The following is a 57,671-nucleotide window of genomic DNA, read 5'->3' as shown; positions in this document are numbered from 1 at the left end:
AAAACATTATATCCTGCTTTTAAAAGTTTCTGCTTAACTATCATTGCCAAATTTAATGTAGCCTTTGCTTCAGGTGTCCCGTCATTTAAAGTAGTTCCACCATTAATTGATGTAGCTCTTATTGCTCCCTGCGAAGTACTTCCGCCGGTTACCTTGGCGCTACCATCAGGATGGCATAAAGTCTTAACACTTTCACCACCTTTAGTTCCATGTCCTGCATTTATGCAAACAGTTTTGTTCTTAACCTTTGATGCACTTGAAAAATATAAAACAGCTGAATCTGTATGTATTTTTGAATAACTTGCAAATTCCCATTTAGAATTCCACGAAATTATTTCAGCACAGCTACTCCAGTCTGAATAATATTTATTTCTACCCTTCTTTGCATATCCTCTGACTCTTACATAGTAATTTTTCTTACTATTTAATTTAGCAAGTTTTGTAGAATTTTTATTTTGACCTTTTATTGTTTTAATTTTTGAGCTTACAAAATTTTGGTCTGTAGAATATTGAATCTGATATCCATTAGCCTTACTATTTTTAGTCCACGAAACTGTAACATTTCCTGACTTTCCTGATAATATATTAATATTGCTTTGCTTAAGGGAATAATTCTTAACTTCCGGCAAAACTTTACTTTTATCTTCTTTTACGGCCTCTGTATTACCTGTAGAAATTTCTTCTGCTTCTACTATAGAATTAAATGCAATATTACCCGGCATTTTAAGTCCGTTATTATTAATTTCTGCAAATACAACTGTTGTTACTATAATCAGTCCTGATGCAATTATTTTTTTTATTGTATTTCTATTCATATACTACCACCTTTCTTACTTACTCTGATAGATATTTATTAAGTGCAAATAAATTTAGCGGGGAATTTTTCTCAAATCAAATTAACCCATTTATTGTTTAACCTCTTATATTTTTTCAGAAAAGGCGAAATCCTAAAGAATCCGGACTTCGCCTTTTTATTATAAATACATTTTTGCAACCGCTACTAATACATCTTTATTTGTCTTATATATTTTCTTATACATGCTATTTTTTACAGGTGCCGGTGTTAATCCTGTTTCTAATGTACAATTTAGTATATTTCTGGCATCAAGATAATCACTGAATGTTCCATAATGAGTCTGCCCACTTATTATGTGAGTATAATGTGTCATGGAATAAAGCATATTGCTAAGCTTTGTGTGATTAAGATGATACATAACTTCACCTGCCTGATGATAACAAATTACTACATCAGGTTTAACTTTCTCTACTACCGATACCTGTGCCTTTGTTTCCGGTTCAGATATAGGTGTTTTACCGGCATACTGCTTATGCCCTGGTGTTTTTGCACCACCTCTGTCGAAACCTTCTGCGTAATTTCTATTTATATCTATACCTCTGGCATTTGCTTTCCATATCTTGAAATCAACTCCGCCTGCTATCTTATAAAGATTTTCACGTAACTTAGCATTTCTTATTTTTTTAGGTCCATACTGACTGATTGTTACTCCGTCCGGATTTACCATTGGCATAATTACTAATTTAACATTATTAAAGATTGTACTATATTTTTTTCCTTTATATTTTTTCGTATCATATCCTCTGCAATAATCTTCAATAACTTTCATCATAAATTTAGTATTCATATACTCTCTTGCATGCACGGATGTTTCTACATAAACCGTTTTCTTTGCTTTAGCATTCCCCAATGTAACATAGTATAAATTTCTTTTATCCAAACTTTTTCCTGCAATATCAACTTTTAATATTGAACCGTATGCTTTCTCTAATTTCTTTAAATCTACTTTCATATCTGAGTATGAATATTTTTTATCTGATGTATTTACTATTTTTTTAGCATTACATTTGTAGGTAATATATTTCGTTTCAACTAATAATTCCTGATTTCCCACTTTAATTAATGAATATCCATTATTACATTCTTTATAAACATAATAACGAACACCTTTTTCAACTTCTGTCACTTCCTCTAATTTCAAATTATATGCAGAAACATTCTTCTTTACGTAGCCACCTTTTTTCACGTTTTTTCCTGTTGTGTCCACATCCGGTTTAGTTGTCGGCTGTACAGTTGTTGTTTCTTCTGCTTTTGTTGTAGTTGTTTCCGGTATTGTAGTTGTTTCCGGTATTGTAGTTGTTTCCGGTATTGTTGTTGTTTCCTGCGGCGTAGTTGTTTCCGGTATTACTGTTGTTTCCTGAGGTGTAGTCGTTTCCGGTAACGTTGTTGCTTCTTGTACTGTCGTTTCCGGTACTGTTATCTCTCCCGAAGTTTTGGCTTTTGCCTCTGTCAAATTAATTCCCATTGCAATTATTGCAATTAACATTAGTGTCTTTAGCGTTTTTTTCATATGTTTTTCCTTTCAATTTTTCGTTCCAGTTTATATATAAATATTATACTACAAAATGCCTGTTTATTTAATTACTAGAATTCTATTTTTGTTGAAAAATACATCTTCTATGGTTTATTATTTAGAAATAATAAAAAAATGGTTGGGCACGGGGTCCCAACCTGATAATAACCTTTCCAAATATACATATGCAAAATGTAGTAACTCATTAGTATTTCTATACTTTAATAAAACTACTCGTCATTTTCCTGTTGTTGCAAATAAAACATTGTTTTCTGATTTTCAATCTCTGCTCTTAATTCTTCCTCTGTTGGTAAGTATAACTTATATTTTGATGCAAACAGCTGTTCATTACCATGAAGAATAGAATACTTTGCAACGTCCTCATCTGTATCAGAACAGAGGACAATTCCAATCGTAGGATTGTCTCCTTCACTACGTTTAAGTTCGTCATACATCCGAATATACATATCCATCTGACCTACATCCTGATGTGTAATTTTCTGCGTTTTCAAATCTATTAGTACAAAACATTTGAGAATATAGTTATAGAAAACAAGATTAATATAATAATCCTGCTTTTCTGTATGAATATGTTGCTGTCTTGCCACAAAAGCATACCCTTTCCCTAATTCCATCAAAAACTTCTGTAAATTAGACAAAATGCTATTTTCTAAATCACTTTCAGTAAAATCTGTATTTGAAGCCATACCTAAAAATTCTGCAATAACCGGATTTTTTATAAATTCTAACTTATCATTCTGATATTCCTTGGTTAGTTCATTCATTTCATTTTCTACAAGATTCTTCTTTTGAGTCTGAAGCATACGGTAATAGTACTGTGAAGAAACATTACGTTGTAGTGTTCTAACACTCCATGCTTGTTGAAGCGCTTCTTTCTCATACCATTCACGTGCCTTTTCATCTTTTACTTGTAATAAAATGCGATAATGTGTCCATGATAATATCGGTTGAGATTTTCCACTCGCTGAGTGGAAAATCTCTGGATAAGTTTTATAAAATGAATAAAAATTGTATATATTTGTTTTTGTAAAACCTTTTCCATACTCTGTTGATAATTCCTTAGATAATTTCTTTATTATCTTTGCTCCATACTCTGCCCGCTTTTCACCATGCAATTCCTCACTGGCGATTCGATAACCCATCATCCAATTTCTCTGCACAAGAGTCATATTAACTGCCTGATGTGCAGCTTTCTGTGAGGATTCAATAATCTATCGCATGTCTTTTAATATATCATCTGTCTCAATAAAATTATCCATAATACTATTTTGACCAGTGTTTATTAGTTTATTCTCCATATGTATTATTCTCCTTTGCCACTTCTTGATACTGATTTTTTTCTGCAATAGTGCCTTAACCATTTTATCTCTATCCTTTTTTTGCTACAAAAGTAACTACACTTGTTTTCAATTCACATATTCCACTATCTCTCGGAATATCATATTGCTGATCCACCACAGTAGATTTTAATACTGTCCATTCACTAAAAGCTTTTTCAAAAATCCTTTGCATTTCTTCTGTAGGTAAGCATACTTCAAATTGTGGAAGTATTTCATTTCCTGTTTTCTTGTCAAACTCTTTTATATTAGAATTTACAACTAAACATACAATGCCATTTTTGCGGATGCCATGTTCTATTTCCCGCAATTTATTAACAAAGATTTCTTTTGAATCTACGTGTTCCAAAGATGATACCGCCATTACTAAATCATAATTTCTTTCTTTAATTTGATAATCATCAATCGATTTAACTATTCCACATATATTTGATGTAACACCATATTCATCGGCATTAGCATAAAGTTTTTCGATAGCTAAATCCAGTATATTCACACAATCTATTTTACACAACCTATCATAATAATGTCGAGCAATACATATGCAATTTCTTCCATTTTTTGTATCTTTTATTTTTACTCCACTGATTTATCACTTTTTTGATCTCCGTTATGAGTTGTTCTTTATTGGTAATATAATAAATATATTTTGATGCAAAATATTACTTGTCAATCCTTCTAAAGCATATTCTGCAACCACTGAATCTTTATCAGTGCAAAGAATAATACCAGTTGGCTTATTAGATTCTTCGTCATTTACTATTTGCTAATAGCCCTAATTTTCAGCCTATATTTCAAAATCTGAAGTTTATGACAAGCTTATAACTGTAACGCACTACAATTTTGTTGTATATAAATCATAATATAAATATTCTTAATTTAATGTTCCTAATTTAATTTTACTATCTAATTCCCATAACGCAGTTTTATTACTATCATACCTAAGTCTTTTTAATGCGGTATTGTAATCAACCCATTCATATTCCGTATGCTCTTGAGACAATTTCAAAATTGTTGTATCTATCCTAACCGCAAATGTATATTCAGGAATAACTAAACAATTTTCACCCCATATTTTTCTTGCTTCTTTAAAACAGTATGTTGGTATGCTATTTTGTGTATCAAGTACAGAATATTTACAATCCATATCTATGTTTGCTTCTTCATATGCCTCTCGTTTTGCAGATATTATTATAGTTTCGTCCTCATCTTCTCCACCACCTGCTATAAATTGCCCCTTCTTCGTATAACCACAATAACAATTTACGCGAAAATAATTCAACAGATAGTGATAAGAATTTTCCTTCTTCTACCACATGCAACAGCTTAAACTGTGACTCCATTAAAGATGTTTTTTCTCTTAAGTCTTTTCTATCAAATTTCGTAATACACGAACTTCCTACCGGATATAAAATATTTCCATTATACATATTTTTAATAGTATATAAATACTTTATATTCTCTTTTCCACATATGCATATTTCAGAGCATTTTCATCTTCCTCGCAATCAATAATTTCCCACTCCATTACAGCATTATCCCAATTATTACTTTCTGATTTATCAATAACTTTACAAATCAAATTCTTTACATATGTGCCTTCCATAGTTTATTATTTTATCTCCTTCTTTTTAAAGTTATTCCTATACTTATCTGTATACCACTTTGGTATATACGTTTCAAAATTGTCGTAGTCATCAAGTGCCATACGGCATCTAACTACCATACTATCTATATCTTCTTGCCCAAATTTCTCTGCCCATTTAATTGAAAATAAAGAAGCCTGTGCTACATACACTGCAAGTGTACTCCAAAAGTCTTCTGGTATTTGGTCATCAAAATATGCATCTATTTGTCCGATACAATACGGAATGCTGTTTTCAATTCCAAAACTTTCAAGTTTATAGAATTCTTCATAAGGGTCACCAACTTCCCAACGATTAAAATCAATTACACCAATTAAACCATTATCTGTGTAAATAAGATTTCCCGGGTGATAATCCCCATGCATATATACAGGTTTCTCTTTCCATATTAGGTCGATATTTTCCTTTACATATTTAATTGCAATTTCATCACCATCAATACGAACGTGTGACTCTTCATAACGTGATAATTGCTGCAACTTCTTCGATTTCTTTGTATCTTTTGGAATATCATTTATATCAACATCTATTGAATGTATTTTCTTTAAAATCTTTCCTGCTTGTCTTCCAAGCTGATATTGTTGTTCTTCTGTCAAATCAGATAATACTTCTTCTAAATCTTTGCCTTCAATCCAAGTAAGCAACATATACACGTTTTTTCCATTGTTACAAATTCCAAAATCAATTGGTTGAGACATTAAAAATCCAAGTTTTGAGTATTTTTCTACAATCTCATATTCTTTTTTCTTTGTTTCATATTGTTCCATATCTGATATTCTAAGCAATATCATCTTTCCTTCTTTTGTTTTAATAAAGTATTTACTATCGCTTGACCATCCCTTTGAAACCTTATCAACAGATTGCCAATCACTACTATTCTTTATATCTTCAAACATCTGTGTACCTCTATATTTCATAATTATCCAACTCTACAACTTGGGATTCGTTTACTTGATTTACGGACAATTTTTTCATCCAATTTCTCTATCAATTCACACAAAATAGCTAAGTATTCTAATGGTAATTTATACTGTTCATTAAAAACTTTCAAAAGTTCAATAATGTTATTCCTGTAACAAGCTTTATTAATAAAGATGTTACAATTAATAAATGTAGCCACCTCGTTTGCTATGCTTACACCTATATCCTGTTTGCCCGATAAGAACTTAATCAAACTACGATGAAACAAACGAGAGATTTGATAGTGCATATCATCTCTTAAAGCAAACTCTTTACATAATTTTTCATTTCTACTGTAATCGTATAACTTAATATCATCAGTATGGAAGAATTCACTGTCTGAAATATCTATTTTTTCGATTATTTCCAAATCAACAGTTACTCCATCTTCATATATAACGATAAGTATGCCTAATGGTTTATGGGTAAATAATATATACACAGGTTTTCCATAACCATAAATCAGTTCATTCAATTTTTCCGTGTTACAAAAGGTACTTATATCTACATCAAAGAACAATGTAGCAGTTCTATGCAAAAAAAGAACCACTTAACCAAATGTGACTTTTATTTTCTTCCGCAAATCGCATAACATATTCAATATACTGTTGCTGATTGTTCTTCATATGATAGCTTTTACCTCCTCACTAATTTCAACCTATATTTCAAAATCTGCAATAACACCATTTTTTACGCATCCAACAATATTCAAAGCTTCTCTCTTTGCTCTTTCTCTTCCCTTTGGTGTATTCATCCAAGTATCACGATTTGTATTATTATCATCCGCAGGACCGGGAACTATATCTATATGTATTGGAAATAAGTACCTTGCAATTGCTAAGCTGCGTCTCATATGATATGTACTTGTTACTAACAATACTTTTTTTACTCTATTCAACCAAAATGCACGTTGCAATTCTACTAATGCACAAAGAATATTTTCCACTGTACTTTGTGATTTATTCTCCAAAATAATATTTTCCTTTGGCACACCTAATTCCAAAACCCTTTTATACATATGCTCAGCTTCAGTACTTTCTTCATCCGGAAATTTTTTTAAAGCACCGCCACATAATATTATTTTGTTTGCTCTGCCTGAATTATAGGCTTTCACTGCTACTGGAACTCTATATTTTGATGCCTTTGTACTTCCTAAAACAATAATACAATCAATATTTTCTCCTGTATCCACTATGCCTTCAAATAATAATTTATCTATTATTTCATTACTTAAATCTTCTTCTGTAATTTTTGATACCCACATTTCTTTTACCCTTTCATTTTTCTAAGCAAATATTTCTTATTATATTAATCCTACTACTTTGAAATAATTATGTTCTATAATGCAACAAACATTCCATATTCCTTTGGTACATTTAATATTCCATTTGTCATATTTTGCATTAGTACGTCTTTTATTATATGCTTTGGTACATCATTCAAAGTTGTCATACTCGACAGGGAGTAAATATAATCTATCATATCATCTACATTAGTAACTGCTAACGAATCTATATATTCTAATTTATCAACTTTAGAAAATGTTTTACTTAATATCTCATATCCATTTTGAAGTGTGAAGTTCTTATTTATATTGTTTTGAACACCATATTCAGAAAGAATTTTTGAAAGATATTCTATAATTCCATGTTCTCCATATGTTGCACAGTAAAAATGTCCACCTTTCTTTAATACACGTCGCACCTCATTCAAACCTTTATCAATATCTGGCACATGGTATAATATCATGTTTGCTATAACAACATCAAATGTCTCATTTTCGTAAGGGATTTCTTGAATATCTATAACCTTATATTCGGTATTTTCATAGTTTCCTATGTTGCTTTTTGTTGTTGCTACCATTCCTTCTGAAAAATCAGAAAGTATTAGTTTTGAGCAAGCTTTAATCAAAGACTGGCTATTCTTCCACATATCTCCTGTTCCACAACCTAGTTCTAAAACTTTCATTTTCTCATCAATTCTATAATTAGACATTATCCAGTTTCCAAAACCCATTTTGTTTGTTGAATATTTATCGTGAATAGATATTCTTGTATTTAAATTGTTTGCATTAGCATACTGCTGTTTTACAACTGATGTATTATTTATTTTATTCATGTTAAACCTCACTAACTTTTTATTCTTCTACTCATTTTATTAGCTCTCAAACTGGATTTTGTCACCTTCTACATATTGTATTTCCCAAGACAATAATTATCACAACATCAGCTAAAATAATACCCAATGCAATATACACAAAAAATACCGGTAAAATATTTTCAAACACTCCCATAATTAATAGAAGAATTGCTATGACAGACATTCCAATTTCCATTGTTCTGCATAGCTTTTTTTCATTATATTTTGCCTTTTCTTCTTTTGAAGCTGTATTATATCCGGAAATTAACCAACTTCCATGTCCAGAAATCAAAACTATGGAAAATACAGCAAATATTATAAATCCAACATATACTACCCAGTCTGGTCCAGTTGATAAGTCTGCCAGTTTCATTTGTATAACACCTCCCACCAAATTCCGAGTTGTTAAAGTCCACAAGTCGAAAATTCTGCATTACTCATCATCCTTAATCATATATAACAAATTATTATATTCTGACTGCACAAGTAATTGCTTAAAACCAGAAAGTACTTCTTCTTTTGTATAATTGTTGTTAATCAAAAACTCACTATCTTTCTCACTAAGGTATTGATAGAAAAGAGCTGCCGCCATAACATCATCATTATTTGTATAATCAATGTTATCTAAAAGTATATTCTCCGCTTCGTTAATTTGCCCTGAATCAATCATATCAAGAAAATCTTTCAAATTTTTTCCTGATACTTCATATTTATTTTCTTTTTCAAGTTCAACAGAAACATACTTTTTCCCAAACATTAAAGAAAATAATACTCTTACCATTTCTTTTATCATTCGCATAATATAGTCTTTTTCGTCTGTGAAATACATTTTTCACCTCCATAACTTCCGATTGAGATTTCACCTGTTTTAAGAGATTTAATAACTGTTATATTTTGTTATTAAATTCTCCGCAAACCCTTGAAAGCACTGGATTTGTCGCAGGTGAGCTTTCCCTTATTTTTTCCCTTGTGTTATATCGTCCCATCAGTGTTTATGAACTCTGATAAGGGCAAATACAAGGGCAAGAAAAATCTATAAAACAGTATAACACAAACGGATTCCCTTAACTGATCCTGAAGTAAATGTTACCTATCACCTGATTAGTTCCGCTAAGAGTACTATTTTACAATCTGTTTCGCCCACTTTTGAATTTCGTTATCAGAAGTAATCTGTTTTTCTTCATTAAAGCGTACATTGAGTCCCGCATGAACCGTTTTTTTTAGACATAAACCAATAAAATATAACACAAAATGCTAAAGCAAACACAACACCAAAAACATTTTGAATCACTCTAAGACTAACCGCTCCTTGTAGTCCATAAGTCTCTGCAGCAATGGCTAAAGCACCAAATGTGTTAAATACTGCCTGCCAGCCATATTGTGCTGAAAATCCTACACCGATTCCACCAAGAATTCCTATATATGCATAGATTGACGAAGGAAGCAGAAAATATAATACTGTAAAACATATAACACCTGCAATATTTCCGACAATCCTTTTACGGACTCTGTAGTGCATATCTTCCATAAACGGCAAAATCGTGGACATGGCCGCAATACCAGCCCACATTGCACGTGGCATATTACAAAGTTCTGCAATGCAAAGGACTATCGGTACGCATAAAATCTGACATATCTGCCATTTTGTTCTGGAAGAAATGATATCAAATTCTTGTATCAGATCTTTCAGATTTCTTTTATAGGTTCTGTTTTTATGATTTCGATAAAATACGAAGCAGGTAAGTGCTGCACCTAAAGCCATTCCGACTAATCGCATCTGATAGCTTTTTCCCGTAACATCATAACCATATAGCAGTAGATACCCAAGAACCAATGTAGATTGATTAAACATGAATGGATTATGACATCCGAACAGAATCAACACAGCCAGTGCCGCAATATTTAACAGCATTCCCAACACCGGTGAAAACTGATTTGCTAAATGCGGACATACAGTCATAATTACAAAGAACAAAGCCAAAAGCATCGTAGATTGTCCGATGTGGATCCCCAGATCCGCATTTCTAAACACCATGAGACATAATAAGACTACTACACCTACAATGCTGTTCTCCTTTCCAAATAGGATGCTGAAAATACTAACAAAGAAAAAACAAAATGCCATTGTAACAGCTATCTTCACCAGATATACCCACATATGATATAATTTTTCTTTTAGTGTTTCACTCTTTTTCAACAGGTTTTTAGAACCTGCCTGATTTAACTGCAACTCCTGATAAAATGTCATATAAATCCTCCCATCTTCTAATTTATCTTAAAACTATATAATCTCATCTTTCTGCTTTGGCAGCTCTATAACAAATCTGCATCCACCATATTCACGGTTTTCTGCTTTGATTGTTCCTCCGGCACTATCTACAATCCGTTTTACAAGTGCAAGACCTAGGCCATTTCCTTCTGCTTTATGAGATCCATCTACCTGATAGAACTTGTCAAATATTCTGGATTTTACATCATCCTCTATTCCTGGTCCTTCATCTTCCAGAATGAACTTAACAGAATCCTGTTCTTGTTTCAGAAACATCGTAATTGTCCCCTTTGAAGGGCTGAACTTAATCGCATTATCCAAAAGATTTATCCAGATATGCATAAAAAGTCCTTCATTCCCAGTATATTTAACTTCCTCCAATTCTACCTGAAAACCAATTTCTTTTTCTGTCCATTTTGTTTCCAATGAAAGAAATGCCTGGCGGATCTGTTCATCCAGACGATATTCTGTTTTTTTCATTGGTATATTCTGATTCTCTAACTTGGATAACAGCAAAATATTACCAACCAATCCGGAAAGTCTTTGGGTGTTAAATAAGATTTTTTCTACATATTCCTCTTGATCCGGAGACAGTTCTTCTCCCTGAAGCAGCATTGTATATCCTTCAATGGCATTAATCGGGGTCTTAAACTCATGAGAAACATCAGATACAAAATCCATCTGCAGCACCTCTGTTGCACGAAGTTCTTTTGTCATAACGTTAAAACTTTGATAAGATTCTCCAACTTCTGCTATACGGCTGTTCGTTTCCAAATGCTGTTCAAAATCTCCCTGAGAAACTTCCTTCATTGCTTTACTAAGTCTGGTAATTGGTTCCAGTAACTTTGCATTGATAAAGGAAGTGATCAGCCCGGCAATCAATGTATTGAAAATCAAAAGCCAGCCAAGCACAGGTATGCTGCCCGGCAGATTAAAAAAATGATTCAAAAAAGCAAATAATAAAGCAGATATGACTGTTGAAAATACAAGTGCCAGCCAGATTGCACCAGTCAGACAGGATCGGATCCGCAATCCTTTTTCTTTCTTTTGTTCCATTATTTTTTCACCACCTTGTATCCAATTCCACGCATTGTTACGATTTCAAAATCAGGGTTATCTTTAAAACGCTCTCTAATTCTTCCTATATGTACCTCTATCGTATGTGGGTCTGCCTCCGTCTCGTATCCCCATACTTCATCCATCAACTGTTGTTTTGTAAATGTTCTGCCTGGCGAAGCTGCAAGCTTATATAAAAGCAGGAATTCTTTTTTAGGCAAAACAAGACTTTCCTTATCAGTTGTAACCGTCATTGCATCATAATCAAACTCTGTTGAACCGATCACAATTTTGTGTTCATTCAGTATCTGTGCACGGCGAAGCAGTGCTCCGACTCTTAAAACCATTTCATTCACATTTACCGGTTTTACCATATAATCGTCACTTCCCGAAAGAAATCCCTGGCGCATATCATCAAAGGAACCTTTCGCAGTGATCATAAGCACTGGTATCTGATATCCTGCTGAGCGAAGTTCTGACACCAGTTCATAGCCATCCATAACCGGCATCATAATATCAGAAATGATCAGATCAATATATTCCTTATCCAATACTTCTAATGCCTGTGCTCCATCCGATGCACTTTTGACCTGATATCCATTCTTCTCAAGCACTTTTTGGAATAGCTGGCTTAATTCTTTATCATCTTCTACAATCAATATTTGAAACACGTTTTCCTTCCTCCTTATTAAAACAGATACCTTGCCCATCCAAGCAGATGCTGTACCAAAAATATTTTTCTCTGACGTTTCTTTGTTAATTCGATTGGCTCTACATGATATGGATCACGATAGGTTCCATCTTCCAATACCTGGCGGGACACTCTTTCATATTCCATCATGCCCTCTTCCAACTGTTTATTAATATCTTTACTGCGAATTACAAGCATCAGTTCCGTATCCAGATATGCACTTCTCATGTCCATATTAAAGGAACCGATTACAGACAGATCATCGTCAATCAAAATACTTTTTCCGTGGTATGAATAACCGCCTTCATATTCCCAGATATTAATTCCTGTACTTAAGATTCTATTTCTGTTTTTCGCATAATCGGCAGCCCCAAATGGATTTCCATTATTCGCAACTGAATTTGTCATGATAGAAAAATCTGAAACGTTCTCTGCAATCTCCTCCCATGTATTATACATCATATCATTACAGATAATATATGGCGTGTGGATCTTCACACGATTTTTTGCATTTTTCATCAATTCTCCCAACTGATACCACACTACTGGTTCTTTGGAACCTGTGTGAATAGGATTTGACACTAATGCAATCTTTTCTGTCTCAAAAGTTTCGTCCGTATAATCGGTATCGCAGATTCTTTCCTTATTCTCTTCAAAATATTTCTGATAGCCGTTCTGCAGCTCTAAAACTGCGTTCTTTACAGATTTTCTATTTGCCAGTTTTTTATTGTTATGAAAATAACCACTGTCTTCCTGATCCCATATAGTTTCAAAATAATCTAACAACTGGTTAACTGAATTTTCTTTCTCAGGTTCATTGCAAACAACCAACACGTCTCTGTCATAGTTCTTATGTCCCGGAAAATCCCCCAGGAAATAATTATATGTATTTCTTCCGCCAAGAATATATGTCTTACCATCTGCAATCAAATATTTATCATGCATTCTACCCATCATTTTCCATGGTTTCAACGGGTTGGCTTTATTATACAGTTTAATTTCAACATTCTCATGGGAAGATAATCCATAGAAATACGGATTCCCTTCCATATCAATCCAGCTCTCCATTCCATCTACTAACAGACGAATATGCACACCTCTGTCTGCCGCATCATGCAGTGCTCCTAAGATTAATTTTCCACTTTCATCGGATTTAAATGCAAAAGTAGAAAGAATAATTTCCTCTTTTGCATTCTGGATCAAACGCACTCTTTGTAAAAGCGCTTCTGGATTCTTTTCTATGATTACTGCCCGTTCTGTATTTTCACTGCATTCGTTCCATGACCCATTTTTTGTTTCTTTTTTGGTTGTATTGGACACTTCCGGCTGCTTTTTATATGCAACGCAGATTCCGAGCAATTCATAAAAAGCCACACATAAAAAAATTGCCAGTATAACAAGAAGGATTTTACATATTTTATACTTTTTCATTGTACATCACCTAATTCCTTTTTATTTTATACTTATACAATACAAAGTCAATCTCAATTTAACCTCAACAAGGTTTGTTTTTTCATCAATGCAAAATCTTCTTTGTACAACAGACTGTTAGATATAGCAAAAACGGCCTTTCAAAAACAGTTAACTTCTAAATCAACTGTTTTTTGAAAGGTCGTTTCATCAGATTCTTATAGCAATCCAGCAAATAATCTCATAAATAATTGTCCCAGTCGCAAATATGCACTTCGTCCGGTTTGATATTGGTCTGTCACATCACGACATTCTCCCATCGTTCTTATCAGATCATTTTTTATTTCCACAACTGCCTGACAATCTGCCATAAAACAGCCGTTTTCAAAATGGTGATATAAACTTCGATAATCCAGATTAATTGTTCCACAAGTTGCCATACAGTCATCTGCCACACTCATTTTTGCATGACAGAAACCAGGAGTCCACTCATAAACACGAACACCATGTTTAACCAATCCATGATAAAAAGAACGAGTTATATTATAAATGAATTTTTTATCAGGGATACCAGGTGTGATAATTCTTACGTCTACCCCTCGCTTAGCAGCCAGACATAACGCATGCGTCATTTCATCTGTTATGATTAGATATGGAGTCATAAACCAACAATATTTTTCAGCTTTATTTATCATACTGATATAAACTTCTTCTCCTACTTGCTCATTATCCATAGGGCTGTCTGCATAAGGTTGAACAAACCCAGTTTGCTGTGCCGCATAATCATAGTGGAAAAGGTATTTACTAAAATCAGAATCATTAGCATCCTTATCACTTACTGCATTCCACATTTCCAAAAATGTCACCGTAAGCGACTGAACAGCATCTCCTTCTAAACGAATACCTGTATCTTTCCACTGTCCATACGGGTGTGTGTAATTAAAATATTCGTTTGCTAGATTATATCCACCTGTAAATCCGACTTTTCCATCAATAACTGTTATTTTTCTATGATCACGATTGTTCAAAAACAGATTTAAACCTGGCACAAACGGATTGAATACACGGCAATGAATTCCTATTGCCTCCATCTTTTTCACAAAATCTGTGTTAATAAAGCCTATAGAACCCATATCATCGTAGAATACTCTAACTTTCACACCTGCTTTTACTCGCTCTTCCAGAACATCTTGAATCTTATGCCATGCTTCAGCGTCTTCTATCGCATGATATTCCATAAAGATAAACTTCTGTGCTTTCTCCAAATCCTTAAGCTGTGCCTCTAATCCTTTCACTGCTTCATCAAAATATACAATATCCGTATTCTGATAGATTGGATACTGCGAATTTCTTTGTATGTAACTTGCTATATTTCCTGCTTTCGGAATTGTTTCTTTTATTCTGCTCAAACACTCCTGACTGTCCGGAAGCATTGGTAACAATTTGCTATCAATTTCTGCATATCGCGCACGCATTTTATGTGTGCCACCATTCAAACCAATCAACAAATACAGGCCTACACCCATAATTGGGAAAATTAGAATTAAGATGACCCAAGGCATTTTCATAGAGGATGTCTTATTTGATGCGTACAATCCCAAAACCAAGATCCCACTCAAAATCCTTGTAAATAAATTTATGATTTCTGCATATTCATTCAAGCGTGTTACGATAGTAATAATAAAAATCACTTCCAGAAGAATGCAGATTATGGAAAAACACAGCCGTTTTACCCCATTTTTTGTTTTTGCTTTGCCCTCTAAAGTATCTTGTTTCATATATATTCCACCTTCCTACTTGCTCAGTTTTCTCCCTAAATTTCGTGTAACATACCAATTTTGTCTTTTATTCTCTGCATTTCATTATCTGCTTCAATGATAGCTCTTGCAGAATGAAGTAATTCTTCACTTATCTCATCATAGCCAGGCATTTCTTCAATTCCTTTTTTATAGCGAAGTTGATGTTCCAATGTTGCCCAGAAATCCATACCATTGGTTCGAATCTGTAATTCTACACGCATAGGTGTTTTACCCTTAGCAAAAAATACTGGTATTTCAACAATCATATGATAGCTTCGATAACCATTCGATTTTGGATTTTTTATATAATCTTTTATTTCAATAACTTTAATATCATCCTGTTATCCTCCTAAATAGATTGAAATATGTCAATGAGTTTTTTTCTTGAACAATAGTAGAGCACAATTCTTTTATTTTGTTCCAACTTCATACATGATCATAACATGTAAACTTTAAACTATTTTCCCAGATTATTTCTCCATCAGTTTTTCAAACCAGGTATCCATAGCTAGGATGAATTGACTTACGTCTGGCAATTCTTGCAGCATTTCGTTTAGGGTTTTGTGCTTCACATATTTCTGCGCATACACCCAACAGGCAACGCTACTGGCTTCTGATACAATGTCAGCTATGGTTTTGCGCATAAGCTCTTCAAATTAAGCAATTTCTTTTTTCGGAACAACATCATACAGTGTTGGTGCCTAATGACTTATTTTTACTCCATTTTCATTTGCATCTTTAAACAGATTCTTAACTTTTTCTCTTGAATCCTCCGGTACTTTAATGTACTCCCACATAAATGCTACCACATCGGCTGGCCTTATTTATATCATTTCACTCTTTTTTGAAATAGAACAACACCACAGCAACAACTCAAATCGACTTAAAATTCCAGACTATTCGCATTCAGCAAGAAATACTTCATTCCCATGATGACAAAACCTTCATCATTTCTCCAAGGCTTTTTGCTGCCATTTACAATGACGATCTTCTTGAAAGAGTCCGGGATATTACGCAGAGAATTGAACTCCTGCGTCTGTTTTTCTTCCGAAGTCATGTCATATGCAACCTGGATATAGTATCTCTGGTTTCCTTGATTCACCACAAAGTCAACCTCCAACTGCTTGCGAACACGTTTGCCCTCTTTATCCTTATCGAAGATATCCACGACACCCACATCAACATTGTAGCCACGGATCAACAGCTCGTTATAAACAATGTTCTCCATGATATGAGTAGGCTCCTGCTGTCTGAAATTCAGACGTGCATTTCTCAGTCCCAGATCCGTAAAGTAGTATTTCAGATTTGCACCGATATACTTTCTGCCCTTAATATCGTATCGGCTTGCCTTGGAAATCAAAAAGGCATCTGTCAAATAGTCGATATGCTTGGAGATGGTTTTATTAGCATAAGTCATCTGGCGCTCACTGGCAAAGGTATTGGCAATCTTTGAAGGGTTGGTCGGTGCGCCGATTGCAGATGCAAGCACATCAACCAGATTCCCAATCTCATCCACGTTCTGAATCTTATTTCTTTCAATAACATCCTTCAGATAGACATTTGCAAAGATGTTCTTCAGATAGTCCGCTTTCTGTCGTTCGCTCTGGAAACTTACGATCTGCGGCAATCCTCCGTAGATCATGTAGTCATCCCATGCATCATCATAATCGCCGTCATAGACAGAATAAAACTCTGCAAAGGAGAGAGGGTAGATTCTAATCTCATCACCTCTGCCACGGAATTCGGTCACAATGTCGCTGGACAGGAACTTGGAATTACTTCCGGTGACATACACATCAATATTGCTCATGCGGAGCAGGCTGTTCAGCACTTCCTCAAATTGTGACATAAACTGCACTTCATCAAGAAGCAGATAGTATTTGCCATCGTCTTTCATGGCATCTTTGATGTACTTGAAACACACCTTAGGATCTCTTAGTTCCTCATTTTCAATACCGTCCAATGCAATCTCAATAATATGATCAACATCAACGCCGTTCTCCAGTAAGTATCTCTTAAAGATGGTAAACAGCAAAAAGGATTTGCCACATCTACGAATGCCGGTAATCACCTTTATCATTCCATTATCTTTTCGCAGGGTCAGCTGCTGTAGGTAAGCGTCTCTTTTAATCTCCATCGTTACGCTCCCCCTTTCCGTGCATCTGCACACTTTTTAGTAATGAGATTCTATCACAGAACGACGTGAATTTCAATATGTATTCCCATTTTATGTGCATCTACACACTTTTATGTAATGTTGATAAATATATTTTCGGATTTTTTTGATTGCAGTGTCTATAATCGACTACTCCAATCGTTATTATAGGTAAACAACAAAAAGAAGATGGTTTGATTCAACCATTGAGCGAGTTCCTCTCGTCAGAAATGGTGAGTCTGTCAGAAAAACATACTGTGCCTTCTGGCGAAAGGATAATTCAGGATACTACATTGAAGATTTTGCTGAAATGTTAAAAACAATATTTTAATGTAATTCCTTTTCATCCATAAAACGGACAGCCTTGTTTTTGATGGCCGTCCGTCTTTTCTTAATAATATCCCCGTTCTTCCATCCAGTCTTTCACATAGCATCGAATTCCAATATAAATCACATGCACCAGTACAGGAACTGTTAGGACACTATGATGTCAGTACCACAATGAATATTTACGCTCACCCAACAAGAAAAGCAAAACGGGATTCCGCATAAGGGCAAAAATAAGGGAAAATACATATCATTTCACTATCTAAGAGGCTGTAAGCCTTGAAAAATAAGGAAAGTTCAGGAAATCTCTCCACAACTTCCGATTTGTTAAATTCTTTCTATATTCCATCTTCTTGCTCTTCGGACAAGAAGCATTCCTCGCTCAAAGAGCTCGGTCAATTCTTATTTATAAATATCCTCTGTTTTTTGCTTCTTCAATTAATTGAGGTTGAATTAAAGGATAAGTCCAATTTTCAACTAAGTTATCCGTAATTAAAATTTTCTCTATTTCACTATGTATTTCTTGAAAAGAAAATACCTCTGCAAAGAAAAGCATGCCAAATGTTTCATCGTTTATATTTTCCATCACATTTGTTTGTCCTTTAACCGAATACGCACAGATTGGTTTGATGGTAAAATCTGTCGCACCCGTTTCCTCCATCAATTCCCGCTTAGCAGTAGCTAAAATATCTTCGCCACTTTCCCTATGCCCGCCTGGTACTTCATAAGTATCTCTTTCTTTATGTTTGCAAAATATCCATTTACCATTTGTTTTAGAGATGATAACTGCAAATTTTAGAAATTTATCATCTATACTATCATAAAATTTTACTTCTACCATTTATAAACTCCTCTAACTTCAATTCTCCTACCGTAGTAATTTGCTATTATCTACAAATTCTTCATCATATAGCGTTCCCGATACTCCACATAGCCATGTTTGGGATAAAATATTTTTGATTCCTCAAAGCCTTCTCCTCCCAAATGAATTCTTACCACTTTCTTTCCTTGATTTGCTATATAATTTTCTGCCATTTCTAACAAAGCACTTCCAATACCTTGTCTTTTCAAATTATATTTTACAAACAAACGATGCAGCCAAACCTCATCGGTGTCTCTTATAGAATTATATCCAATACTTCCACTAACTCTGTCTTGTTCATCAATAGCCAACCAAAACATATCTCCTACATCCAAGTAGTTCTTCTTAATATTCAATAAATCCTCATTTAATCCCGGAACTCGTCCTAAAGCATTTTTGGCTTCTAATATCATAAAAATCATATCATCACTATATTAATCTTCGTATTTAACTATTTTTATAAAATATTCCTTTAATTTTGTTATTGTCTATTATCGTAATTCCTCAATAAAAAGCTGCATTCTTCTTGTCACCAATTCATTAGATTTCATATTTTTCAAAGTATCTTTATCTACCCATTTATAATCCTGTGTTTCTCCCTGTTGAAGAGTAATGTTATACTTGTCCCAATCCGTAATCACAATATAATCAACATATATTGAATGATTATTATGTTGAACAACTCTTCCTAGCTCCACTAAATTTGTTTCACATATTCCTGTTTCTTCTCGCAATTCTCTTATTGCGCAATCAATCGGAAGTTCTCCTTGCAGTGCTGAACCTCCTGCTGTAGCTTCCCAATATTCACCATAGTGCTTATTTTTGTCTCTTTGCATTAACAAATATGTACCATCTGTATGTTTAACAATAACCTCACACACTAAATGGTACATTCCATCTGGTATAGCTTCACCTCTTACTAATGTTTTATATTTAATTTTATTTAAATTTGTGTCATATGCATCCCAAAGTTCCATAATCTCCTCTTTCATATAATCTTTTAGTCTATGGGGTACCGTAGCCAACTATATTCTCAACATAACTTGGTATCAGAATATATTTCTATATATAATTTTCTTTTGTTTATTTACATTTTTTTAATGAATTTGTATATCTTTAATTCCTTTTTAACATTCCTATAAAATGCTATTTTTTGATGTTATACCAGGTCAAGAAAATCTTATGTTTTATTGTAAATTCTTCAGGATATTTTTCTTCAAGCATTTTTCGATGTTCCCTATCAAACAACGCAATCTGTTCCTCATTCATCGATGCCATAACACCACGACTAGCCATCATACGTCCATGCCATGTTTCTCTGGTAAACGGTAACTCTACAATCATAGTTTCCATTTGTGGTTCATCAAAATAATGCGTTGTTAAATCCTTTACTGAAGCTGATGCACCATTCCATGAGCCATTAATCTTTTTTACCAAACTATTAGAATCTTGTGTGATCGTTTCTTCTTTCATATAACCCATATACACCTTCAAAAATATGCCATCAGGTTTTAACATTGACCGAATCTTTGGAACAATTACTTTTGGATCAAAATACCAAAAACACTGAAAAGCAGTAATAACATCAAAACTATTATCCGGATAATTAATATCCTCTGCAGATGATACAATGTATCTGATATTATCCATTCCTTTAGATAACTCTTTTGCTTCCGCAATTTGGTTTTCTGAGATATCTGTTGCAATAATATCAGCTCCATACTTTGCCATACCACGTGGAACTACACCTGTACCTGTTCCTAAATCAAGCCACTGGCTTCCCTCTGTTCCAATACCAATTTTATGTAATCTATCAAATAGCTCCTCTGGATAAATGTCTCTATGTTTTGCATAGAATTTAGAAGTTTTTCCAAAATCAAACTTCTGTCCTTCATCAATTATATTTTTCAGCATAATACATCCTCCTCATAATTTTCCCTTACATTATATTGCGTATATTAACTAAACCAAATCTTATCTTTTCTACAAACTCGATATTTACTCTTGCACATTACGAGTTACATAATGTTTCATTTAACACTTGAGTCATTGACATTTTATCACGCCATATTCACGTTATTATATCCCATTCAAAATCATTTTCTATATTCTACCATATCTATAGCTTAATTGATATTTCATTATTGTAGCAATTATAATATTTCAACTGATTTTTTTATATTAAACCGCCCTGCATGCACATCTACAAAGAATAAGATATAGCCCCATAGAAAATTTTAACATAAACAAGGTAGGAATGCTGTCCTCCACTGTATGATTTTAAAAAAGCAATAGAATATACTAAGCTGGTAGGCGAGATATTAAGATATAGAGGTTTTAGGATTCTTCCTAACAAGAATGTATTTGTATATACAAATGCGTATCTTGCAAAAGACCTACTTCCATTTTCTTAATCTACTTTTGATAACCTGGATTTAATAATTTTTCTTATTTTTTCCTTTAACAGATACGAGATACGCTATGCATATCTCGTATCTGATTAGCAGTCGGCAAATGTTCATTCATGCAAGCCTGATGACCACTTGCCTCGTCGCTATAACAAAAAGGGAACCATACTTTAAAAGTATGATTCCCTGATTATTTTTATCAAACCGTAATCGTTACGTTGATGTCTTCCCATTTACCCGCTTTTTTCATGTTTTTATCGAACTTTTTGTACTCTTTCAAGTAGTCCTTAGAAACTGTGAAATTGCCGATGTTTAGGGGCTTTTGACACCATAAACGATTATTTCCCACTTTCTGCAATAGCTGCCTGAGCCGTTACATATCATAGGCTTACTACAGCCACTCCTCTTTCTGCTTTATCTTTTTATGCTACCTTTGAATAATCTAGCACTGCAATTTCCTGCATCCTCTCCAAACAACGTGCAGACCATCGAATAGCGTTTTTTCATATGTTTTTCCTTTCAATTTTTCCATATATCATATCCCTGTGTCATTGCAGACTCATATATGGGATGAAGTCTGCCATAAAGCACATTGAAAAATCTTTCTTTTTCAATTTTCTGTATGTATAATTCTTCCAAAGGCCAAATTGAATTAAGATTGTGTTGTTTACATTTTTCAAATTTTTCTCTTGCCTTTTCGTTTGTCTGAATTGTTTCATTTAAAATATACTGATTATCACAAAACTTCTTATAATAAGCGTCCCAGTCCGGCAATTTATTGTTCTTGGAAGAATTCAGATTTTCGTCCATTGGAATCAAATTCCACAATTCATCATTGGCAACATATGACCATGGTATAAAATGATCTATCGCATATTTGTTCTCTATATGTCGCTTTGAATATATATCTTTAAACCCAACACCATTAATATCTATTACGCAGTCCCAAAGCTTTCTAACATTTTCAAGTTTTCTTTCCTTGTCTTTTTCCGATTCAAGTTTATAAATAAGTCCCGGAACTCCCGGATTTCTATCCTGCAAATATTTAATTTTTTTCATCTTAATCCAGCCACGGATTGTAACCATATTATCGATGAGAAAATTGTTCCACAACTTATTTATAATAACCTTTTTAGTTAATCCTCTACCATTCTCTATCGTGTACAGTAAACATCTTTTCTTATTAATCATTTCAAAATAACTAATAAGTTTTCCAGTCTTGCTCCATAATGGATTATTCCCACCTAACTCTTTCACAAACGAAGAAAGCAATCTATACGGTACATTCTTCGCCAAGTCCTGCATCTCAGAATTAACACATTTACTGTTGCACTTTATTTTTTCAATGATAATATCCCTTGATTCATCATTTTTCACATCCACATTTTCGCTAATTTTATTTACTGCTCTTTCCAAAAGATTAGAACTTGTACCATCTACTGATTTTGGACCTAGTCTCAAGTGATATTCCTTTACCGCATACCATGCATCCGCTATCATGCCCGCAAAAACTTCCAAAAATGTAAACTCATTTTCTCCTCTTGCAACCAACTGCATTATGGAATCAAGCCAAAAGAATTTATAGCATTGTGTTGGATTTTCCAACATTCCTGCGAAACTTTTTATATTTAAATTACAATCATAGAAATATAATTCATCCATAGACATTCTCTAACTTTCTCTGTTAACATTATTGTGAAAATTCTCTAACGATATCCCTGCTCTTTCTTGATTTGCCTTTCAAGTTCTTTTGCAAGTTGTTCTTTCTCTATTTTTTCAATTGGTATTGTAATAATTACAGCGTAAATAATCCCTATTATCAACGGCCCAATCAAAAAGATATTACAGATAACAAAACTTAAAGTCTGTTCAACATGATTTATTGAAATAATTGTTGGCAAAATTACAAAACTTAACAATACAGAAGTAAATATATGTGTCCTCCTCCAAACTTCAGGATAATCCATTGTTTGCTGAATTCTAATTCCAAAAAATCCATTTTCACTGGTAAATGGCATAACTACTGCTGCTACAATCATTATAATCAAATACACAATGCAACCATAAGACGGCTTGTATAAAAATATGTTTTTTGTAACATTTCCATTTATCCAAAACGCACCCATACATCCTGCTAATATTACAAACGATAATATGTAAAATAATTTTGACTTTATTCGTTTGTATAATATATGCGATGCAATCATTATCGCCACTGGCACAAATATAAAAACATACATCAGAAATGGCAAATTAAATTTCATTTCTTTTGCAAATATCAAACTACTGATAACATGTGAAGTTGTAAATGAAACTAAATATTTTTCTTGTGTAGTCATTTTTCATACCTCCTTTTTATAACTTAATTGAACAACCCCATTAATAACATCTTCATCATAAATTTTTGGGCGTTCTTTTATTACTACTAAAATTGCTGCTTCAACAATGTTTTCTCTTGCATATAATCTACGTCCATCCGCTCTATGTTTAAACATATTCTTCAATTTTGACTCAAGCGATTTATTAAATACCATTGTTTGAATTTTTTCAAACTCAGAAGGTGAAATACTCATAGACATTGTTACATCTATAAATTCTTCATCAATTTCAACATAATTTAATAACTTAAATATGTCATATAAATGTCTGGAGTTTCTTTGTGCTTTTCCATGCAAATAATAATCGCATACGGCAAATATTTTATCCGCAAGTGTTCTATTTATACATTGAACACTCATTTCAAACGGTATTAAATTATATTTCTTTATTAACTCAGGTTCTTCATTTTTTAGCGTATCATATATGTAATTACTTATTTGTCTTCTTTCCGTTGGAAAAGAATAAGACATCAACGCTGTTTCTAACTTAACGAAAGGAGACAGTCCGGAAAAGTTACTATTATCACTAACAGAATTATAATAAAAATCATAATGATTATAGTTTTTATCACTTTCAATATCTTTCCAATTTTTTATTTCTATTTCTAAATCTTCAGCTATAGGTTTCAGTATGTTATACTTCAATTTTTTTCTTCTACTCTCCCCCAAATGTTCTTTAAACGTAATATCTATATCCTCAGAAAATCGATCAATAACACCATATGCTTTAGATAAAGAAGTTCCTCCTTTGAATATTATCTCTATCTCTTTTTGAGATAATAAATATAAAATCATTGTTACATAATAATCTTTTTCTACTATATCTGTTGTAACATTCTTACGCTCTGAAACAATTGATATAATGTCTCTAAATAGTTCTTTATTTTCTTTGTGCAAATACATTGTCCAACCCCAATTCGTAATAATTTTTAAAAACATTAATAGGAAACTCTCTTATATATCTGTTCACACTTTCTTTTCGTATATCATGAATATCAATATATTCCTCAATCTTTACTCTTGCTTCATCATATGATCCGTCCATATAAACTTCTATATTTTTTAACAATTCAAGTAATTGCAAAACATATACATTCTCCCTATTTATAACTATAGATGACTTCCTTATCAAAAACTTTCTACCACCAATTTCAATCTCCCTTGGAGATGAATTCGAATTATTACTGACAATTTCTATTTTTCTAGGTACCTGCATTGATATACCTAACTGATTTGCAAAAGAATTTCCACTATAATACCCAAATATTTCTTCACCCTTTGTAACAAAGCGATATCGAGCCACCATATCTGCACTAGGTCCAACTGTTGCTTTAAGCATCGTCTTCTTTGGAATATAATAAATTCCTTTATCGTACTTTTTTATCAGTCCTTTATTACATAATGACTTCATTTGCTGATTTACAGCAGAACGGGAGACTCCTTCTATAAAAATATCTGAAAAAAATATAGGTTCTCCTTCTTTATAATTACTTATTATATAATCATATAGCATAATTTTCGTTTCCTTAATATTTTAGATTATCTCTTTCTATTTTGTTAAGTATAATAATATAATTTATTTTTTCCTATGTCAATCATATTTAATATTCTTTTTCATTAATATTTCCTGTTTTTTATACTTTTTAATAGTCTGTTAATAATAAAAAACAGAACTAACCTTCCGATTAATCCTGTTTTATTAACACATTCATCTAAGTCCTACATTTTAAAACTGCACACTTCTTTTTATTTTATTGCAATTGTCTTTACAAAATTCATACAGTTTTAACGAATCTCTCATGGCTCGCTCATCTTTTTCTCCTATGAAATACGCTACAAACAGTAACTCTATGCATTCCATAACTAACGGTATACTTTCCCTCTCAATGGTTGAAATTGGAATTACAGATGCATATCCTTTTACCAAGTTTTTTAAATATTGAAACCACTGCTTTTCATCGACTTTGTTTTCTTCATCTTCTAATAATAAACCAAGCATAAAATAACATAAATCAAATATTCTGATGTTCTTTTGACTCAAATCAAAATCTACGTATCCTGAAAATTCATTGTTATAAAACAAAAAATTTCCTAAATGTACATCTCTATGTATAAGCCCATAGGATAAATCTTTATCTACCAATCTAAGTTCTTTTATAATATCTTCAAACTCGTTTTTATCGATAATTTTTTTGTCATACTCATATATGTTTTTTCTAATCCAGCTTTCCATTTCTCCTAACAAACTATTATTCCAACATTTGATTTTTCCTTCACATTCATCAAATGCCAGATGCAATCTTGCAATAATCTCGCCCATTTTGAAAAACCATTGTTCATTGCATTTATTAACATTAACTATATTGCATCCTTTTAGTTTAGTTGTAAGAAGCCAATAATTTTCTTTATCTTTTAAATATTTTTCATTATTTGGAGTGGCTATTATTTTAGGCACTGGAATTTGCTCACTATACAAAATGCTCAAAACTTCTACATTTCTCTTTAATTCCTCAAAATTCACATATTTTTTTAAAACAAATTCATCACCAATGTTCCAAGCTGTGCTGTAAATTTGTTTTATATCACATTCAATACCATATTTCGTCATTACCTGTTGTACGTTCACTTGTTTCTGCTCCATTTTCTTTTTTTCATTTAATACTATTCTTCTAACACTTTTTTCTGATAAGCAATACATTTTTGCAATTTCAGAATACTTCATACCTATAAGGTAATGCTCATATATTTTTGAGTTTCTTATGTCTATTTCCTGTCTGTATTCTGTTATAACTTTATCGTTATTTTCTTTCTTCTTCGGTATGTAAATATATTGTCCATCTACATATTTCATAATTTCTCTTAGTATCTCATCCGGGAAAATATCTTTCGCATTTTTATATTTCATATTCGCACCTCACAATGCTATGATAACATATTATTGTTTGTTTTTTTGCTCATCTCTTTTCATAGTAAATTTTAAGAATGTACGATAGTGCAAATTATAAAATAAGAATGTAGTTTTTCCGACATTTTTATACGTCATCATTCCTACATTCTTATTTTATGATTTACATCTGCACATCATTTTTCTCGTTTATAAATATTTAAGAAAATTATGTTGTTATATTATTTATATTTTTCTCTTAACTCTTTTATTTTTATTTTATATTTCTTTTGAAGTTTTGCCATTTGAACCGTGCATTCTCCATCTAATTGTCCATCTCTTCTTGGATATTCAGTTTCAAGAATCTTTTTTGCTTCTTTCCACATTTCAAACTTTAATTTTTTAAACTCTTCTTCTAATTTTATATTTTTTTCGTTCATATCTTTCATTATTCTTTTTCTAAAATATTTTAACTTTACTATTTTTTCCTATAAATTCTCAACTAATTAATTATCATATCCGGGCTTGTTCCTATGAGATGTATTATGTATAACATATGTTCTTCGAATTCCTTTCCCAAAATAGAATCTACCATTTCCTTGTCAGCCATTTCTTCATCAGTAATCAATTCTCTCCATTTTCTTCCCCATGCCAAAAATGCTTCTGGAGTTTTACATTCTAAAAATTCATCTCTATATTTTTCTAATTTTTCTTCAATTGTCATTTGTTTTGTTGATTCCCCTTCATTTTTATTTGCAGGCTACAACTAGCTATATTATACCATCTGAATTTTCAATTTTTTTCACAAACTGATCCCTTACATACCATTATACTATTCATCTTCCTAAAATTCCAAACAAAAACTCCACTGAGATTTGCCTTATATGCAATGTTCCTAGCGGAGTTTTATCTTTTTATTTAAAGTAATAAGCTACTACAATAGAACCTTCCTATTAAGGTCCTTCCTGAACGTCAATGGCATATGAACCACCTACAAACTCGCCGCCCTTAATTGTTACATTTGAAGTAATGCTGTTTCTATAATAGATTGATTGTAAGTGCTGCAAAAGATGCTGCTGATGTACTTGTTATTTTTGCGTTATCAACAATTCCGTTAGAAGCACTTAACTGCATTGTTCCTGAAACAACATTCTTCATATTAACTTTTTGTGCATATAAACGCACAACTGTTGATGTATCTTCTATTTCCACATTTTCCATTGTTATAGAAGAATCTGCCAATCCTCTACCATCAATGTAAAGTTTGTCTGTTTTTGTGTCTTTAATAATAGCTGATTTTAAACGTTTTCCTATTCTATGTATGTAATATACTTCTGAATTGTAAACTTCAATTTCACTCTGGTTAGTCTTATTTTCATAAAAATCTACATTGTTACTCTTAATGCCGTCTAATACTAATTTATTATTAAAATCAAAATAAGGTGTTTCACCTGTGCTATTTAAAGCACCTGTTTTTTCTTTACTACTATCGATAATCTTAAGGTCACCATTTACAGTAACGTCATAACCATTTAAATCTAATATATGGCCGTTTAAATCAATTGTCCCACCTGCAATAGTTGTCTTTCTTGCTGGTTTGTTATTACTACCTAAAGTTATCTTTTCTTACTTTTGTTAGTTTAGTATAACTATCTTCTTGTTTAATAGTATCTGTATCGATACTTCCATCTTTTCTATCAATGTCTGCCTCATAAGCAATACCTTGCTCATATAATTGCAAAACTATATTTCTATCATTTTCAATATTTTATCCTGCACTTTATTTAAACTTTTTACATCTACTAATTTCACACTTATTTTCATTTACCCCTTCCCACCACATATGTATAAAATTTTCCAAATTTAGTTTTTACAACCTTAACCTCATCTTTAACCATCGGCGCTGGATATTTCTTTGTCGGTATAATCCATATATCTTTCATACTTTTTCTTTCCTTTGGAAAATATACATTATATACAGCAGCAGAATACTTTCCTGTCTTTTTATAAGTTTTCTTTGATATTCGTCCATATTTTATCCCTATTGGAGGGAATAAAAAATACAAGACATATCCACCCCAGATGCAGGAAATGTATAATATTGAAAATATTACAATTAGAATATATGATTTTTCTTTATACAACCCATATGTATATAAAAGAAATACTAATATGGAAATTAAAAATATAATTAATCTAATTTTTAATGACTCTTTTCCTAGTTCTCTGTATTCTTTTTTGTCTTCTTCTGTTAATTCATCAAATACTAAATTTTTATTTTTATTCATTATTTCTGATAAGTACCTGCTGTAATAATAATTTTAAATCACTTTTTGATAAAAACGGATACACGCCATCTAAATCAAGCACTTTTCTTTTCCTCCTCTCGTATCGAAAGTCGATAGTTTATATTTTGTTTAAATAGTTAATCCTAAAATTGCATTACCATATAAAAATTGTTTTAACTCTCTGTTTTCTCCGGTATTGTAATACTCAAATAATAGTGAATTAAACTGTTCCATATATTTATCAGTAATAGTCATAATCCCTGCACCTGAAGAAACCAAAATCTTATTTGCAAGCAATAAACTGGTACGTTTATTTCCATCCCAGAAGAACTGTCCTCTTGCTCCCCATGTAAATGCTTCTAATGCTTTATCTGTAGCAGAAGCATTTGCATCATTCAAAATATTTTTCAATTCTTCTATTGTTTTCTCTTTCTCTGGAACCGGAGGCTCATAATCCGTTCCTGAAATACCAACTGTTCCTGTCCGTAGTTTTCCCCATTCCAAAGCTTCATTTCTCGCAATATATCCATTCAACTTACACCAATAATCAAATGTAACTTCTTCATTTACCGTATTTAAAAGAAATTTCCATGCATCACGCATGTTCAAAATTGCCTGAATATCGTCAAGTTGTACATTTGGAACATTCACACCATTTAAAATTGTCTGTGTTTGCGGAAAAGTTACTGCTCTGTTTTCCATTTTCATTCCACAATATATGTTTTCATCCATTCTTTTCTTTGCAAAAATTAGACTCTGTTCAGGAGATAGATGAAATTTATCTTTAAATTTTGACATTGTAATACGCACCTTTTCCTCTTTTCCATACACATTATAACACAGATTTATATAGTACTGTCAGCAATTGCTATCCGAATTGCTGGATATCATACTTATTTTATCCCCAATGCTTCCTTTAAAAATCCTACTATTCTCTTTTCATACTCGCCATATATTATATTTTCCTTACTTTCAGAATCACTGCCATCAACAAAATATCTTCCTGTCTCTTTACTAATTGACAAAGAATCAAGTGGCCAGCCCTCAAATCTTTTAGTTGATGCTTTATCTATCATATAAAAAGCCCCTACATTTTTTGCTGACTCTCTATCCATAAATGATGAAATCCTACCATTGTTATAAACAGCTATACCGTCCAGGTAATAGGCAGATACCTTTCCTCCAAGCTCTCCTATAAGATTTGAATAATACTCAATCATTTCTTCATCTGATAATCTGTTCATTCCCATTGGAGTCCTAACATTTAATCCCGGTTGTCTCTCATCTTCTAAACTTAGTTCCTCAAAATACAATCCCGAATCATTACAAATCACCAAGTCAAAATATTTGCCATAATATCCTGCTTTGCATATTGCATTTTCTTCCGGCGTTTTTCCTGTCTCATCCGGTTCATCTTCTATCTCTAAATCTTTTAATGTTATAAATTCTATATCACAATTTTCTAACAGTTTAGAAAACCTCTTTACCTTTGACGGATTAGTTGTTCCCAGTAATACTTTCATCGTTCTCTCCTTTCAATTCTTTTCATACTTTATTTCAAAATAGTCTAAATATGCCTTATATCTATCTTGCGCTGTTAGACATGTATCCATTAAATAACCTTTTTCATCCTTCCCTAAAGCAGAATGTAGCACAGCTTAATTTTATGTTAAAAAACTCCTGCACACCATTTCTGGTATACAGGAGTTCATTATTTTAAGTAATTATATTCTTTTCACTTGTCAGTGTATTACTTGTTAGCGATAGCTGCCTGAGCTGCTGCTAATCTTGCGATAGGTACACGGAATGGTGAACATGATACATAATCAAGACCAATCTTATGGCAGAATTCTACTGAAGATGGATCTCCACCGTGTTCTCCACAGATACCTACGTGAAGGTTAGGGTTAACTGGCTTACCAAGTTTGATAGCCATTTCCATTAACTTACCAACACCAACCTGATCTAACTTAGCAAATGGATCGTTTTCGAAGATCTTAGCATCATAGTAAGCATCTAAGAACTTACCAGCATCATCTCTTGAGAATCCGTATGTCATCTGTGTTAAATCGTTTGTACCGAAGCAGAAGAAGTCTGCCTGCTTAGCGATTTCATCAGCTGTAAGAGCTGCTCTTGGGATTTCGATCATTGTACCTACCTGATATTCAAGTTCAACACCTGCTGCTGCGATTTCAGCATCAGCTGTAGCTACTACGATATCCTTAACATATTTTAATTCTTTAGCATCACATGATAATGGAATCATGATTTCCGGCTTAACTGTCCAATCACTATGTTTCTTCTGAACATTAATTGCTGCACGGATAACAGCCTTAGTCTGCATCTTAGCAATTTCAGGATATGTTACAGCAAGACGAAGTCCTCTGTGTCCCATCATAGGGTTGAATTCGTGAAGTGAAGAAATGATTGTCTTGATTTCTTCTACTGTCTTACCCTGTGCATCTGCAAGTTTCTTAATATCTTCTTCTTCAGTTGGAACGAACTCATGAAGAGGTGGATCTAAGAATCTGATTGTAACTGGGTTACCTTCAAGTGCTTCGTAAAGTGCTTCGAAGTCTCCCTGCTGATATGGAAGAATCTTTTCAAGAGCTGCTTCTCTTTCTTCTACTGTATCAGAACAGATCATTTCTCTGAATGCTGCAATTCTGTCTTCTTCGAAGAACATATGCTCTGTACGGCAAAGACCGATACCTTCTGCACCAAGTTCTCTAGCTTTCTTAGCATCAGCTGGTGTATCAGCATTTGTTCTAACCTTAAGTGTTCTATATTTATCAGCCCATCCCATGATACGTCCAAATGTACCAGCGATCTTAGCATCAACTGTAGGAATAATTCCATCATAGATGTTACCTGTTGAACCATCGATTGAGATGAAATCTCCTTCATGATATTCTTTTCCAGCTAAAGTGAATTTCTTGTTTTCTTCGTCCATAGCGATGTCGCCACAACCAGATACACAGCATGTACCCATACCACGAGCAACTACGGCAGCGTGTGATGTCATACCACCACGAACTGTTAAGATACCCTGTGATGCCTTCATACCTGTGATATCTTCTGGAGATGTTTCAAGACGTACAAGTACAACCTTTTCTCCTCTTGCATTCCATTCAACAGCATCATCAGCTGTGAATACAACCTTACCACAAGCAGCTCCCGGAGAAGCTCCAAGTCCCTTACCAGCTGGTGTAGCAGCCTTAAGAGCAGCAGCATCAAACTGTGGGTGAAGTAATGTATCTAAGTTTCTAGGATCGATCATAGCTACAGCTTCTTCTTCTGTTCTCATGCCTTCATCAACAAGGTCACAAGCAATCTGTAAAGCAGCTTGAGCTGTTCTCTTACCATTTCTTGTCTGTAACATGTAAAGTTTTCTGTTTTCAACAGTAAATTCCATATCCTGCATGTCTCTGTAATGGTTTTCAAGTGTTTCACAAACCTTTACAAATTCTTCAAATGCTTCTGGGAATTCCTGTTCCATCTGAGCGATTGGCATTGGTGTTCTAACACCGGCAACAACGTCTTCACCCTGAGCATTCTTTAAGAATTCACCCATAAGCTTCTTTTCACCTGTTGCTGGATCTCTTGTAAATGCAACACCTGTACCACAATCATCACCCATGTTACCAAATGCCATTGACTGTACGTTAACAGCTGTTCCCCATGAATAAGGGATATCGTTGTCACGACGGTAAACGTTAGCACGTGGGTTATCCCATGATCTAAATACGGCTTTGATAGCTCCCATTAACTGTTCCTTAGGATCATCTGGGAAGTCTTCTCCGATTTTTTCTTTATATTCAGCCTTGAACTGTGCTGCTAATTCCTTTAAGTCATCAGCTGTAAGTTCAACGTCCTGCTTAACACCTCTGTCAGCTTTCATCTTGTCGATAAGTTCTTCAAAATACTTCTTACCAACTTCCATAACTACGTCAGAATACATCTGGATGAATCTTCTGTAGCAGTCCCATGCCCAACGGGCATTTCCTGACTTTTCAGCAATTGCGTTAACTACTGTTTCGTTAAGACCAAGGTTAAGAATTGTATCCATCATACCTGGCATAGAAGCTCTAGCTCCTGAACGAACAGAAACAAGTAATGGATTTTCCTTATCACCGAATTTCTTTCCTGTGATTTCTTCCATCTTTACGATATACTCGTTAATCTGTCCCTGAATTTCTTCGTTAATTTCTCTACCGTCCTCATAGTACTGAGTACAAGCTTCTGTTGTAATAGTGAATCCCTGAGGTACTGGAAGTCCTAAACCTGTCATTTCTGCAAGGTTAGCACCTTTTCCACCAAGAAGTTCACGCATGTTTGCGTTACCTTCGCTAAAAAGGTATACCCATTTGTTTGCCATTAATTTTTCCTCCTAAAACTTTAGTATTTATTTTATGAGTTGTGGAGAATGGCTCTCTTTAACCAACTCATATTTTCTAATATCGGTATTTTTGCGCACAAAAATTGGGCAAAAATCCCTATAAAACATTATAACATAAGGCATTTGATAGTCAAGTTCATTTGCCATATGTTACCACAAAAAATCACTAAAACTCATCAAATCTTACTAAACTTCATACGACACACATTATTTTGTTGATCCATTAATATTCAAAATTGGTTTAATAAATTTTTCGGTTTCTGAATAGTCATTATTTCGCAATATATTGACAATACATTCTGCCAAAGCTATTCCTGATGCATATACAGGTTGTTCTACCGTTGTGATATGAGGTGTTACTAATTTTTCATATCCTAATCCATCAAATCCTGTAACGCCAAGTTCATTAGGAACATTTATTTCCATCTTAACGGCACATCTCATTACTCCAAGTGCTAAAGCATCACTGGCACAAACTATCGCATCAACATCTGCATTTTTCAAAATTCTTGAAGCTGCCAAATATCCATCGTCTTCATTATTACACACTCTCATTATTCCCGATTGTGGTATATCCATATGGTAATCTCTCATACAATCCATATATCCATTTAATCTGTCCTGCGTGTATTTTTCTTCACTTCTTATTCCAATATTTGCAATTTTCTTATAACCGCGTTTAAGAAGATGTTCTGTGGCAATATATCCACCTTTATAATTGTCTATGTCAATCCAATTATTCTTGTAACTGCTATTTCCAAATACAATTACAGGCTTATCCTTAAACCACTTCATCACTTCATCTTCTTCACGCTCAGTCATACCCATGGCTATTACGCCATCACATTTAACTTTTTTGTAATCATGTCTACATATCTGCATTGAATAACCTTCAAGTCCTAACTTTTCTCCGATTCCTGAAATTGCTCTTAGTGTAAAAGGATGCAGAGGGTCAATTCCATTTGCAATATATACACATATAATGTTTGTTTTGTTTGTCTGCAAAAGTCTGGCAACCTGATTAGGTTCATATCCCATTTCGTCTACTGCCTTTTTTACTTTCTCATAAGTTGATGGTTTTAATTTTTCCGGTTCGTTGAGAAAACGTGAAACGGTCATTGTCGATACACCTGTAGCTTTTGCAATGTCTTTAATTGTTATTGCCATTGTTCTCTCCTAATTGTTTTCTAATTAATTCGTTCATTTGATAATGTTATCGATAACACTATTTTATCACATTATCTAATTTATTGTAGATATAAATTTATTGAATCGACTTAATAGTTAACCCTGACAATAGCTTTTCTTTTACTTCATTAACTGTTATGGATTCATCATTATAAAAACAGGTAATCTCCAATACTAATTCCTGATATCTTGCCTGCCCCAAGCCTATCTTCATATTATTTTCCTGCGCAATGTTTCGCAAATTTGAAATCATATCAGACGTTTCCTGATCTGTAAGGTCTGATGTATCAATTACAGCTTCATATTTTACTGAATATCTAAATGTTTCCTGTTCGGTCGTTTCCTCTATAGTTGTCTGCTCAGTTGTCGTTGTTACATTTGTTTCCGTTGTCTTTTCTTCCTTTTGTTTCTTACCGCATCCGACAAATGCCAATGTAACACATAATGCACAAAGTATTACAGCTATTCTCTTTCTCATTAGTTGCACTCCTTTCTGTTTTCTTTCGTTCCATTATTTTGTTTTTATTTAACTATAATATTATCATTTTTCAAATTTATTTTCATTACAATTTATTCAAATTGTCAATGGTTCGAATGCAATTTGTCGTTTGCTCTTTTTATATACTCAATATTACATTTTTCACTTTTTTTCATATACTATATTAAGGGAATATGTACATATAAACTTTGATGTTTCTCTTACAGATTTGGAGGATTGTTAATGAACGTTTCTGATTTACAATATAAAGATATTTCCAGGGATTTAATAAATTCAATGCTTTTTGAAAATATAGAATATTCAGACACCAATTCGGATATGGGAATCGTTATGGGTAGCTATAGTGCTGTTAAATATCGTGTGCCAAGGGCTGTGGCTTTGTATAATAAAGGACTTGTTAAAAATTTTATTTTTTCCGGAGGCAAAATGCTTACTGACTCTGGAATTTATCAGGAGGCTGATCTCATGAAAATATATGCTGTAAAAGCAGGAATACCTTCTTTAAATATTTACACAGCATATAATTCCACTTCAACAATTGATAGTTTAGAAAATGCTTATAGAATTATTAAAAGTCAGGAAAATTATCCATCTCTCAAGATTGCTTTAATTACCACCACATTCCACATGAAAAGATGCCTTTTATTAGTTGACAAAATGTTTTCTAAAGATATAAATATCATTCCATGCCCAGTTAATGACTCTTTCACAACTAAAGAAAACTGGTATAAAACTCCTGCCGGATACGAAAGAGCAATCGGTGAAATTTTTGGAATAATAGATTATGCAAATAAGGGCTACATTAATAATTTTAACATAACATTGTAATTTATTATGATGCCAGGGTCAAAAGGTCTCTCACACACATGAGCTTGCTCATAAGTGGGTGAAAGACCTTGGGACCCGCCTCAATATGAGCATAAAAGCGGGATAATTCCCGCGATATGCGAATATTGGGTAGGATTGTGGTAGTGCGCAGCACGGAACAATCCGTAGGCATCATATTTTATCTTATTTTTTGTTTTTTGTTACTTTTTATTATGTTTTAGCTTATTACGCTTTTATACTTATTATGTTTTATTGTTTCTTCTACTTCATAGTCTGTTATTCGTAATATAAAACTAATGTTTTTGTTGACCATTTCCCATAGATTTTTTTCTTTTTATCTACTTTATAAGGTCTTACCATTACAGTACCTGCTGTCCATGTTCCATCTTCTTCTATTCCATTCGTGATGCCCATTTTATTTACATCATTTTTTGAAACTGCTTTAGTAAACATATTCTTTTTGGTCGTAAATGTTTTTTTGTATTTTGCACTTTTGAACTTAACTTCATATCCTGTAGCTCCATTTACTTTTGCAAATCTTATTGTGTATTTCTTTTTGCGTAACTTTGCAAATTCAATTGATGTACCAGCCTTTTTCAGACCTTTTGAATATGTAATACTTGAATTTCTAGAAAATACTTTCTCTCCCATTTTTGGTTTTGTATCAAAAGCAAATTTCTTTAATGTTGAGTTTGCAAACGCTTTGTCTCCAATATATGCTAATTTTTTATTTGAAACAAATGATGCAAGGTCATATGTTCTATAAAAAGCCTGTTCACCTATATTTTTAACATTTTCACCTAATTTTACACTTTTAACTAATTTTTTTCTAAAAGCCCCTGCATCAATTTCTTCTACTGTATCAGCAATAACAACTTTGTCATTTGTTCCTATGTAATAATTCAATTTTGTTTTGTCTGCTGACAATATACATCCTTTATCAAAAGTAGATTTTGTATTGTCCTGTGCAATTATCACTTTATATATTGGTGAATTTTTAAATATCATACCAAGTTTTGTTGCTGTCCCATGCAAAATTACACTGTTAATATCGTCCGTATTACTTTCAACGATTCCATTTTCAAAACCATCAATATCTCCCATAAATTCAATGTTTTTAATAGTTGCAAATGCATTTTGCTCGATAGTCTTTACATTTGCAGGTATTATTGCTGTTTCTTCGCCCCAAACAAATCCGAATGCTTTTCTTTTTATTGTTTGGACATCTTTTCCAATCTTTATAGATTCTACACTTAAGGTTGAAAACGCATTTTCGCCAACACATGTGATTCCATCTTCGATTGTTATGCTTTTTACAGAATCATAATTGCCAAGTATTTCCATATCATCCCACATTGCACCTGTTCCTGAAACTACAATTGTTTTCGCGTCTTTGTCATATGTATACGTTGCATTGTCACCACATTTTCCGGTTAACACATTTTTAGATGCCTCAACGTTCTTCGTTGTTTCCTGATTTTGTGTTGCCTGTTGATTTTGTGTTGTTTCTGCTGCATACACATTAACACTTTTGGTTGCAACAGGTCCCATAACTGCTGTTGCCATAGCTAAGGCTACTGCCCCTGATAATAATACTTTTGATTTCATAATAGATACCCTCCTTAAAAATCTTTGTTTTCTTTGTTGTCTTATACTTATTAAACGAAGAGGTCATATTTTTTATTGCATTTATTTTTTAATTATAAGTTAAGTTTTCACTTTTTAGCAAAGAATAAAAAATAACAGAGCTAAAATCCAATATGAATTTCAACTCTGTTATTATTTAAAATCATATTTTATATCCATTAAGGATAATTGTTTTTAAATATGTCTTACATACTTTTGCATGTTATATGCTGACAATTCCAATTAAAATGCCATCTTTTCTTCAAAGTATGCTTTTAAATCTTCAATCTTGATTCTTTCCTGTTTCATAGTGTCACGGTCACGAACTGTAACTGCTCCATCTTCTTCTGAATCAAAATCATAAGTAACACACCAAGGTGTTCCGATTTCATCCTGACGACGATATCTCTTACCGATTGCTCCTCTGTCATCATATTCACAGTTATATAATTTGCTAAGTTCTGCAAATACCTTTTCTGCACCTTCATTTAACTTCTTTGATAATGGAAGTACACCGATCTTAACAGGTGCGATAGCCGGATGGAAATGCATAACTGTTCTCATATCCGGTTTTTCTTCTGTTCCGATATTTTCTTCATCATATGCTGCACAAAGGAATGCAAGTGTTACTCTGTCAGCACCAAGTGATGGTTCAATAACATATGGAACATATCTTTCTTTCTTTTCATCATCAAAATATGATAAATCCTGCTTTGATAATTCCTGATGCTGAGTTAAATCGTAATCAGTTCTATCAGCGATTCCCCAAAGTTCGCCCCATCCAAACGGGAATAAGAATTCAATATCTGTTGTTCCCTTTGAGTAGAAACATAATTCTTCAGGTGAATGATCTCTTAATCTAATTTCATCTTCTTTAATTCCAAGACTTAATAACCAGTCACGGCAGAATCCTCTCCAATACTGGAACCATTCTAAGTCTGTTCCCGGTTCGCAGAAGAATTCAAGTTCCATCTGTTCAAATTCTCTTGTTCTGAATGTGAAGTTACCAGGTGTAATTTCATTTCTAAATGATTTACCAACCTGACCGATACCAAATGGAATCTTCTTTCTTGAAGTTCTCTGTACATTCTTAAAGTTTACAAAAATACCCTGTGCAGTTTCAGGTCTTAAATATACTGTATTTTTAGCATCTTCAGTTACACCCTGGAATGTCTTAAACATAAGATTAAATTCACGAATTTCTGTAAAATTGTGCTTACCACATGTTGGACATGCAATGTTCTTTTCTTCTATGTAGTTAGCCATTTCTTCATGTGACCATGCATCAACAGAACCTTCTATTGTAATTCCATTTTCTTCCATATAATCTTCAATAAGTTTATCTGCTCTAAATCTTTCATGACATTCTTTACAATCCATAAGAGGGTCTGAGAATCCACCAAGATGTCCTGATGCAACCCAAGTCTGAGGGTTCATTAAAATAGCACAGTCAACACCTACATTATATGGGTTTTCCTGAATAAATTTCTTCCACCATGCTTTTTTAACATTATTCTTTAATTCTACACCAAGGTTACCATAATCCCATGTATTCGCAAGTCCACCATAAATTTCTGAACCCGGATATACAAATCCTCTGCTTTTTGCAACTGCAACGATTTTTTCCATTGTCTTTTCCATGATACTTCTCCACCTTTTATTTTTTATGATGCCACGTTAGGAAATACTAAGCAATCCATAGGGCATCTTTTTATTATCATTATTATTTTAATGTATATACAATATAGCTTATTCCGTCATCAGTTTTCGCTGTTTCTACCACGCCATCACTGATTTTACAGTTTTCGCTCACATACTTTACTGTTCCTTCAATCTGGACTTTCATCTGTTCATTAACAATCAAAATATTATCATCTAAATCACTAATCTTGTCTTCTGACACTGATTTTTTCTTATTGTCAGGGGCATAAAATTTCCCCTTAATTTCACAATCTTCATTGTCACTTATGTCACCTATATAGAAAGTTCCTTTATCAGGATTGTTATATTTTAAAATATATGTTCCAAAGTCTGTAGTTGATGCAAATTCCATAATCATAGTCGCAACATCTTTCTTTACATCCATTGACTTTAAAGAAAGTGCATCTTTTCCTGATGCATCACTATCTGAATTAAACTCATCGACTTCATTTTCAACAGTACTCTTAAGTTCCTTCTTGTCATAATAATCTTTATCGAATGACTCTGCTACTCCGTACTGTACTTTACCATCTTTTGAAATATGAATTGCTGTCTGGCCTTTTTCTAAAGCAATATCTCCAACTTTATTGTCACACCCGACAAATGTAAGAGCTATTGTCATAACCATAAGCAATGATATAATTTTTTTCTTAAGCATATCCGCTCCTCCTCGCAATACCTAATTTTACATTGTATACTCATTATTTTCAATAACTAATTTCCAGAAATTCCAGAGTTTTGAATTGTTTTTCTATGTGTTCTTTCAAATAACTTTCTATAATTCCATTTATTTCCTGCCACACCTCATCTTTTACATTAAATGTATATAATTTGTTAAGTGGCGATGAAATTATGTATTGAAGCGCATACACTGCCGATTGCGATACTAATTTATCTTTTGACAAATTTCCATGACATTTAGAACAAATCATGCCATTCTTTCTCAAATCAAAATAATCCAGTTCACTATTATTGCCACAATTTACACAGGTAAACACATTTGGATATTCCCCGTTTATCACAAGCGATTTAAGTTCATATATATTTTTTACCAATTTGTCAGGAATAGAATCATTTTGCAGTGCTTTAAGCGAAAGATAGATTAATTTTAACGTCTCTGTTCCATCTATATTTTCCCTTCCATAGTAGTCCGCCATTTCAAGAAAATACATTCCCATATACATTTTATTAATGTTGGTCATTTCACCGCCAAAATATTCTGTCACTTTTACATTTGTTATAGTGTATGAATTTCTTCCACGATACATGGTAAATTCGCCAAAGCTCATAGGCTGCGTTCCCGAAAGGAACTGGCTTGTAGGTCGTCTTGCCCCTCTTGCAAAAGCCGTTATCTTTCCAAATTGTTTTGTAAGAAGCACAACTCTTTTATCATATTCACCCATCGGCATTGCTGATATTACAATTCCCATAGCTGTTACTGTTTCAACCATAATCGTGCCTCTCCTTTCTTAACTCAAATCACTAAATATTTAATAAATGCTAAAAGCCGCATAGACACGGCTTTAATAGCAGAAATTTCTTACATTAAAAAAATTTCTTATATTTTTAAAAATTGTATTTTACTGCTGCTTTTCATTATATCCGTAATTCTTCAATAACAAATCGCTGTCTCTCCATTCTTTTCTAACTTTTACCCATAACTGAAGATTAACTTTCATTTCAAGCATTTGTTCTATTTCATATCTTGCATTGCTTCCAATCTTTTTAAGCATACTACCCTGTTTTCCGATAATTATGCCTTTATGAGAATCTCTTTCGCATATAATTGTTGCTTCTATATCAGTAATTTTGCCGTTTTTTCTTTCTTTCATTTTTTCAATTGTAACAGCTATTCCATGCGGAATTTCTTCATTTAGAGCATGCAATGCCTTTTCTCTTATAATTTCAGCCACAATCTGACGCATTGGCTGGTCAGTTACTGTGTCTTCATCATAATACTGAGGTCCCTGTGGCAGATATTTAAAAATAGATTCTACTATTTCATCAGCATTTTTATCTCTCAATGCTGATGCAGGAATTATTTCTGCAAAATCAAGAATTTTTCTGTACGCATCAATAAATACCAAAATTTCTTCTTTTTTAACAGTATCTATTTTATTAATTACAAGAATTACAGGTACATTTATGTCTTTAAGCTGTTCGGCAATATGCTGTTCACCTGCCCCAATAAATGTACTAGGTTCAACAAGCCACAAAATAACATCTACTTCTTTTAATGTTTTTTCAGCCACATTTACCATATATTCACCTAATTTATTTTTTGCCTTATGAATACCCGGTGTATCAAGAAATATAATTTGTCCTTGATCACATGTATATACTGTCTGAATCTTATTTCTCGTTGTCTGCGGCTTATTTGATGTAATAGCAATTTTCTGTCCTATTATTTTGTTCATTAATGTAGATTTTCCAACATTCGGTCTTCCTATTAATGCAACAAATCCTGATTTGTACTCTTTATTTTCCATTTGTTCTCCATTTCCAAACTTTTGTTTTATACTTTATTTACATTCTATCATCTGATTTGCATTTATTTTTCATTTATATTTTCATTTATTTTTCATTTATATTTGCATTTATCTTTTAATTTTTATTTTCAAATAAATTGTAGATATTTTTAAACATATCTTTGTTTTCTTCTATTCTTCCTTCGTTTCCAATAACGCAAACATAATATTCTTTAAGTGCATCTGCAACAAGGCTTCCACAGTTTCTGATTGCATTTGTTGTAGTACTTAACACCTGACTTCTTTCTTTTTTAAGATTTTCAAAAGTATTATGGTTAAAATACAATGTTAACAATCTTCCACCTTCGCTACACGGTGTGCGTGGCTGGTCGTATTCACTTATAGTTCCGATAATAAATTTGCGCATATCTCTGTCACCGGCATTAAAATTATTGATGTAATCCACAACATTTTCATAGATTTCATTTGTTTCTTTTAATTTAGGGTCTCTGTAAGATGTAAACATTGCAACACCCTGTTTTGTAAAGAAGTTGCTACAGCCATACGCGCCACCTTTTACTCTTACGTTATTCCACAAATATTCATAAACTAAAATAGTTTTAAGTACTGATAAAGTTCCTGTATATGGATATTTGTCTGTATCAAATTGTCCTGCTCTTACTACATATTGCACCTGACTTGATGTTTTAAATCCTTCATTTAATACATTCTTTGCAAATTTTTCCACTTTATCGCTACTCAATATACTACTGTCAGGTTCTTTGTCATATAATGAATCTGTCATATCTTCCACTAATCCCGGTAAACTGTCATATTCATCATCCTTGCATACATAACTGATAACAAGATTTTCTTTTCTAAAAACATACTCTGTAAGCAATTTTAATTTTGCTGCTACTTCCTCTTTTACATTTTCAAAATTGTTGGCTATATCTTCAATAAATTTGTAAAATGTAATTCCAGCATAATTTTCCCTTCTATACATCGTCTCTGAGAAATATGAGCCTGCTCTAAGTGCTGCAGCAGAATCTCCACTTTCCATAAGTGTATTCTGAAGTCTTGCTTTTATTTCATCGATAATTTCTTTTAATCTCTTATAGTCATCAAATTTTGTAGTAAGCATAACTTCTTTTGCAATTTCAAATGCCTTATCCATTCTGCTTATCATCGACTTAAAATTAACTTCAACTCGATGTTCGAACTTATTCTTTTCAATTGCATCCGGATATAATGTTGCATCAACATATATTCCACCAATATTTTTATTTATTTCATTTGCAAGCTGAGTGTAATTATAGTTTTCCGTATTCATATATCCGGCAGTATTTTTCAGTAAACCAATGTATGGTAAAAGTTCCGTAGGTATATTTTTACAGTCAAATGACAATATTGCATAACCTATTCCGTTAGTAAAACAGTCATAATAAACCGTAGGTATTCCATTAATTTCTCTTATCTGAGACTTTATAGGTCTTGGTTCAGGGTCAATATCACTTATTTCCAACATCGGTATTTTCTTTAGGTCTTCTTCCGGCGATGGTTCTTCCTGATACTTCTTTAATGCCTTTGTATCTGCAACTAACTTATTAATTTCACTATTTGAAAGAGTTGCCTTTTTTGCAGCTAACTTATCAGCTAATTCTTTTTCAGTTTCTGCTACAAGACCCTTCTTAGGCTTAAGCACTACTGTTGATTCAATTTTGCTGTTTAGAACATACTTTTCAATTAAATTTTCAAAGTAATCTGTTTCAACCATTTTCTTTAAAAATGCATATGTTTCATTGCATTCTACATATATAAATGGCTGATTTTCATCGTAAATCCAGCTTTCATACATCTGAAGGCCAATCATTAATCCTCTTGGCCAACGTCCAAAATCACTTTCACGATATTTAAATTCCAAATTATTAATTGTAGCAATAAGGCTTTCTTTTTCGATACCATTTTGTACTATTTCTTCTAATCCACTTTTTATTATCGACTTGAATTTATCCTTATCTTCATAATTTGCATATTTAGCTACTATAGACCAATATGGTTGTAAAATTCCTGACTCATATGTGCTTTCTACGTTCTTTCCTATGCCTGCATCTATAATCTTTTGTTTTAAAACTGCACCCGGCATTGTCATAAGTACATAATCAAGTACCTGGAACGCCAACACTTCTTCTTTATTAAGTGTTGTGTCTAAAACTACATTCCATGACAAAATAGTATTGTCTTCTTCTGATTCACCATCTGATATAGGGTAGTAACTTTCAACCTCTGCCGGTTTATCAAATGGTTTCTGCATTTTTATTTCAGAATCTATTTCTAATGTATCATATTTGCTCAAATATTCCTTATCTATAAAACGGAGTTTTTCTTCCATATCCATATCTCCGTACAAATATATAAAGCTATTTGACGGATGATAATATTTTCTATGAAAATCCAAATATTCTTCATAAGTTAAATCAGGTATTGATACCGGATCCCCACCTGACTCAAAGCCGTATGTTGTATCCGGAAAAAGTGAATGTAATACCTGTCTGTCAAGAACTCCTGCTACTGATGAAAATGCTCCCTTCATTTCGTTATAAACTACACCATTTATTTTCAACTCATCTTCCGGTGATTCTAACTCGTAATGCCATCCTTCCTGCTTAAAAATCTCCTGATGATTATATATTTGTGGATTAAATACTGCATCCAAATAAACATCCATTATATTTTGAAAATCTTTTTCATTACAACTTGCAAGCGGATACACAGTCTTGTCCGGATATGTCATTGCATTTAAAAATGTATTAAGTGACCCCTTTACGAGTTCAATAAATGGGTCTTTTACCGGAAATTTATCTGAACCGCAAAGGACTGTGTGTTCTATTATATGTGGTACTCCTGTATCGTCATTTACCGGTGTTCTAAAACCAATATTAAAAACTTTATTATTATCATCATTTGATAATAACGCAATTCTTGCTCCTGTCTTTTTGTGCTTTAATAGATAAGCCTGTGAATTTAAGTCCTCCATATAATATTGTTTTATAATTTCATATTCTTTAATATCTTTTACTGCCATTAACTTTTCCTTTCCACAATATTCTTCTTTTTTAAGATGTTCGGTCAAAAATGTCTTATATTTTATCACTCACCATTCACTCTAACGTAAATGTGCCATCATTTTATACTATTCACCGTGTTATCTTAATATATTATCAACTTCAACTAAAAATCTATTCAACTGATATACTCGTTCTATATTCTAACACATTTAATTTTTTTCTTCATTAACAATAATTTTTTTATCTAATTTTATATAGCAATAATTTTTTTATCTGATTTTAATTCTTATTTTATTTTCGGGCTTCATTTGATATTTTATTCATATTTGTTATACTTATAGAAGCATTAGGAGGAATATTATGAGCGTTAAAGATGAAGTTTTACATATGCTTGAAGCAAATAAAGGAAGGTATTTTTCAGGAGCTACTCTTGCAAAAGAATTAAACGTTAGCAGAAATTCTATTTGGAAGGCAATCAAATCTTTAGAAAATGAAGGCTATAAGATTTCAGCTACTACAAATAAAGGTTATTGTCTTGAACAATCAAATGATATTTTAAGTAAGCACAGTATTGGTGAATTCTTAAAATATCCTTTAGATATCCACGTGTATGACACAATTTCTTCAACTAATACTGTTTTAAAAGAAATGGCTGAAGATGGAGCAACAGAAGGGACTGTTCTTGTAGCCAGTGAGCAGACTTTAGGTCGTGGTCGTATGGGAAGAAAATTTGTTTCACCTGCCGATACAGGAATTTATTTTAGTATACTACTTCGTCCTGATATTCCTGCCAGTGATTCACTTTTTTTAACTACAAGCGCAGCAGTTGCAGTTGCTAAGGCAATTGAAGATGTTTCCGATAAAAAGGCAAAAATAAAATGGGTCAACGATGTTTTTGTAGATAACAAAAAAGTATGTGGAATATTAACTGAAGCTACTTTTAATATGGAAACAGGCAAACTTAACTATGCAATTGTCGGAATTGGTATTAATGTTTGTTTTCCTGAAGGTGGATTTCCTGAAGAAATCAACAAAGTCGCTACGGCTATATTTGACAAAGAAAGCGATTCCATTAACAAGCGTAGCAAATTATTAGCTCATGTCTTAAATTACTTTATGGACTTTTACAATTCATTTGAATCAAAGAGTTACCTTAAAGAATATATTGACCGCTCTATATTATTAGGAAAAAATATTACTGTTATTGACAAAGATGGTAACAAGCCTGCAAAGGCAATTTCAATTGACGATGAATGTCATCTTCTTGTCAGATTTGAAGACGGAACTGAAAAACTTCTTTCTTCCGGAGAAGTTAGTATAAAATTGGATTAATTTCACACATATTAAAAATATCTGGTTCATAATATATATGTTTATTTTAGATTTGTTAATTATACACTAACAGCCAAACTTTTTGGAAGCCTGGCTGTTAGTGTATAGTATACAATATATATGCAATACCAAAGTCATAAAATCTGGTACAGATTCTTTTTGTAATTTTCATCTCTGTATTTATCTTGGTATCACTTCAATTAATAAATTTTTTATTTATTTTCTCCTATAAAGAACAAACCAACTGTTCCTGGTCCTGCATGAGTTCCAATCGTAGGACTTAGCATTCCTATGATTACTTTTTCTACCCCACATTCTTCTTTTATTTTATCAGCTACTTTATTGGCATCTTCTATACAATCACCATGTACAATAAAGGCTACTTTATTTTCATAACCTGCGCCTTCTTTTTTCATAGAATCAACCAGACTCTGTAATGCTTTCTTTCTTCCACGAACATTCTGGAATGGTTTTAATTCTCCTTCATTTGTTACATGAAGTACAGGTTTTACATGTATTAAAGTTCCTACAACTGCAGTTGTTTTTGATACTCTTCCACCTCTATGTAAATGGAATAAATCATCTACAGTAAAGTAATGGCACATATGATTTAAATTTTCTTCAATCCATGCTTTTACTTCTTCTAAACTTTTTCCTTCTTTTTTTAGAGTCGCTGCTTTATAAACTAAAAGCCCCTGACCTAAAGATGCAGCCTTTGAATCAATAACAATGATATTGCTATCAGGAAATTCTTCTTTTAAGTCCTCTGCTGCAATTCGTGCTGAATTATAACTAACACTTAATGCAGATGAAAATGCAATGTGCAATATGTCTTTTCCCTGATTCAAAATACTTCTAAACATCTCTGTTGCATATTCCGGATTGCATCCCATCGTTGTAGGCATCGCACCTTTTCTCATAAGTTCAAAGAATTCATGCGGTTCAATGTTTTTTTCATCTCCGTATATCACTCCGTCTATACTATAATATAAAGGGAGGCAAGGAATATCATATTCCTGTAAAATTTCTTTTGGCAAATCACTTGCTGAATCTGTTACAATAACATAATCTCTCATATTATCTACATTCCTTTCAACCTAACAAAATGTCATTTATTTTCGTTATTATCATATCATTGTAACATTTCTATTTCTACAACTCTGAAAAAGAAAATGTTTATTATCTCTTTTATTGCAACTTATTTTATCCATAAATTGCAGCTTTTCTTATAGTAATCTTTTTTTCTTTTCCCACTACATTTGTATATTTTTCTGTAACTATTATATCCAACATTCCTTCTTTGTAATCAACAGACATGACTTCTATTTCATAATCTGATGTGCCACTGACATTATATGCAATATTATTCATACAAAAATTTATCATATCGTCATTACTGTTAATTTCTTTATTCTTACCACAACTTGCTTTTACTGTCTGCTTTACAGCCGCTGCGACTGCTCTGTTTAGTTCTGTTTCTCTTGAACTATTTTCTTCTAACGCCATAATAGTCATACTTACAATCATAACTGATACAATTAATCCAATCACTATTGAAATTTGCTTCATCTGTTTTCCTCATAATTTTATAGTAGTAGTTTTTATACCCTCTCCAAGGTTCCTGTAATTATTTAGCCATCATCTGTTTTTCTTAATTTCATTCACCATTTCTTTTGACATTTTATACTTTTTCATTCCCTGTCCTTCTTTTTTATTAAGTCTTTCTTCTAGCCTGTTCCGCATAGAAAGATTCCATTTAGAATTTTTATTTAATGTATCAATATAATCTTTTGAAATAAATCTGACTGCAGGATTGTAGTCATTATTATTTACAATATATACGCCAAACTTTTTTTCTTCATAAGAGCTGTTATTTCCGGCATTCGAACAAACCGTCACTATAAATGCTGCAACAGACTCTGTGTTCATAAACTTCTCAGTTAATACAATATCTGAATTATTTACATCTTCATATTCTTTATTCTTTCCTCTTTCATAATAATTTTTACCTGATACATCAATTATGTTTTTTATGTATATAGGATATTTTTTATTTGAATATGTATCATCAGTAACTTTTACTTTCTTAACTAACTCATTCATATCCAGTTTTATATTTTGATTAACTACGTAATATCTGTCAGTAGCATTTATAAATAAATTTATAACTTTTTCTTTTTCCCATTGGGCATAAAGTACCCTGTCTCCATTTGCATATAATATTCCACCGGGTTTTAAAGTTGCTCCATTGCCGTCACTTTGGAAATTCCAATGTTTATTTTCTACTGTATGATATCCATTTCTTCTGACTGTAACACCACTTATTATTATGTCTTCCTGCCAAAATTTAATCTGATTATCAGGCATTCCTAAAACCCGTTCAGAAGTATTTTTATTAAATATAACATCATATTTTTCACTTATTATTATTTCATTATCCACATAAGTTTTTACAAATTTGGTTGGTCTCAAAAGCTTATTTTCACCAATATTTCGTACCGAAAACTTTTTTACACAATTTTGGTTATTTAATTCTGCAACTGCATCACCTACATAATATAATTCACTCTGTGCATCTGTACTATATTCAACCTGTGCAATTATTGTTCCCGGGTCAGTTAATGTTGTCCTTATAACTGCAACATATCCGCTAGGTTTTAGCAATCTGTCTATTATTGATATGTATGTCTGTCTGGTAAGATATACTTCATTACTTTCATCTACACTTGCTATGCTAAACATTTGAAACTTTCCTCTTACATACACACCCATTCCGTTTTTAGCACAATTATTTTGATATATGTTATTGTCCGTCAGTAAAAAGTTAGCTTTTTCACCTATATATACACCCCCGCCATTATTGTATGCATAATTATTATTTATGTAACTTCCCATCCACATATGAACCGTAGCTGTATTGCCAATATAAAGGCCTCCTCCGTTTCGTGAAGAATTGTTATTTATTGAGGTATTTCTCATCAAAACAGAAGAATCCGTGCATATTCCACCACCTTTATCAGTAGCTCCATTTTCACCTATTATGCTATTATAAAGTTTTATGGCTCCGCCATTTATATCCTCAACATTCTTCCCTATGGATAATCCTCCCGCATTATCAACGCTTGAGTTGCTAAATATATTTACTGCTTCGATAGTTATTTTTGAATCATCACCGCAGGCTACTCCTCCTCCTAAATTTCCTGATGTGTTTCCTATAATCCTTGCATTATATATAACCGTACATCCACCATGTCCTTCACCTATACCGCCATTGCATCTTACTCCACCACCACTTCCTCTTGCTTCATTTCCACTAATTGTCGGTGCAGTACTGCCTGACCCAAGAATAAGACCTGCCTGATATCCTGAAAATACGCCTCCGGCACTGGCTCCGGCATCATTGCCATATATCCATCCATCATTTATATTTACAATTGTTCCTAATCCTGTTCCAAATATGCCTCCACCTTCCTCACCTGATTTGTTATTATGTATTATTCCGGCAGTCATTAATAAATGCGAAGAACCACCTATGTAAATTCCTCCGCCTTCTTCTAATGCTTCATTTTCAAAAATTTCACCATCATATATCCTTAATTCTGAATAACTTCCAACATATACTCCACCACCCTGACTTAGAGTAAAACATTTATATATTTGTGCTCCGGGCCATATATTGCACACTCCGCCTTTAATGGTAATTCCTCCGCCTTTTACTCCATCACAGTCATGAATAATTCCATATACATTCAATGTTCCTGTGCTTCTAACCGCTCCTGCTTCCGTCTCGCCATTATAATTAGTAACATTTTTTACTACACATGCATTTCCAATCGTTCCTGTTGAACTGTCATCAACTTTTATAAACCCTTTTGTTGCAAAAGAAATTTGATTCTTTTTCCCATCAAGATATAACTTATATCCACCCATTCCATCGCCAAAATGAACTTCCGCTCCATCTGAGATTTTAAAACAATATTTATCTGATTTATTTACATCATCGCCTATGTCTTTACTTCTACTAATAGTTCTTTCACCACCTGATGAATAAAGCATATATCTTCCTTGAGTTACTTTTATTCCATCTTTAATTTTTATATTACCAACTATGGCAATATATACTACGCTTGTTTTTTTGTTATTGCTAAATATATTTTTTAATTTACTTTCTGTTTGCACAAGATACGGATTACTTCTACTTCCATTTTCTGTAGTCGCGCCATAAACATTGTTTTGCAAAAGAACCATACAGCAAAAAGCAAGCACAACGCATACTTTCAAAATATTTTTTTCTATTACTACACTCCATTTTCCAATCATCTTGCATACCCCTCTATCACAACTTTTTTACTCTTGTTTTCTCCAAACATTTGATAAATTGGAAACGTTATATTATATTCCATACTAACATAACAACTTAGTTCATTTTCTGATAATGAATTATCTTCTGTAACCAACATATATCCTTTTTCACCGGCTTCTTCTTTACATTGTTTGATAACTTGTGCATCGCAATTACTATCCTCTATACGATTAACTGCTACATTATAAAAATCCCTCGCTTTTACATTTTGATTTTCCGTGCTTATATACGACGAAAAAACTATACAGGCTATTGTTACTACTATAACTATAGAAAACATTTCTATTGCCAGTTTCATCTTTTCCCTCCTCTAATTTAACATTGACTTTTTATTTCCAGGCCAATCTGTATTACCATTGCTTATTCCACTACAACATTCATATTCCTAATACTTTTAATGCCACTTTCACCTCTTACAATACATTTAATGTTATATACACCTCTGTGAAACACATCTACATCTCCATATATTTTCAATTTATCTGTTATATCTTTTCCATCATAATCCCTTGCACTAATTTGATTTGTCACATCAAAACTTTTATCTAAATATGTAACATATATAACATCGTCACCTACAATAATAGGGCATTTCTTTTTGTATTCTTCCGAAAACTCTCTGTTAGTATTACTTCCTTCACAGTTGTATGTAGGCATTATTTTTTTAATACTTGTGTTTGTTATAATGCTAATAAGTGCAACAATAATTACACCAATTACCGCATATTGAATAGTTTGTCCATGTTCGCTTAAAAATACTTCCATGCGTTATCCTCCTACCAGTTTTGTAAAAAAATCTACATTCATTCCCGCTGCAGTATACATAATTGCAATAGACAAAATTATTAATATTACCGAAATAATTCCACTTATAATTATCTCGCCATGTTCTTCTAATAAATTCTCCATTCTCTACCTTCCTTTTATCCCAAATTACTCTATTCTTCCATTTGTTCTTTTTATAATATAAGGTTCGACTTTTACTATTTTTATAAATCAAAAACTTATTTTCATATTATTTTTACTCTCATAAAACTATGTAACCTGCTGTAACACATGGTAAAATCCCGCAACAATGAATAAAAATAATATTCCATAAATCAAAGTCTGACCTAATTCAGATAATAATAATTTCATTTTCATCCTCCATTCATTACATTTCCCAATGCGGACGTAAATACTAAAATCATAAGCACCATATCAATAATTATCTTTACAACTCCTACCATCATTGGTCCTGCTGACAAAGTCCCTGCTAATCCAATTCTGTCTTTATTTTTCATTTCTTCCGCCTGCTTTAACATCTTATTATTTCTATCTATAATTGCATTTGTCTGCTTATAAGTTTCTTCTTTACTTAACTCATTTATGCAATAAAACATTTTTAATGATGACTGTATTTCAGGCATATCGAGTTCTTGAAGAAAATTATCATAAGGTTCTATCCCTATTGGATATTCTTCAAAATCAATTAATAAATGTCGTATTGGTCTTTTTAAAATATATGGCGCATCATCATATGAATTTTCTATTGAAGACTGTACTGTCTGCTGTTGCAAATTCAACGCTACCTGCCTTAACCAATCAGGAAATACTTTCGATATTTCCCGTCTCATTCTCTTTTTGACTTTATTAATTGACAACTTGTCCATAAATTTTATTTTTTCATTCTGGCTTTTCATAATTAAGTCATAATACTTATCTACCATTTCAGGATTAAGAAAACTCTCCTCTTTCAACCAGTCAATATTTAGTTTCTTATAAACAAAAATATAAATGACAAGCATTATCAAAATAATAATCATCGAACTTATCTGATATACTATATTTCCTGTAAATGAATATTCTTTTGGTATAAGATAAGCCATAAATCCACATGTTAACAGTGTAGCTCCAATTGATATAAGAACGTTTCTTCTTATCCTATCTATATCTCTTCTAAAAAGTTCCGTTCTATCACTCCACTCTTTTATATCGCTAAGAATAATATTTATATATTCTTCAAATTCTCCACCTTGTTTTTCTATTTTTATAATAAATTCATGAAGTGAAATAAGTCTTTTACAATAATATTCTTCTTCGAGAATTTTAAGTGCCTGCTCATAAATATCTTCATTCATTTTAGAATCAATATTTACAATAACTTCTTCAATTATTTCCTTCATCTCACCATCACTTATTTTTTGTGCATCTATAAGAGATGGTCTGATTTTTCCACTTTTCTTAAACGAATAGCACATCTGCTCCATATAGCTTATTAAGTCTTCAAATTTTTTCTTATAATAGCTTTTCTTTTTTTCTTCTTTATATAGCATAGGCATAAGTAACGTTGTTATTACACCTATAGCAATCACTATTGGAAGTTCTAACTTATACGCAAATGCTATTCCTACAACTATAGCTATAATACATATGTATTTTCTAAAATATTTTACTTTTTTCATTTATCTCCTAATTTTCACTTTTCTTAAAAGGATCTGTAATACCTGCCATTCTGAATTTTCTCATCAATTCAGGTGGAAGTTTTCTACATAATATTCTTCCATCTTCATATATCATTGTCTTTTCATTTCTATCCTCATATCTTGACAAACAAATAATTTGTGTTATTTTTCTCGAAATTTTCTCTCCCTGTTTTACTACCGACTGCAATTGTATTCCAATATCAATAAACGAATAAACATCATTTTCATAAACTGACTGTCCCATGTTTCTTAAGCGATCGGGTATTTTACCTGCATCATCCAAGTGAATTGTCGTTATACAATGTACTCCTGCCGAAATATTTTCCAAAAGATACTTAACTTCCTCTCCTCTTGCCTCCGCAAGCAAAACCCATGTTGGTAATTGTCGTTTACTTGCCTTTAGTGCATCAGCATATCCAAAATTATCACTTACCTTAATTTCCACACAATCTTTCTGCGGATTAATTGACGAATATCTTAATTCAAGATTATCCTCAATTGTATACACCCTTTCATAGTCCGGAATATAACTTGTTAAATATTTTACATATTCTGTTTTACCCACTCCCGGTAACCCTCCAACAATCACAGTGCAGTGTGCCTTGATGGCGTTTTCCATAAAAATATCCAATACTTCCGGACAATAATCACTTTCTAAAATACTTTCCCTGCTTATTCTTCTTACGGCAGGAGTTTTTCTAATACTTATACTGATTCCTGTATTTGTAACTGAATCATGCAAAATTGAAATTCTTAAATTTTCTGTTTCCGCTTCTAATAATGGATTGTTTTGGTTAAATTGAACATTCATTAAATTACTTATTTTTGTATAAAACTGTTGTATAAACAATTCATCTAACGTAAATCCCTCAATCTTATACCTTCCCTTATTTAAATCATTCACCCATAATTCACGACTATAATTGATGTCCGTAATGTTATCGTCATAAATAAATGGTAATAACTTTCCAAATGCCCTATCCGGCAATGACAATTTTCTCAACTGTATTCCCCTTTCGCCTATAATTAACTAATCTTTCCTGCTACACTGTTAAAAGTTACAGAACCTGCATAACTGTTTACAATTCCCTTAATCGCATCTGATATAATCGGTCCCACAACATAAGCAACACCCACTAACAGCAAAATGCATACTGCAATGAAAATTGTTTTACCATGTTCCTGTAAAAAAATGTCCATAATTTACCTCCTATACTTTATTCCAAATAATCACATATTATACGCTTCGGGTAAGAACTACACAGCTATGTTTCTTCCTAAGTGCGATGATAAAAGCCTTATAACTACTAATTATTATTTATTCAACACTCTTTTCATCGTTCAATTTTTGATACATATTGTGTGCCATGTTATTATACATATATTATGTTATTTGTTCGGTACTCAGAATAATATCACATTTTAGTTATGTAGTCAATTATATTTTATATATTTTTCAAATTTTCTATATAAACATTATTTTAAATTATTACTTTTTATAATCGGCATATTAAATCTATTATCTGGTTTCTTTTTAAAGCATGATTTGTACAATATTTTCTTTTTTTAATTAGCATTAAGAAATCAGCCATAAAAATCGAAAAAGCCGTCTAAGTGATTTCTCACTTAAACGGCTTACTTTAAACCCCAATATTTTATAGCTCCCCAGCTACATTTAATACCTTTATTTTGTTTTTGGTAATGTATCTATTGCCTTATCCATTGCGCTTCCCCAAGCGTATCCATTAGATGCATCCCAGTTAATTGACCATGTCATTACACCTCTTAATGAAGGATATGTCTTAGGCGGCATAAAGCTTCCACCACTTGCCATTCCTTTTGTTAAACAATTAAGAGCTGATGTTAATGTATTTGTAGATACAAGACCACTTCCTGCAGCCGGTGCTGATGATGGAACACCAATTCCGACCTGATCTGGTCTTAATCCGTTTTCAATAAGCAATGTTGCAAGTGATGTAAGGAAATCAACTGAACCACAGCTATAAACTCCTCCACCGTATCCAACCATGCTACCTGAATTGTAATACTGCATATTAACTACTGTTAAAATATCTTTAATATCTAATGCTAACTTAAAGTAATTAGATGTTGGACTCTGCATATAATATGTTTCAGGTGCCATTGTAATAATAAATTCGTCGCCGAAATGGTTATGAACCTTTCTAAGTGCTCCTGCAATATATTCCGTTCCTGCTACTGCTCCACCTTCAAGGTCAATGTCTACACCTTCAAATCCAAACTGTTCAATTACTTTAATTAAACTGTTTGCAAAATTATCTGCTGCTGCCTGACTTGTAATATAAATTGTACCTTCAGCACCACCAATAGAAAGAATTACATGCTGATTTCTTTCCTTTAATGTCTTAATATCCTGAATGAACTGTGCATCTGTATATCCACCAACTGCCTTGCTTAAGTCTCCATTTACACTAAAAGTTACTTCTCCAGGTGTTGATGTTGAATCTGCAAATGAAACACAAATTAAATCATAGTATGATGGTACTTCACTTAACTTTAAGTTTGCAGCTCCATTTGTAAAGTTATGCCAATATCCTGTAACAATATGTTCAGGTAAACTCTTGTTAACTGTATAGTTATTATCCTGAGTTGTTTCTTCTTCTTTTGATGTTGTTACTTCCTGAGCTTTTGTTGTTACTTCAGGTGTCTTTGTTGTTTCCACAGGCTTTGTTGTTGCCGCCGGTTTTGTTGTTGTTCCGTCTGTCAATCTCCAAACGCCCCACTGGCCACATGTTTCAGGGTTATCACCATTTGTCCACCACTGAGCTTCATAAACATTTCCGTTATAAGACACTTTATCACCTTTTACATAAACTTTTCCATTTACCCATTCAGGATAGCCTGAAGCAGCCTTAGTTGTTTCTTCACTTTTAGCTGTTGTTGCTTCTGTCTCAGGTGCTTTTGTTGTCTCTACTGTCTTTGTTGTTGTCTCTGTCTGACCTTTTACATCTACTACAGTTTCTGTCTTTTCTGACTCTTTTCCATTATAAGTTGTTGTTACCGCAACTGTATGTCTTCCAGCTGTATAACCTGTATATGTGTATGAGCCACATGCTACTGCATTTGATACTAATTTTCCATCAATGTAAACATTATATAAATCAATTGTGCCTCTGCCCCATACAACTGTAATTGAGTTATTTGCTGTTGAAGTTACTACTAATCCAAATGGTTTATCTAAAACTATTTCCTGTTTAGTTGTTGTCTCAACTGTCTTTGTTGTTGTCTCTGGCGCCTTTGTTGTTGGCTGTGTTACTGTTGCATCACCAACATATTTCCAAACACCCCACTGGCCACATGTTTCCGGATTATCTCCAAGTGTCCACCATTTTGCCTGATATACTTTTCCATTATATATAACTCTGTTTCCACCTGTGTAAATTGTATCTTTATTCCACTGTGGATATTCTGAATCAATTGTTGTTTCTGGTGTTTTAGTTGTTGTTTCTGGTGCCTTTGTTGTTTCTGGTGCCTTTGTTGTTTCTGGTGCCTTTGTTGTTATCTCTGCCACCTTTGTTGTTTCTGGTGCCTTTGTTGTTATCTCTGGTGTCTTTGTTGTTTCTTCTCCTGAAAGACTATCAAGGAATCTACCATTACTCTGTGCAAATAAGTTCTTATTCTGTGATGAATCCCAGTTAATTGACCATGTCATAATTCCTCTTAATCCAGGATGTGCATTGTTTAATTCTGTAAATGCACTCTGTAATGTTTCATTTGAAACCTGTCCGCTTCCTGCAGCACTTGCTGATGAAGGCACACCTATTACTACCTGATCAGGTCTAAGTGGTGCAAAATACTTTTCTGCTGTCTGTGACTTTGTATAATAGTTATTTACATAGAAACCGTTTAATAACATGTTGCACATTGCAACAATTCCTTCTTTTGTTCCCATGTTGTATGACTGATTATCTGTTGCAATCATTGGTGATGAATTGTAAAGCTGTACATGTACATATGTTGTTTCATTTCTAAGTGCATTTATCATTGGAAGATATACACCTGCTCTTGCATCACAGTACTGATTTATTCCACCATAGAACTGATATCCTAACTGTACGTAGAATGTTTCAGGTGCCCATGAGAGAATGAAGTCATCTCCATAACTGTTTACAATTGTTCTTATTGCATTAATCATGTTAACAATCTTTGGTGATGTTGGATTGTTAATGTCTGTATCTTTTCCACTTTCAAACTGAACTGATGACTGTTCAAGGTCAATGTCTATTCCATCAAATCCGTATTCATCTACAATTGATTTGATATCGCTTACAAACTGGTTAACTGCACTCTGTGATGTCAATGAGAAATATCCCTCATATCCACCTATTGAAAGTACAATCTTTTTACCCTGTGCCTGTAATGCTTTCACATCATTTTTGAAATCTGCCTTTGTATAGTCTGCTGTAAGTCCTGAAATATTGAATTTCATTTTTCCATCTGTGCTTCCTGCACTTACAGGTTCTGCAAATGATATATTTATTACATCCCAGTTCTTATCTACATCTCTTAACTTAATGAAAGGATTTCCTGAATTATCCCATGTATGGTAATAACCTATTAATAATCTTGAATTCAATCCCTGTATTGGTTTATGAGATGAAGTTGTTTCCGGTACCTTTGTTGTTGTCTCTGCTACTTTAGTTGTTGTCTCAGGTGCCTTTGTTGTTTCCGGTTTCTTAGTTGTTGTTTCCGAAGC

The 57,671-nt window shown here is 32.8% G+C and carries 55 protein-coding genes and 1 pseudogene (1 of these 56 running past the window's edge); 2 read left to right on the top strand and 54 right to left on the bottom strand.

Annotated elements, in window-relative coordinates; genetic code table 11:
- From DWX29_RS03500 to DWX29_RS03310, 38 genes and pseudogenes are all read right to left on the bottom strand, one after another.
- Positions 1-815, bottom strand: the 5' portion of a protein-coding gene (locus DWX29_RS03500; protein ID WP_118565186.1) for an N-acetylmuramoyl-L-alanine amidase. 409 nt of this gene lie to the left of the window's left edge; 815 of the gene's 1,224 nt are visible here — the first part of the coding sequence; the start codon lies at positions 813-815; its stop codon lies beyond the left edge, outside the window.
- 159 nt (positions 816-974) lie between these two features.
- Positions 975-2,366, bottom strand: coding sequence for a M14 family metallocarboxypeptidase (locus tag DWX29_RS03495; protein WP_118565185.1), 1,392 nt, complete (start codon positions 2,364-2,366; stop codon positions 975-977).
- A 233-nt stretch (positions 2,367-2,599) separates the two neighbouring features.
- Positions 2,600-3,598: a PDDEXK nuclease domain-containing protein gene (locus tag DWX29_RS03490; RefSeq protein ID WP_347497649.1), complete on the bottom strand. Its 999-nt coding sequence runs from the start codon at positions 3,596-3,598 to the stop codon at positions 2,600-2,602.
- A 160-nt stretch (positions 3,599-3,758) separates the two neighbouring features.
- The gene (locus DWX29_RS03485) at positions 3,759-4,223 is read right to left on the bottom strand and encodes a hypothetical protein (protein ID WP_158574490.1); all 465 of its coding nucleotides are present in this window, start codon (positions 4,221-4,223) and stop codon (positions 3,759-3,761) included.
- Between the two features lie 378 nt (positions 4,224-4,601).
- Complete coding sequence (locus tag DWX29_RS03475; RefSeq protein WP_158574489.1) at positions 4,602-5,009, bottom strand: NUDIX domain-containing protein; 408 nt, start codon at positions 5,007-5,009, stop codon at positions 4,602-4,604.
- Positions 5,010-5,180: 171 nt separating this feature from the next.
- Positions 5,181-5,333 (bottom strand): hypothetical protein, encoded by a 153-nt coding sequence (locus DWX29_RS12625; protein WP_158574488.1) that lies wholly within the window; start codon positions 5,331-5,333, stop codon positions 5,181-5,183.
- 6 nt (positions 5,334-5,339) lie between these two features.
- Positions 5,340-6,290: a phosphotransferase gene (locus tag DWX29_RS03470; protein WP_243053224.1), complete on the bottom strand. Its 951-nt coding sequence runs from the start codon at positions 6,288-6,290 to the stop codon at positions 5,340-5,342.
- A 2-nt stretch (positions 6,291-6,292) separates the two neighbouring features.
- The gene (locus DWX29_RS03465) at positions 6,293-6,871 is read right to left on the bottom strand and encodes a hypothetical protein (RefSeq protein WP_118565181.1); all 579 of its coding nucleotides are present in this window, start codon (positions 6,869-6,871) and stop codon (positions 6,293-6,295) included.
- Between the two features lie 120 nt (positions 6,872-6,991).
- Complete coding sequence (locus DWX29_RS03460; protein WP_118565180.1) at positions 6,992-7,597, bottom strand: YdcF family protein; 606 nt, start codon at positions 7,595-7,597, stop codon at positions 6,992-6,994.
- 74 nt (positions 7,598-7,671) lie between these two features.
- Positions 7,672-8,451 carry a class I SAM-dependent methyltransferase gene (locus DWX29_RS03455; protein WP_118565179.1) on the bottom strand — a complete coding sequence of 260 codons (780 nt, stop codon included), beginning with the start codon at positions 8,449-8,451 and terminating at the stop codon, positions 7,672-7,674.
- A 61-nt stretch (positions 8,452-8,512) separates the two neighbouring features.
- On the bottom strand, positions 8,513-8,845 hold the full coding sequence (locus tag DWX29_RS03450) for a DUF3784 domain-containing protein (protein WP_118565178.1): 333 nt from the start codon (positions 8,843-8,845) through the stop codon (positions 8,513-8,515).
- 60 nt (positions 8,846-8,905) lie between these two features.
- Positions 8,906-9,301: a DUF6483 family protein gene (locus DWX29_RS03445; RefSeq protein ID WP_117910577.1), complete on the bottom strand. Its 396-nt coding sequence runs from the start codon at positions 9,299-9,301 to the stop codon at positions 8,906-8,908.
- A 354-nt stretch (positions 9,302-9,655) separates the two neighbouring features.
- Positions 9,656-10,720, bottom strand: a complete 1,065-nt coding sequence (locus tag DWX29_RS03440) for an FUSC family protein (RefSeq protein ID WP_117910576.1) — start codon at positions 10,718-10,720, stop codon at positions 9,656-9,658.
- Between the two features lie 33 nt (positions 10,721-10,753).
- Positions 10,754-11,797 carry a HAMP domain-containing sensor histidine kinase gene (locus tag DWX29_RS03435; RefSeq protein WP_117910575.1) on the bottom strand — a complete coding sequence of 348 codons (1,044 nt, stop codon included), beginning with the start codon at positions 11,795-11,797 and terminating at the stop codon, positions 10,754-10,756.
- Positions 11,797-12,507, bottom strand: coding sequence for a response regulator transcription factor (locus DWX29_RS03430; RefSeq protein WP_003693048.1), 711 nt, complete (start codon positions 12,505-12,507; stop codon positions 11,797-11,799). Before DWX29_RS03430 ends, DWX29_RS03435 begins: the two co-directional genes overlap by 1 nt.
- Positions 12,486-13,919, bottom strand: coding sequence for a phospholipase D family protein (locus DWX29_RS03425; protein ID WP_117910574.1), 1,434 nt, complete (start codon positions 13,917-13,919; stop codon positions 12,486-12,488). Before DWX29_RS03425 ends, DWX29_RS03430 begins: the two co-directional genes overlap by 22 nt.
- Before the next feature lie 197 nt (positions 13,920-14,116).
- Positions 14,117-15,676 (bottom strand): cardiolipin synthase, encoded by a 1,560-nt coding sequence (cls, locus tag DWX29_RS03420; RefSeq protein WP_117910573.1) that lies wholly within the window; start codon positions 15,674-15,676, stop codon positions 14,117-14,119.
- A 35-nt stretch (positions 15,677-15,711) separates the two neighbouring features.
- Positions 15,712-16,038 (bottom strand): annotated as a pseudogene (locus DWX29_RS03415) (GTP pyrophosphokinase family protein); the annotation flags it as partial.
- A 542-nt stretch (positions 16,039-16,580) separates the two neighbouring features.
- Positions 16,581-17,834, bottom strand: a complete 1,254-nt coding sequence (locus tag DWX29_RS03405) for an ATP-binding protein (RefSeq protein WP_117910572.1) — start codon at positions 17,832-17,834, stop codon at positions 16,581-16,583.
- Between the two features lie 409 nt (positions 17,835-18,243).
- A complete protein-coding gene (locus DWX29_RS12900; protein ID WP_243003079.1) occupies positions 18,244-18,306 on the bottom strand; it encodes a hypothetical protein in 63 nt (20 codons plus the stop codon).
- Positions 18,307-18,585: 279 nt separating this feature from the next.
- Entirely contained in the window at positions 18,586-19,020 is a 435-nt protein-coding gene (locus DWX29_RS03400) for an NUDIX domain-containing protein (protein WP_117910571.1), read from the bottom strand.
- A 50-nt stretch (positions 19,021-19,070) separates the two neighbouring features.
- Entirely contained in the window at positions 19,071-19,454 is a 384-nt protein-coding gene (locus DWX29_RS03395) for a GNAT family N-acetyltransferase (protein ID WP_117910596.1), read from the bottom strand.
- A 78-nt stretch (positions 19,455-19,532) separates the two neighbouring features.
- Positions 19,533-20,018 (bottom strand): NUDIX domain-containing protein, encoded by a 486-nt coding sequence (locus DWX29_RS03390; protein ID WP_243053223.1) that lies wholly within the window; start codon positions 20,016-20,018, stop codon positions 19,533-19,535.
- 169 nt (positions 20,019-20,187) lie between these two features.
- Complete coding sequence (locus DWX29_RS03385; protein ID WP_117910570.1) at positions 20,188-20,955, bottom strand: class I SAM-dependent methyltransferase; 768 nt, start codon at positions 20,953-20,955, stop codon at positions 20,188-20,190.
- A 1,013-nt stretch (positions 20,956-21,968) separates the two neighbouring features.
- Positions 21,969-23,111: an HNH endonuclease domain-containing protein gene (locus DWX29_RS03380; RefSeq protein ID WP_158562707.1), complete on the bottom strand. Its 1,143-nt coding sequence runs from the start codon at positions 23,109-23,111 to the stop codon at positions 21,969-21,971.
- 44 nt (positions 23,112-23,155) lie between these two features.
- Positions 23,156-23,788, bottom strand: coding sequence for an SdpI family protein (locus DWX29_RS03375; RefSeq protein WP_118565177.1), 633 nt, complete (start codon positions 23,786-23,788; stop codon positions 23,156-23,158).
- Positions 23,789-23,791: 3 nt separating this feature from the next.
- Positions 23,792-24,766 carry a nucleotidyl transferase AbiEii/AbiGii toxin family protein gene (locus DWX29_RS03370; protein WP_243053222.1) on the bottom strand — a complete coding sequence of 325 codons (975 nt, stop codon included), beginning with the start codon at positions 24,764-24,766 and terminating at the stop codon, positions 23,792-23,794.
- Positions 24,708-25,340, bottom strand: coding sequence for a DUF6088 family protein (locus DWX29_RS03365; RefSeq protein WP_117910566.1), 633 nt, complete (start codon positions 25,338-25,340; stop codon positions 24,708-24,710). Before DWX29_RS03365 ends, DWX29_RS03370 begins: the two co-directional genes overlap by 59 nt.
- A 213-nt stretch (positions 25,341-25,553) precedes the next feature.
- On the bottom strand, positions 25,554-26,732 hold the full coding sequence (locus DWX29_RS12620; RefSeq protein ID WP_158574487.1) for a CD3324 family protein: 1,179 nt from the start codon (positions 26,730-26,732) through the stop codon (positions 25,554-25,556).
- Positions 26,733-26,953: 221 nt separating this feature from the next.
- Positions 26,954-27,160, bottom strand: a complete 207-nt coding sequence (locus DWX29_RS03355; RefSeq protein ID WP_118565175.1) for a hypothetical protein — start codon at positions 27,158-27,160, stop codon at positions 26,954-26,956.
- A 53-nt stretch (positions 27,161-27,213) separates the two neighbouring features.
- Positions 27,214-27,435: a hypothetical protein gene (locus DWX29_RS03350; protein WP_117910564.1), complete on the bottom strand. Its 222-nt coding sequence runs from the start codon at positions 27,433-27,435 to the stop codon at positions 27,214-27,216.
- Positions 27,436-27,749: 314 nt separating this feature from the next.
- A complete protein-coding gene (locus tag DWX29_RS03345) occupies positions 27,750-27,953 on the bottom strand; it encodes a hypothetical protein (RefSeq protein WP_158574486.1) in 204 nt (67 codons plus the stop codon).
- A gap of 578 nt (positions 27,954-28,531) precedes the next feature.
- Positions 28,532-28,999, bottom strand: a complete 468-nt coding sequence (locus DWX29_RS03340) for a hypothetical protein (protein WP_117910562.1) — start codon at positions 28,997-28,999, stop codon at positions 28,532-28,534.
- Positions 29,000-29,128: 129 nt separating this feature from the next.
- Positions 29,129-29,797 carry a Fic family protein gene (locus DWX29_RS03335; RefSeq protein ID WP_118565272.1) on the bottom strand — a complete coding sequence of 223 codons (669 nt, stop codon included), beginning with the start codon at positions 29,795-29,797 and terminating at the stop codon, positions 29,129-29,131.
- Between the two features lie 95 nt (positions 29,798-29,892).
- Complete coding sequence (locus DWX29_RS03330; protein WP_118565174.1) at positions 29,893-30,522, bottom strand: non-canonical purine NTP pyrophosphatase; 630 nt, start codon at positions 30,520-30,522, stop codon at positions 29,893-29,895.
- 227 nt (positions 30,523-30,749) lie between these two features.
- Positions 30,750-33,377: a pyruvate, phosphate dikinase gene (ppdK, locus tag DWX29_RS03320; RefSeq protein WP_118565173.1), complete on the bottom strand. Its 2,628-nt coding sequence runs from the start codon at positions 33,375-33,377 to the stop codon at positions 30,750-30,752.
- Positions 33,378-33,605: 228 nt separating this feature from the next.
- Positions 33,606-34,565: a LacI family DNA-binding transcriptional regulator gene (locus tag DWX29_RS03315; RefSeq protein WP_118565172.1), complete on the bottom strand. Its 960-nt coding sequence runs from the start codon at positions 34,563-34,565 to the stop codon at positions 33,606-33,608.
- A 97-nt stretch (positions 34,566-34,662) separates the two neighbouring features.
- Complete coding sequence (locus DWX29_RS03310) at positions 34,663-35,064, bottom strand: hypothetical protein (protein ID WP_118565171.1); 402 nt, start codon at positions 35,062-35,064, stop codon at positions 34,663-34,665.
- A 243-nt stretch (positions 35,065-35,307) separates the two neighbouring features.
- On the opposite strand from DWX29_RS03310, the gene DWX29_RS03305 reads away from it, so the two are divergent.
- Positions 35,308-35,913, top strand: a complete 606-nt coding sequence (locus DWX29_RS03305) for a YdcF family protein (protein WP_118565170.1) — start codon at positions 35,308-35,310, stop codon at positions 35,911-35,913.
- 276 nt (positions 35,914-36,189) lie between these two features.
- Here the strand turns inward: DWX29_RS03305 and DWX29_RS03300 are convergent, their stop codons facing one another.
- The 6 genes from DWX29_RS03300 to DWX29_RS03275 all read right to left on the bottom strand — a co-directional run bounded on the left by DWX29_RS03300 (position 36,190) and on the right by DWX29_RS03275 (position 44,793).
- On the bottom strand, positions 36,190-37,521 hold the full coding sequence (locus tag DWX29_RS03300) for a leucine-rich repeat domain-containing protein (RefSeq protein ID WP_118565169.1): 1,332 nt from the start codon (positions 37,519-37,521) through the stop codon (positions 36,190-36,192).
- A 261-nt stretch (positions 37,522-37,782) separates the two neighbouring features.
- Positions 37,783-39,180, bottom strand: a complete 1,398-nt coding sequence (locus DWX29_RS03295; RefSeq protein ID WP_022088015.1) for a glycine--tRNA ligase — start codon at positions 39,178-39,180, stop codon at positions 37,783-37,785.
- A gap of 82 nt (positions 39,181-39,262) precedes the next feature.
- A complete protein-coding gene (locus DWX29_RS03290) occupies positions 39,263-39,898 on the bottom strand; it encodes a hypothetical protein (RefSeq protein ID WP_022088014.1) in 636 nt (211 codons plus the stop codon).
- 49 nt (positions 39,899-39,947) lie between these two features.
- Complete coding sequence (gene recO, locus DWX29_RS03285; protein WP_118565168.1) at positions 39,948-40,691, bottom strand: DNA repair protein RecO; 744 nt, start codon at positions 40,689-40,691, stop codon at positions 39,948-39,950.
- A 129-nt stretch (positions 40,692-40,820) separates the two neighbouring features.
- On the bottom strand, positions 40,821-41,729 hold the full coding sequence (era, locus tag DWX29_RS03280) for a GTPase Era (RefSeq protein ID WP_022088012.1): 909 nt from the start codon (positions 41,727-41,729) through the stop codon (positions 40,821-40,823).
- 115 nt (positions 41,730-41,844) lie between these two features.
- Positions 41,845-44,793, bottom strand: coding sequence for an insulinase family protein (locus tag DWX29_RS03275; RefSeq protein WP_118565271.1), 2,949 nt, complete (start codon positions 44,791-44,793; stop codon positions 41,845-41,847).
- 343 nt (positions 44,794-45,136) lie between these two features.
- On the opposite strand from DWX29_RS03275, the gene DWX29_RS03270 reads away from it, so the two are divergent.
- Positions 45,137-46,108 carry a biotin--[acetyl-CoA-carboxylase] ligase gene (locus DWX29_RS03270; protein ID WP_118565167.1) on the top strand — a complete coding sequence of 324 codons (972 nt, stop codon included), beginning with the start codon at positions 45,137-45,139 and terminating at the stop codon, positions 46,106-46,108.
- 212 nt (positions 46,109-46,320) lie between these two features.
- Here the strand turns inward: DWX29_RS03270 and DWX29_RS03265 are convergent, their stop codons facing one another.
- The 10 genes from DWX29_RS03265 to DWX29_RS03230 form a co-directional block, all read right to left on the bottom strand.
- The gene (locus DWX29_RS03265) at positions 46,321-47,184 is read right to left on the bottom strand and encodes a DegV family protein (protein ID WP_118565166.1); all 864 of its coding nucleotides are present in this window, start codon (positions 47,182-47,184) and stop codon (positions 46,321-46,323) included.
- A 127-nt stretch (positions 47,185-47,311) separates the two neighbouring features.
- Positions 47,312-47,677: a hypothetical protein gene (locus DWX29_RS03260; RefSeq protein WP_022088008.1), complete on the bottom strand. Its 366-nt coding sequence runs from the start codon at positions 47,675-47,677 to the stop codon at positions 47,312-47,314.
- Between the two features lie 69 nt (positions 47,678-47,746).
- Positions 47,747-50,428, bottom strand: coding sequence for a hypothetical protein (locus tag DWX29_RS03255; RefSeq protein WP_118565165.1), 2,682 nt, complete (start codon positions 50,426-50,428; stop codon positions 47,747-47,749).
- A complete protein-coding gene (locus DWX29_RS03250) occupies positions 50,425-50,769 on the bottom strand; it encodes a hypothetical protein (protein WP_022088006.1) in 345 nt (114 codons plus the stop codon). The genes DWX29_RS03255 and DWX29_RS03250 overlap by 4 nt, the downstream gene beginning before the upstream one ends.
- A 62-nt stretch (positions 50,770-50,831) precedes the next feature.
- Positions 50,832-51,236: a hypothetical protein gene (locus DWX29_RS03245; RefSeq protein ID WP_022088005.1), complete on the bottom strand. Its 405-nt coding sequence runs from the start codon at positions 51,234-51,236 to the stop codon at positions 50,832-50,834.
- Positions 51,237-51,239: 3 nt separating this feature from the next.
- The gene (locus DWX29_RS12615) at positions 51,240-51,380 is read right to left on the bottom strand and encodes a hypothetical protein (RefSeq protein ID WP_022088004.1); all 141 of its coding nucleotides are present in this window, start codon (positions 51,378-51,380) and stop codon (positions 51,240-51,242) included.
- Positions 51,381-51,610: 230 nt separating this feature from the next.
- The gene (locus DWX29_RS03240; RefSeq protein ID WP_022088002.1) at positions 51,611-52,915 is read right to left on the bottom strand and encodes a hypothetical protein; all 1,305 of its coding nucleotides are present in this window, start codon (positions 52,913-52,915) and stop codon (positions 51,611-51,613) included.
- A 7-nt stretch (positions 52,916-52,922) separates the two neighbouring features.
- Positions 52,923-53,939 (bottom strand): ATPase, T2SS/T4P/T4SS family, encoded by a 1,017-nt coding sequence (locus tag DWX29_RS03235; protein ID WP_022088001.1) that lies wholly within the window; start codon positions 53,937-53,939, stop codon positions 52,923-52,925.
- Positions 53,940-53,962: 23 nt separating this feature from the next.
- A complete protein-coding gene (locus DWX29_RS12610) occupies positions 53,963-54,136 on the bottom strand; it encodes a hypothetical protein (protein ID WP_022088000.1) in 174 nt (57 codons plus the stop codon).
- Positions 54,137-54,620: 484 nt separating this feature from the next.
- On the bottom strand, positions 54,621-57,671 hold a 3,051-nt coding region (locus tag DWX29_RS03230; RefSeq protein WP_118565164.1), incomplete at its 5' end, for a glycosyl hydrolase family 18 protein.

This window comes from Eubacterium sp. AF19-12LB (assembly GCF_003479125.1).
Classification (GTDB): Bacteria; Bacillota; Clostridia; order Lachnospirales; family Lachnospiraceae; genus Eubacterium_U; species Eubacterium_U album.
The sequence above is the reverse complement of the archived record's forward strand: the minus strand, read 5'-3'. Positions and strand labels throughout refer to the sequence as shown.

Bases quoted from the DNA above. Each gene is read 5' to 3' on its own strand.
- DWX29_RS03495 (WP_118565185.1), bottom strand. From the start codon at position 2,366: ATGAAAAAAACGCTAAAGACACTAATGTTAATTGCAATAATTGCAATG.
- DWX29_RS12625 (WP_158574488.1), bottom strand. From the start codon at position 5,333: ATGGAAGGCACATATGTAAAGAATTTGATTTGTAAAGTTATTGATAAA.
- DWX29_RS03470 (WP_243053224.1), bottom strand. From the start codon at position 6,290: ATGAAATATAGAGGTACACAGATGTTTGAAGATATAAAGAATAGTAGT.
- DWX29_RS03460 (WP_118565180.1), bottom strand. From the start codon at position 7,597: ATGTGGGTATCAAAAATTACAGAAGAAGATTTAAGTAATGAAATAATA.
- DWX29_RS03455 (WP_118565179.1), bottom strand. From the start codon at position 8,451: ATGAATAAAATAAATAATACATCAGTTGTAAAACAGCAGTATGCTAAT.
- DWX29_RS03450 (WP_118565178.1), bottom strand. From the start codon at position 8,845: ATGAAACTGGCAGACTTATCAACTGGACCAGACTGGGTAGTATATGTT.
- DWX29_RS03445 (WP_117910577.1), bottom strand. From the start codon at position 9,301: ATGTATTTCACAGACGAAAAAGACTATATTATGCGAATGATAAAAGAA.
- DWX29_RS03440 (WP_117910576.1), bottom strand. From the start codon at position 10,720: ATGACATTTTATCAGGAGTTGCAGTTAAATCAGGCAGGTTCTAAAAAC.
- DWX29_RS03435 (WP_117910575.1), bottom strand. From the start codon at position 11,797: ATGGAACAAAAGAAAGAAAAAGGATTGCGGATCCGATCCTGTCTGACT.
- DWX29_RS03430 (WP_003693048.1), bottom strand. From the start codon at position 12,507: ATGGGCAAGGTATCTGTTTTAATAAGGAGGAAGGAAAACGTGTTTCAA.
- DWX29_RS03425 (WP_117910574.1), bottom strand. From the start codon at position 13,919: ATGAAAAAGTATAAAATATGTAAAATCCTTCTTGTTATACTGGCAATT.
- cls (WP_117910573.1), bottom strand. From the start codon at position 15,676: ATGAAACAAGATACTTTAGAGGGCAAAGCAAAAACAAAAAATGGGGTA.
- DWX29_RS03405 (WP_117910572.1), bottom strand. From the start codon at position 17,834: ATGGAGATTAAAAGAGACGCTTACCTACAGCAGCTGACCCTGCGAAAA.
- DWX29_RS03400 (WP_117910571.1), bottom strand. From the start codon at position 19,020: ATGGTAGAAGTAAAATTTTATGATAGTATAGATGATAAATTTCTAAAA.
- DWX29_RS03395 (WP_117910596.1), bottom strand. From the start codon at position 19,454: ATGATATTAGAAGCCAAAAATGCTTTAGGACGAGTTCCGGGATTAAAT.
- DWX29_RS03390 (WP_243053223.1), bottom strand. From the start codon at position 20,018: ATGGAACTTTGGGATGCATATGACACAAATTTAAATAAAATTAAATAT.
- DWX29_RS03385 (WP_117910570.1), bottom strand. From the start codon at position 20,955: ATGCTGAAAAATATAATTGATGAAGGACAGAAGTTTGATTTTGGAAAA.
- DWX29_RS03380 (WP_158562707.1), bottom strand. From the start codon at position 23,111: ATGGATGAATTATATTTCTATGATTGTAATTTAAATATAAAAAGTTTC.
- DWX29_RS03375 (WP_118565177.1), bottom strand. From the start codon at position 23,788: ATGACTACACAAGAAAAATATTTAGTTTCATTTACAACTTCACATGTT.
- DWX29_RS03370 (WP_243053222.1), bottom strand. From the start codon at position 24,766: ATGTTTTTAAAAATTATTACGAATTGGGGTTGGACAATGTATTTGCAC.
- DWX29_RS03365 (WP_117910566.1), bottom strand. From the start codon at position 25,340: ATGCTATATGATTATATAATAAGTAATTATAAAGAAGGAGAACCTATA.
- DWX29_RS12620 (WP_158574487.1), bottom strand. From the start codon at position 26,732: ATGAAATATAAAAATGCGAAAGATATTTTCCCGGATGAGATACTAAGA.
- DWX29_RS03355 (WP_118565175.1), bottom strand. From the start codon at position 27,160: ATGAAAGATATGAACGAAAAAAATATAAAATTAGAAGAAGAGTTTAAA.
- DWX29_RS03350 (WP_117910564.1), bottom strand. From the start codon at position 27,435: ATGACAATTGAAGAAAAATTAGAAAAATATAGAGATGAATTTTTAGAA.
- DWX29_RS03340 (WP_117910562.1), bottom strand. From the start codon at position 28,999: ATGAATAAAAATAAAAATTTAGTATTTGATGAATTAACAGAAGAAGAC.
- DWX29_RS03335 (WP_118565272.1), bottom strand. From the start codon at position 29,797: ATGTCAAAATTTAAAGATAAATTTCATCTATCTCCTGAACAGAGTCTA.
- DWX29_RS03330 (WP_118565174.1), bottom strand. From the start codon at position 30,522: ATGAAAGTATTACTGGGAACAACTAATCCGTCAAAGGTAAAGAGGTTT.
- ppdK (WP_118565173.1), bottom strand. From the start codon at position 33,377: ATGGCAAACAAATGGGTATACCTTTTTAGCGAAGGTAACGCAAACATG.
- DWX29_RS03315 (WP_118565172.1), bottom strand. From the start codon at position 34,565: ATGGCAATAACAATTAAAGACATTGCAAAAGCTACAGGTGTATCGACA.
- DWX29_RS03310 (WP_118565171.1), bottom strand. From the start codon at position 35,064: ATGAGAAAGAGAATAGCTGTAATACTTTGTGCATTATGTGTTACATTG.
- DWX29_RS03305 (WP_118565170.1), top strand. From the start codon at position 35,308: ATGAACGTTTCTGATTTACAATATAAAGATATTTCCAGGGATTTAATA.
- DWX29_RS03300 (WP_118565169.1), bottom strand. From the start codon at position 37,521: ATGAAATCAAAAGTATTATTATCAGGGGCAGTAGCCTTAGCTATGGCA.
- DWX29_RS03295 (WP_022088015.1), bottom strand. From the start codon at position 39,180: ATGGAAAAGACAATGGAAAAAATCGTTGCAGTTGCAAAAAGCAGAGGA.
- DWX29_RS03290 (WP_022088014.1), bottom strand. From the start codon at position 39,898: ATGCTTAAGAAAAAAATTATATCATTGCTTATGGTTATGACAATAGCT.
- recO (WP_118565168.1), bottom strand. From the start codon at position 40,691: ATGGTTGAAACAGTAACAGCTATGGGAATTGTAATATCAGCAATGCCG.
- era (WP_022088012.1), bottom strand. From the start codon at position 41,729: ATGGAAAATAAAGAGTACAAATCAGGATTTGTTGCATTAATAGGAAGA.
- DWX29_RS03275 (WP_118565271.1), bottom strand. From the start codon at position 44,793: ATGGCAGTAAAAGATATTAAAGAATATGAAATTATAAAACAATATTAT.
- DWX29_RS03270 (WP_118565167.1), top strand. From the start codon at position 45,137: ATGAGCGTTAAAGATGAAGTTTTACATATGCTTGAAGCAAATAAAGGA.
- DWX29_RS03265 (WP_118565166.1), bottom strand. From the start codon at position 47,184: ATGAGAGATTATGTTATTGTAACAGATTCAGCAAGTGATTTGCCAAAA.
- DWX29_RS03260 (WP_022088008.1), bottom strand. From the start codon at position 47,677: ATGAAGCAAATTTCAATAGTGATTGGATTAATTGTATCAGTTATGATT.
- DWX29_RS03255 (WP_118565165.1), bottom strand. From the start codon at position 50,428: ATGATTGGAAAATGGAGTGTAGTAATAGAAAAAAATATTTTGAAAGTA.
- DWX29_RS03250 (WP_022088006.1), bottom strand. From the start codon at position 50,769: ATGAAACTGGCAATAGAAATGTTTTCTATAGTTATAGTAGTAACAATA.
- DWX29_RS03245 (WP_022088005.1), bottom strand. From the start codon at position 51,236: ATGGAAGTATTTTTAAGCGAACATGGACAAACTATTCAATATGCGGTA.
- DWX29_RS12615 (WP_022088004.1), bottom strand. From the start codon at position 51,380: ATGGAGAATTTATTAGAAGAACATGGCGAGATAATTATAAGTGGAATT.
- DWX29_RS03240 (WP_022088002.1), bottom strand. From the start codon at position 52,915: ATGAAAAAAGTAAAATATTTTAGAAAATACATATGTATTATAGCTATA.
- DWX29_RS12610 (WP_022088000.1), bottom strand. From the start codon at position 54,136: ATGGACATTTTTTTACAGGAACATGGTAAAACAATTTTCATTGCAGTA.